The sequence below is a fragment of the Nocardioides sp. P5_E3 genome, assembly GCF_054049275.1.
The window spans coordinates 1-43,031 of sequence record NZ_JBFUMR010000042.1; the positions used below are offsets into that span (position 1 = coordinate 1).

Genomic DNA, 43,031 nt, shown 5'->3' on the forward strand with positions numbered 1-43,031 from the left:
CCACCCAGCACCTGCTCGGCGGCGATCTGGTGGCCCTCGAGGATCAGCTCGGTCGTCTCGACGCCCTTGTAGCCCATCTTGTCGATCTTGCCCGGCACGGTGATCCCCTGGGCGGTCTGGCCGAACCCGGACTCCTTCTCCACCAGGAACGTCGTCATGTTCTTGTACACCGACTCCGCACCCTCGTCGGTCTTCGTGAGCACCGCGACCAGCGTCGAGGTGGCGCCGTTGGTCAGCCACATCTTCTGACCCGTGATGGAGTACGACCCGTCCTCGGCGCGAGTGGCCTTCGTGGACACCGCCGAGACGTCACTGCCGAGGCCGGGCTCGGACATGGAGAACGCGCCCCGCACCTCGCCGGTGGCCATCCGCGGCAGGTACTTCTGCTTCTGCTCGGGCGTGCCGTGCTGCAGGAGCATGTAGGCGACGATGAAGTGGGTGTTGATCACCCCCGACACGCTCATCCACCCACGGGCGATCTCCTCGACCACCAGCGCGTACGTCAACAACGACTCGCCCAGGCCGCCGAACTCTTCGGGGATCGTCAACCCGAACACCCCGAGCTCCTTGAGCCCCTCGATGATCTCGGTCGGGTACTCGTCGGCGTGCTCGAGCTCCTGGGCCACCGGGATGATCTGCTCGTCCACGAACTGCCGGACAGCCTTCAAGATCTCGGACTGGTCCTCGGAGAGGCCATCGGTCAGGCAGAGGCGAGGCATCAGCGTGCTCCGTTCATCGCAGGGGTGGGGGAGGTGGGGCGTACGACGCCGGCGTCGGCGAGCCGGCCGATCTCGAGGTCGCTCAGTCCGAGCACGTCGGCCAGCGCCCACTCGGTGTCGGAGCCGAAGGTCGGTGCGGGACGTGGGACGGCGTACGCCCGGTCCCAGCGCAGCGGCGACGTGCCGGTGAGCATGGGGCTGCCGCCCTGCTCGACCTCCACGAGGACGGCGGACTCGTCGCCGCGCCGGTACGCGTCGACGACCTCCTTGGGCGAACGGAACTCGCCGACCATCACCCGGCTGTCCGCAGCGGCGGCGGTGACCTCGGCAGCGGTGCGGGCCGCGAACCACGGTGCGAGCACGGCCTCGATGATCGCGCGGTGCTCGAACCGCTGTCCCTCGACGGACAGGTCCGCGCCGGTGCTGGCGGCGAGCGCGTCGAAGACGGCGCCGGTCCCGGTGAGCCGCACGAGGTCGCCCCACTGCTGGCGGGTGATGGCGACCGCGATGACACGGCGGCCGTCGGCGCACGCGAAGTCCACGCCGAACGCGCCGAACATGTGGTTGCCCAGCCGGGGCCGGTCGTGGCCGCGCTCGGCCGCCTCGGCCAGCCAGCCGAGGTGGGCGACGTGCGCGGCGGCGACGTCGGCCAGGGCCAGGTCGATCCGGGACCCGACCCCGTCCTGGCGCCGGCGGTGCAGACCGGCCAGCAGCCCCGAGACGGCGAGGAGGCCGGTGGCGATGTCCCACGCGGGCAGCACGTGGTTGACCGGGCGCTCGCTGTCGACGTGCCGGGTGAGCATCGGCACGCCGTAGAGGGGGTTGACCGCGTAGTCCATGGCCGGGCGTCCGTCCGGGTGGCCCTGGATGTGCACGTGCACCAGGTCCGCTCGCCGAGCGCTCAGCGCCTCGTACGAGAGGAAGTCCCGGCCGATCGTGTTGTCGACGAACAGCCCGGCGTCCTCACCGGGCGCCGTGATCAGCGCGCTCGCCAGCTCCTGCCCCTCGGGGCTCCGGAAGTCCAGCGCGACCGACCGCACGCCCTTGTTGAGCCCGGACCAGAACAGGCTGTGGCCCTTGCGGTCGAGCGGCCAGCGACCTGCGTCGGCGGGACCGGACGCCGGGTCGAGGCGGATCACCTCGGCGCCGAGCTGGGCGAGGGTCATCCCGGCCAGGGGCCCGGCGACGAAGCTGGTCGTCTCGACCACCCGGAGGCCGGCGAGCGGCGCACTCATCAGCACCACCCCGAGAAGCGCCAGTCGAGAACGGGTCGCGGGTCGCCACCATCCGTCGCGTCTGCGGTGACGACGGAGCGGAGGTCGACGACGCGCGTGACTCCCGGCCCGGGACGTACGTCCTCGACGGTGACGGTGCTGCGCAGGGTGTCGCCCTCGTGCACCGGACCGGTGTGGTCGCAGGAGCGCCACCCGAGGATCGTGACGAGGCCCGGGAGCGCGCGGCTCGCCTGGGCGGCGGCGATGCCGATGGTGTGGCCCCCGTAGACCAGCCGCTGTCCGCCGCCGGCACGCGCGTCGTGGTGCACCTGCGCGACGTTGAGGGTCAGGCGCGCCAGCTCGGGAGCGCTGCTCACCACGTCGCCGCCGACCACCTCGATCGTGGTCCCGACCGCAGGCGGGGCGGGGCGCTCCGGGAGGGCGCTGACATCTAGCCCTTCGAGCATGGCGAGGGGGACGTCGGTCCCCGAGCCGATCGACGAGAGGTCGTCGGCGTGGTCGGTGGGCGGGGCGCCGGGGGAGAGGGGGAGCATCGCGCACCGGTGGAAGTCGAGGACGGGTACGCCGTCCTGGTCGACGGTCGTGATGCGGAGGGCGGCCAGACCGGTCAGCGGCTTCCCCTCGCGCGGGGTGTTCTGCTTGAGGCCGACGACGGTGGTGGTCGTGGACAACGTGTCGCCCAGCGCCGGCAGCCGCCGGAAGACCAGCCCGCGGTAGAAGAGGTTCGCCCGCACGAAGTGGGTGGCCTGCGTCGACTGCCCGATGCAGGTGTCCCAGACGTACGCCGGGTGGGCGAGCGGGCCTCGCCCGCCGAGGCGTCGGCCGAGCTCGTGGTCGGTCGCGAGCGGGAGCCGGTCACCGACGATCGCCTGGTGCAGGGCGGCACCGCCGGAGGTCAGCGTGGCCGCCGGGGCGGAGTCGAAGACCTGACCGCTGTGGAGCTCGTCGAACCAGGGGCCGCGCGCGTGGGCCGTGGGGGTGCTCATCGCAGGGCCTCCGCCCGCGCCAGCACCGCGCGCGCCTGGACCGCCACGGCCTCGTCGAGCATCTGCCCGTCGACGGCCACGGCCCCGGCGCCGCCGGCCACGGAGTGCTCCAGAGAGGACACGACCCGCTCCGCCCAGTCGAGCTGCTCGGCCGACGGGCTGTAGGTCCGGGTCGCCGCCTCGACCTGCGCGGGGTGGATCACCCAGGTGCCGTCGAACCCCAGCGCCCGGGCCCGCTCCCGGTCACGGGTGAACGCATCGTCGGCGGCGGTGCCGAGCCACGGTCCGTCGATCACCGCACGGCCGGCCGCCCGCGCGGCGACGACCACCTGGTGGCGTACGACGTCCCACAGCGTCGGGTCCGCGCCCGGGTCGCGGCCGAGGTCGGCCGCGAGGTCGGCGTAGCCCACGACGACCGCCCGCACCAGCGAGCTGGCCGCGACGATGGCCCCGAGGTCCCGGAGCGCGGGAGCGGACTCGACCAGCACGTCGACCTGGACGCGCGCACCGGGGGCGGCACCCCGGAGCAGTCGCTCCACGAAGCCGACGTCGGCTGCCGACTCCACCTTGGGCACCACGAGCGTGACCGACCGGCCGTCGCGGGCAAGTGCGTCGGCGACGGCGAGGACGTCGCGGTGGCACCAGGGGGTGCCGATCTGGTTGATCCGGACGGCGAGCGACGGGGCTGCGTCGCCCTCGAGGACCTCGACCACCGCCGCACGGGCGGCGTCCTTGGCCTCGGGCGCCACGGCGTCCTCGAGGTCGAGCACCACCTCGTCCGCCCCGGAGGCCAGCGCCTTCGCGACCATCCGCGGGTGCGAGGCGGGCACGACGAGCGCGCAGCGGGGGATCGAGGGATGGGACATGCGGTCGAACCTAGGCGTGACCCAGTGATACGCGGAAGTATCCATTTTCAAGTGACTAGAACCCTGCAAGTATGAGTGGATGGAACTGCGCCACCTCCGCTACTTCGTCGCCGTCGCCGAGCAGCGGCACTTCGGACGGGCCGCCGAACGCCTCCACATGGCGCAGCCGCCGCTGTCGCAGCAGATCCGCCAGCTCGAGGCCGAGCTCGGCGTCACCCTCCTGACCCGCACGACGCGGCGCGTGGACCTGACCCCGGCGGGAGCGGCCTACCTCGACCACGCCCGCGAGATCCTCGCCGCGGTCGACGAGGCCGGCGCCGTCGCCGCCCGCATCGCCGCCGGCCGCACCGGCCGGCTGATGGTCGGCTGCGTCGGCTCGGCGACGTACTCGCTGCTCCCGGCGCTGGCCAAGCGGATGCGTGCCGAGCTGCCCGACGTCGACTTCGGCTTCCGCGGGGAGATGCTCTCGCCCGACCAGGTGGCCGCCCTGCACGACGGGTCGCTCGACCTGGCGCTGCTCCGCCGGCTGCCCGACACCGCCGGGCTCACGGTGACCGACGTACGCCATGAGCGCCTGATCGTGGCGCTGCCGCAGGAGCACAGGTACGCCGACCGCAAGCGGCTGCGGGTCGCCGAGCTGGCCGACGAGGGGCTGATCATCCATGCGGGCAACGGTCGCTCGGCGATGCACACGCTGGTCCACGACCTGTTCGCCGCCGCCGACCTCGAGCTCCAGGTCGTGCACCAGGTCGCGGAGACCTCGACGCTCGTCACCTTCGTCGCAGCAGGGCTCGGCATCGCGGTCGTGCCGGAGCCGACGTCGGACCTCAACGTGCCGGGAGTGGTCTACGTCCCGCTCGTCGGCACGCCCGGCGTCGACCTCGTGGTGGCCACCCGCGAGGGCGACGCGAACCCGGTGCTCGCGCGAGCCCTGGCCCGGTTGAAGGAGCTGGCCGAGGCCTGACCCTTGGACAGATACGCTACGATGGACGTATCGATAGTATGAGGGCCCGGCAACGGCCCGGGAAGAGGTGGCACATGGGTGTCGAAGTGGTCGTGTTCATCGTTGCGGCGTCGATCGCGGGCGGGCTGTCGATGGGCGCCGTCACGTGGATCTACTTCCTCGACAAGTGGCGGGCGGACCCGGAGCAGTCGTCGACGCCGCCGGCGCCCTCTGTCTTTTCGCAGCCCGGCGACCGCCGGCTCGACGAGGCTGCGTGAGCGGGGATGCACCCAGTGCTCGTCCTGCTCGCGTTCACCCTCGCCGCCGTGGTGACGTACGTCCTCGTCCTCGGGCTGCTCACGGCGCTGTCGATCCCCAAGCCCGACCCGGCGCCGGAGATCGACGGCGAGCCCGCCTCGGACCCAGCCGCGCGAGGTGAGCATGCCCGACACTGACGGGACGGCTTCCCGACCCGGGCGACCACGTGCGGCGTCGGTGGACCAGCGCCTCCAGGCCGCCGTCCTCGCGCTCCTCCGCGAGGGCGGACCCAGCTCCGTCACCATGGACCGCGTGGCAGCCACGTCGGGCGTCGCCAAGACCACCATCTACCGCCGCCACCCCAACCGCGGCGAGCTGCTGACGGCCGTCCTGTCGGCGGCGATCGGCCTGCCGGACGTGCCCGACGAGGGCGACGTCCGCGACAAGATCCGCTACGCGCTCGAGCAGGCGTGGCACCAGATGGGCGTGGTCCTGGGACCGGGTGGTCTCGCCGCGATCGTGGGCGACAGTGACCCGGAGTTCACGGGGCTGTTCCGCGCTGCGCTGCAGCCCTACGTCGACAACCTCGTCCGGCGGATCCAGGAGGACGTCGACGCCGGCCTCCTGCGGGAAGGTCTCGACGCCGAGGGCGTGGTGAGCCTGCTGGTCGGTGCCTACCTCGGCGAGCTCGTCCGCCACGGCGAGGTGTCGCCGGAGTGGATGGACCGGGCGCTCGAGCTCCTGTGGGTGCTCATGGCACCCGCCTGAGCGCAGCGCTGACGCCTGTCGCAGGTGTGCGCGAGACTGCGGACATGGCTGATCTCGGGTACGACCCCCGGTTCCTCGACACCGACCTCGCACCGCCGCAGGCGCCCGCGCCCGGGCCGGGCGAGGACCCCGCCCTCGCGACGCCGCTCGACTACGTGCACTTCACGGTCCGCATGCACCCCGAGCGCCGGCTGGCGTGGTGGGTCGCGTGGAACATCGACGGCCTGCGCCTGTTCCCCGGCGACAGCATCAGCCGCTCGGGCCAGCGCTTCCGGCTCGACCCCCGCATCCCGGCCGACGCACAGACCGGGGAGGAGGTCTACGCCGACAACGACCTCGACCGCGGCCACATCGCGCGCCGTTCCGACCTGTTGTGGGGCACCCTCGACGAGGCGAAGCAGGCCAACTCCGACTCGTTCCACTTCACCAACATCACGCCGCAGCACCAGGACTTCAACCAGTCCGGTCGCGGTGGGGTCTGGGGCCTGCTCGAGAACGCCGTGCTGGAGCTCGAGGGCCTCGAGGACCGGCGCCTGACCCTGTTCGGCGGGCCCGTGCTCGCCCCGGACGACCCGCCCTACCGGGGCGTCCAGCTGCCGGTCGAGCACTGGAAGGTCGTCGTCTACCGGCTCGGCGGACAGCTGCGCGCGAAGGCGTTCGTGCTGACCCAGAACCTCGACGGCATCGAGGGCGCCGTGCCCGACTTCCTCGACGACTTCGACACCTGGCTCGTCCCGCTCGACCTGCTCGAGGAGCGCACCGGCCTGACGTTCCCGAGCCTGCGGGAGGCCGTCGAGCCCGACGAGCTCCGGCCCGCCGGTCCGGTCCTCGTCACGGATGCCGAGCAGGTCGCCTGGTAGGCAGCAGCGCCGGTCGATCGTCTGAGCTCACCGTGCGAGGCGCGTGATCCCCGCCGCCGCGACCGAGAGGGCCGCCACGAGCCGCTCCCGGTCGCGGCGCAGCGACGGCACCACGATGCCGAGCGAGGCCACGACGTCGCCGTCGCCGTCGCGCACCGGCACGGCGACGGAGCAGGCGCCCAGCGTCAGCTCCTCCCGGGTGGTCGCGAAGCCGTCGCGTCGGACCCGCTCGAGCTGGCGGGCCAGGGTGCCCGGCGTGACGATCGTGTACGGCGTCAGCGGCCGCAGGTCGGCCAGCACCCGCTGCTGCACCTCCGCCGGGGCGTGCGCGAGCAGCACCTTGCCGACTCCGGTCGCGTGCATCGGCAGCCGCGAGCCGACCCTGCTCACCACCGGCACCGAGGTGATGCCGGAGAGCCGGTCGAGGTAGAGGACCCGGTGGCCGTCGCGCTCTGCGAGGTGCACCGTCGCGCGGGTGGCCGCCTGGAGGTCCTGGAGAAACGGTGCGGCGACCTCGCGAAGCCCGGTCTGCACCGGCGCGAGCAGGCCGATGTCCCACAGGCGCCGGCCGATGACGTACGAGCCGTCGTCGGTGCGCTCCAGCGCCCCGGCGGCCAGCAGGCGTCGGACGATCCGCAGCGTCGTGGGCGGGGTCAGGCCGCTGCGCGCGGCCAGCCGGGTCAGCGTCAGCCGCCGGTGGCCCTCGTCGAAGGCGCCGAGCACGTCGAGGGTGCGGTCGACCAGCGACGCACCGGGAGCGGAGCCACCTGCCATGTGCGCAGCCTATTCCACTGAGTGACATCCGGGTGGTGACGCGACCACAGCCACCTCCTAGCGTCCGACCCATGACCATGACCATGACCCGCACGCAGGTCGCGATCGTCGGCGGCGGCCCCGCGGGGCTGACGCTGTCGCACCTGCTGCACCGCGCGGGCATCGAGTGCGTCGTGGTCGACAACCGCACGGTCGAGGAGATCCGCACGACCCACCGCGCCGGCATCCTCGAGCGCGACAGCGTGCGGCTGCTCGCCGAGACGGGCGTCTACGCGAGCGGCCACGAGCGGGTGATCACCCACGGCGACCGGCACGGCGGCATCTACCTGCGCTTCGGCGGCGAGAGCCACCACATCAACTTCGAGGAGCTGGTCGGCGCCTCGGTGTGGCTCTACCCGCAGACCGACGTCTTCGTCGACCTCCACGCCGCCCGCACCCGTGACGGCGGCGACCTGCGCTTCGGGATCACCGACACGGCCGTGCACGACCTCGACTCCGACCGGCCGCGGGTGACGTACGTCGATGGCGACGGGCGGGCGCACGAGGTGAGCGCCGACCTCGTCGTGGGAGCCGACGGCTCCCGCTCGATCTGTCGCGACCACGTGGAGGGGCGGAGCCGCTACGTCCGGGAGTACCCGTTCGCCTGGTTCGGGATCCTGTGCGAAGCGCCCCGCTCGGCCCCCGAGCTGATCTACACGCGCTCGGACCGGGGCTTCGCGCTGATCAGCCAGCGCACCGACACCGTGCAGCGGATGTACTTCCAGTGCGACCCGGGCGAGGACGCGAACGCCTGGTCCGACGACCGGATCTGGAGCGAGCTGCACGCGCGGCTGGCCGGGCCCGATGAATTCGAGCTCGAGGAGGGCCCGGTGATCGAGCGGACCGTGCTGCCGTTCCGCTCCTTCGTCCAGACCCCGATGCGCAGCGGCCGGCTGCTGCTCGCCGGCGACGCCGCGCACACCGTGCCGCCCACCGGCGCCAAAGGGCTGAACCTCGCCCTGGCCGACACCCGCGTGCTGGCCGAGGTCGTCGAGCGCGCCATCGGCACGGGCGACCTCGACGTGCTGGACGCCTACACCGATCGCGCCCTGCAACGGGTGTGGAGGGCGCAGCACTTCTCCTACTGGATGACCACGATGCTCCACCGGGCGCCGGGCCAGCAGGAGCACCGGGACTTCGATGAGCTCCGCCAGCTCGGCGAGCTCACCAGCCTGGTCTCGTCCGAGGCCGGTGCCACCTACCTCGCGGAGGGATACACCGGATGGCCGACAGCATGACCGGGCTGCAGCCCCAAGACGCCATCGACAAGGAGATGCAGGTCATCTCGGAGTCGTACGCCGCCGGGGACGGGGTCGAGACACAGCCGCGGCGGGACTACGCGCCGTACCGCTCCTCGACGCTGCGGCACCCGACGAAGGATCTCCAGCAGGCCGACCCCGAGGGGATCGAGCTCTGGGCGCCGGTGTTCGGCGCACGCGACGTCGGCGAGCTCGAGTCGGACCTGACGATCCAGAAGGGCGGCGAGCCGGTGGGGGAGCGGATGGTCGTCACGGGCCGCGTCCTCGACGGCGAGGGGCGGCCGGTACGCCACCAGCTCGTGGAGGTCTGGCAGGCCAACGCCGGCGGGCGCTACATCCACCAGCGCGACCAGCACCCGGCGGCACTCGATCCGCACTTCACCGGAATGGGGCGCTGCCTCACCGACGCCGACGGCACCTACCGGTTCACCACCATCAAGCCCGGCCCCTACCCGTGGAAGAACCACCACAACGCCTGGCGGCCGGCGCACATCCACTTCTCCCTCTTCGGCACCGACTTCACCCAGCGCCTGGTGACCCAGATGTACTTCCCGGGCGACCCGCTCTTCGACCTCGACCCGATCTACCAGTCCATCGTCGACCCGCGCGCCCGCATGCGCCTGGTGGCGGCCTACGACCACGACGTGACGCAGCACGAGTGGGCCACCGGCTATCGGTGGGACATTGTGCTGACGGGGTCGCACCGCACCCCGCTCGAACAGGACGCTGCCGAGGAGGACCACGCGTGACCCCCATCCCGACTCCCGGCCAGACGGTGGGACCGTTCTTCCACTACGCGCTGCCCTACGACGGCGACAGTGAGCTGGTGCCGCGGGGCGCCGCAGGCGCGGTGCGCCTGCACGGCACGGTCCGCGACGGCGCGGGCGAGCCGGTGCCCGACGCCATCCTCGAGCTCTGGCAGGCCGACGCGGCCGGTCAGGTCGTGCAGCAGTCGGGCTCGCTGCACCGCGACGGCCGGACCTTCACCGGCTTCGGCCGGAGCGCGACCGACGCGGAGGGGCGCTACTCCTTCACCACCCTGGTGCCAGGGGAGTCGGCGCCGTTCTTCGCGATCACCGTCTTCGCGCGCGGGCTGCTCCACCGGCTCTTCACGCGTGCCTACCTGCCGGGTGCGTCGGATGCGTTCCTCGACGGGCTCGACGCGGACCGTCGGTCGACCCTCGTGGCCACCGCCGACGGGTCAGGCTTCCGCTTCGACGTACGCCTCCAGGGCGAGGACGAGACCGTCTTCCTCGACTTCGGCGATGAGTGACCTGTTCTGGCCCGGCGACCGCCGGGCGGGCGACGTGTTCACCGACGAGGCGTTCGTGGCGGCAATGGTGGCGGTCGAGTCGGCCTGGGCGGGCACCTCCCTCGGGGGCCCGGACGGTCCGTTCGATGCGGAGGCCGGCGGCAACGCGGTCATCCCGCTCGTCTCCGCGCTGCGTGAGGCCAACCCCGGGGTGGACGTGCACACCGGGCTCACGTCGCAGGACGTGCTCGACACGGCGATGGTGCTGATGCTGCGGGACGCCGTGGGTGCCGTGCGCTCGCATCTGTCCTCTGCGTCATCGGCGCTCGACCGGCTCGCGGCCGCGCACGGGGAGGCGCCGATGATCGGCCGGACGCTCACGCAGTGGGCGCGGCCGATCACGTTCGGGCACAAGGTCTCGGCGTGGCGCTCCGGCCTGTCCGGCGCCTCCGACGACCTGACCGCGCTGGCCTTTCCCGCACAGTGCGGGGGACCGGTCGGCACCGTGCGGGACGACCGCCTGGCCACCCGGCTCGGCCTGGACGACGTACCGGCCTGGCACACCGACCGCCGGCCGATCACCCGCATCGCCGACGCCCTGACGGCGACGACCGGAGCGTGCGGACGGATCGCGCGCGACGTGCTCGAGCTCTCGCGACCCGAGATCGGAGAGGTCGAGGAGTCCTCCGGCGGCGGGTCGTCGTCCATGCCGCACAAGGCCAACCCGGTCCTGTCCGTGCTCGTCCGGCGGGCCGCCCTGACCGCGCCCCAGCTGCTCGCGACCCTCCACCTGTGTGCCGCCGACCAGGTCGACGAGCGCGCCGACGGTGCGTGGCACGCCGAGTGGGACACGCTGCGCCTGCTGGTCCGGCGTACCGCCGTCGCCACGAGCCAGACCGCAGACCTGATCGCCGGGCTGCAGGTGCACCCGGACCGGATGGCCGACAACCTCGCTGCTGCCGAAGCGGCCCGCTGACCCACGCTCGATCCCACCTGGAGGTGGCATGACGAAGTACGACGACGGCATGGCCGTGCGCCGCGAGGTGCTCGGCGACGAGCACGTCGACCGCGCGACCGACCGGATCACCGACCTGGACCGCGACTTCCAGACCATGATCACGGAGTACGCCTGGGGCACGGTGTGGACCCGTCCCGGCCTCGACCGGCGCACCCGCTCGCTGATCACGATCACCGCGCTCGTCGCCAGGGGTCACCACGAGGAGCTGGCGATGCACCTGCGCGCCGCACGCCGCAACGGGGTGACGGTGGAGGAGATCGGCGAGACCCTGCTGCAGAGCGCGATCTATTGCGGCGTACCGGACGCGAACACCGCGTTCCGGATCGCCCGCGAGGTGTTCGCAGGCGGGCGCGACGACGACTGAGGCCCGGCGACGACCGGCACCTCCTACGCGGCCCCGGTGGACCCGCGCAGCACGAGCTCGGTGGGCAGGACGACGGACGGGTGGTCGTCGTTCGCCCGGGCGTCGGCGGTGAGCAGCAGCTCGACGGCGACCCGCCCGAGGTCCACGTGGGCGCCGCCGAGCGTGGTGAGCCCGGGGGTGCACACGTCGGCGGCGAAGATGTTGTCGAACCCCACGACGCTGACGTCGGCGGGCACTCGTAGGCCCCGTTGCGTGAGGCGCTGGATGACGCCGATCGCGAGCAGGTCGTTGTGGGCGACGATCGCCGACGCGCCGTCGTTCAGGGCGCCGTCCGCGGCTGCCCCGCCCTGGCTGACCTTCGGGGTGAACGGTCCGATCCGGCGAGCGGTGGTTCCGGCTCCCTCAGCCGCCTCCTTCAGGGCAGCCCAGCGGGTGGCAGCCATCCAGGAGTTGCGTGGTCCGGCGAGGTAGACGAGCTCGCGGTGGCCCAGCGAGGAGAGGTGGGCGACGATCTGCCGGCACCCCTCGACGTGGTCCAGCACGACGCTGGCGAGCCCGGGCACCTCCCGGCTCATGAGGACCACTGGACGCTGGTCCGCGATCTGCCTCAGGTTCTCGTCCGGCAGCCGGCTCGCTGCGAGGAGGAATCCGTCGACGGCCGGCGCGAGTCGCTGGATCTGCTCCCACTCCATCCGCGGCGACTCCTCCGCGTTCACGAGGAGCAGCGTGTACTCCGACATGCGGGCCCGCATCTCGGCGCCCCGGATCAGCTCGAAGTAGTGCGGGTTGGTGATGTCAGAGACCACCATGGCCACGGTGTGGTGGCGGCCTGACAGCAGCGCCCGTGCATGAGGGTTGGGCCGGTAGCCGAGCTCGGCCGCGCTGGCCAGCACCCGTTCACGGGTCTCGGTCGAGACCCTCCCGGGGTTGGTGAAGGCGCGCGAGACGGTCGAGGTGGCGACGCCCGCAGCGGTCGCGACGTCGTAGATGGTGGGTCGGGCCACGAGGACAGGACAACGTACGTGGCAACTCGATGGCAACCCCTTGCCGCATGTTTGCCGCACTCCGTAACTTCGCCGCTGTGACGACCATCACCAAGGACGGCCGAGGCGACCGGCGCATGCCGGCGTGGCTGAGGCGAGTGGCACGGGTGCTCACCGCCGTGGAGCTGACGATCGGTGTCGCCGCGCTGGTGCTGATCTTCGGCCTGGTGCTGGTCCAGGCGGCGCAGCGCTACCTCCCGATCGACGGATGGCCGTGGAGCGGGGAGCTCGCCAGGTTCTGCCTGGTCTGGCTCACCTTCGTCCTCGCCGGCGTCCTGGTCACCAACGACTCCCACATCTCCATCGAGATGATCGACCTCGTCCCGGGCGACCTCGTGCGGCGGGTCGTCCGCGTCGTCTCCTGCCTCGTCGTCGCGTTGATCGGTGTCGTCCTGTGCGCGGAGGCGTGGGAGCTCGTGCAGACCCAGGACATGCTCAAGTCGCCGGCGATGCGGATGCCGATGTCCTGGCTCTACGGCATCTCGATGATCGGCTTCGTCAGCGTGGTGGTCCGCTCGCTGATCGCCGCCGTGGACTACGCCGTGCACGGCGTTCCCGAACCGACGTACGACGACCTGGCGACCCACGAGATGCCCACGGCATGAGCGTCCTCGTCCTCTGCCTCTTGATCGCCGCGCTGCTGGTGATCCGTGTCCCGGTCGCGTTCGCGTTCTTCGGCCCCTGCTTCCTCTACATGATGACGAGCGACCAGTCCGTGGGCCTGGCCCTGAGGCTGGTGTCCAACTCGACGGCGAGCTTCCCGCTCCTCGCGGTGCCGCTCTTCATCCTTCTCGGCTCGATCGCCAACAAGGCGGGCATCGCCGACCGGCTCTTCGACTTCGCACTCGCGCTGCTCGGCCGGGTGCGCGGCAGCCTCGGCTACGTCAGCGTCGGTGTCAGCCTCGGCTTCTCGTGGATGAGCGGCTCCGCGGTGGCGGACGCGGCCGCGCTCGGCAAGGTCGAGATCCCGGCCATGCTGCGCGCCGGCTACTCGCGTCCGTTCGCGCTCGGGGTCGTGGGCTCGTCCTCCCTGATCGCCCCGGTGATGCCGCCGAGCATCCCGGCAGTCATCTACGCCGGCCTGGCCGGCATCTCGACCGGGGCGCTCTTCGCAGCCTCGGTGGTGCCGGCCCTCCTGATGGCCATCGGCCTGTGCATCGTGGTGTTCCTGTGGGTGCGGCGGATGCCCGACCTGCCGAGGACCGAGTTCAGCTGGAGCCGGGTGGCGACCACCGGCCGTCGCGTGATCGCGCCGCTCGGTGCGCCGGTGATCATCCTCGGCGGGATCCTCGGAGGATTCGTCACGCCCACCGAGGCGGCGGCCGTCGGTGCCCTCTACATGCTCCTCCTCGGATTCGCCCTCCGCACCCTGCACCTGCGTGACCTGCCGAAGGTGTTCATCGAGGCCGCGCTCACCACCGGCAGCATCATGCTGATCGTCGCGTCGGCCAACCTGCTGGGCTACGTCCTCGCCCGCGAACGGGTCCCCCAGGAGATCTCCCAGTGGATGCTCGGCCTGACGAGCGACGCCACCGTCTTCCTCCTCCTGGTCTTCGCGTTGTCGATGGTGCTGGGCACGGCACTCGACGCGATCGCCGTGCTCACGCTGACCGTCCCCATCCTGCTGCCGATCGCGGCGCAGTACGACGTGGACCCGATCGCGCTCGGCGTGCTGATGATCCTGTCGCAGATGATCGGGCTGCTGACGCCGCCGGTGGGCACGGTCATCTTCGTCCTGCAGGCCATCACCAAGGCCAGGATGGCGGAGGTCTTCTGGGGCTCGCTGCCCTTCCTCGTGCCGCTGACGCTCCTCTGCTTCGCGATCATCTTCTGGCCGGACGTGATCCTCTACCTGCCCGAGAAGCTGGGCCWGTGAGCGCGCCGGACCGGCGTTCGTGGCTCGCCGGCCTCATCGGGCAGGGCGTCGGACCGTCGCTGACGCCCGAGATGCACGAGCGGGAGGCCGAGCGCCAGGGTCTGCGCTACGTCTACAAGGTCATCGAGCAGGCCGGCGGAGTCGTGGACGCCGCTCACCTCGAGCACCTCCTCGGCGCCGCGATCGAGCTGGGCTACGACGGCCTCAACATCACCCACCCGGTGAAGCAGGCGATGGTGCCGCTCGTCGACGAGACGGCCCCCGCGGTCCAGGCGATCGGCGCGCTCAACACGATCATCATCCGCGACGGACGGACGACCGGGCACAACACCGACGTCACCGGGTTCAAGCGGTCCTTCACCGACGGGCTGCCGGACGTCGACCGCGACCGCGTGGTGCTGCTCGGCGCGGGCGGGGCCGGCACTGCGGTGGCACACGCGCTCGTCGACCTGGGCGTACGCCGACTCCTCGTCGTGGACCTCGACCACGAACGTGCTGCCCGGCTCGCGGCCTCGCTGGACGACCGCCCGACCGACATCGAGATCGTGCAGCCGACCGAGGGATGGCTGCGGGCGGCCGTGGGCATGGCCACGGGTCTGGTCAACGCCAGCCCCATGGGCATGGCCGCCCACCCCGGGTCGCCGGTCCCGGACGAGGTGCTCCGGCCTTCGCTGTGGGTGGCTGACATCGTCTACCGGCCGCTCCACACACCTCTCCTGGACGCCGCCGCGGCGGCCGGGTGCACCGTCCTGACGGGCGCCGGGATGGCCGTGCACCAGGCCGCCGACGCCTTCGAGCTGATCACCGGCCGGCCCGCCGACCGCGCCGCGATGCTGCGCGACTTCGACGAGCTCGTCGCGACCGAGACGAGCCGCTCTCGGACCACCACTGAGAAAAGGAATCGATGATGGCACCTCGCACGAAGGGAAGGAGCGCGGCCCTCGCAGCCTGCGTCGTCGCGCTAACGATGTTCCTCGCCGCCTGTGGTGGCGACGACGAAGACGAAGGCGGCGGGTCCGGGGAGTCCGGCGGGGACGCCACCCTGCAGCTGGCCCACAGCTACACCGAGGACCAGCCGCAGCACCGCTGCGGGGCGCAGGTCATCGCCGACGAGGTCGAGAAGGCCGACGTCGGGATGTCGATCGAGATCTTCTCCTCGAGCCAGCTCGGAGCGGACGCCGACCGGATCGCCTCGGTGGTCTCCGGCGACATCGACATGGACATCCAGGGCGCATCCGCGCTGGGCGCCATCTACGAGCAGGTGTCCGTGCTCGACGCGGCGTACGCCTTCGACGACAGCGACCACCTCGCTCGCTACTTCGACAGCGACGCCGCCGATGAGCTGCTGCAGGGGTTCGAGGAGGAGACCGGCGTGCACACCCTGGGCGCGTGGTCTGCCGGCATGCGTGAGTTCACCGCCAACGAGCCGATCCGTGAGCCGGGTGACCTCGACGGCCTGCGGATGCGTTTCCCCAACTCCCCGCAGTTCCTCATGAACGCCAAGGCGCTGGGCGCCGACGCCACCGAGGTGGCCTACGAGGAGCTGTTCCTCGCCCTCCAGCAGGGCACGGTCGACGGGCAGGAGAACCCGATCACCAACATCGCGGCCAGCAGCCTCCAGGACGTCCAGGACTACATCTCGATGTCGGACCATCAGGCGAACTCCAACCTGGTGATCATCGGGGGCGACTCATGGTCGGGCCTCAGCTCCGAGCAGCAGGACGCCCTGACGTCCGCGGTCGAGGCGGCGGAGGAGCAGGTCCCGGAGTGCGTGGCCGAGGACGAGGAGGCCACGCTCGCCGAGTGGGAGGAGAGCGGCGACATGAAGGTCGTCGACGACGTCGACGTCGAGGCCTTCCGCAGCCAGGCCGACGCCTACCTCCGCGACAACTTCGACGAGGACCAGCTGGCGGTCTACGAAGGCGTCCGCGGCGAGGCCGAGTGACGACGGGCGTGACAGGACGGTGACCGAGCGGACGGTGGAGACCTTTCGGGGGCCGGTGTCGACCGACGACCTCGGCACGACGCTCATCCACGAGCACGTGTTCGTGGGCCACCCCGAGCTGGACGTGGACCTCCCCCACCCCGAGTGGGACGAGGACGTCGCGATCGAGACGGCGGTCCAGGGGCTGGAGCGGTTGTGGGACCTCGGGGTCCGCACCGTCGTCGACCTCACCGTCCTGGGCATCGGTCGCGACGTCGCCCGCGTCGCGAAGGTGGCCGAGCGGGTCCGCGTGCACCTGGTCGCCTCGACCGGCTACTACGCGGCCGACGTCCTGCCGGCGTACTTCTCGACGCACGGCCCGGGCCGCCTGGTCGGGGGACCGGACCCGCTGCTCGAGCTGTTCCTGCGCGACATCGAGGTGGGAGTCGCGGGCACCGGTGTGCGGGCCGGCATGCTCAAGGTCGTCACCGACCGCTCGGGCATCACCCCCGACGTACGCCGGGTGATGGAGGCGGCAGCGACCGCGCAGCGGCGCACCGGCGTCCCCATCACGACCCACACCCATGCACCGTCGCGCAACGGGCTCGAGCAGCTCGCCTTCTTCCGGGAGCACGGCGTCGCGCCCGAGCGGCTGGTCATCGGGCACTGCGGCGACAGCGAGGACCTGGACTACCTGCGCGAGCTGATGGACGCCGGGGCGAGCATCGGGATGGACCGCTTCGGGATGGAGCACGTGCTGCCCGACGACGTACGCGTGGCGACCGTGCTCACCCTGCTGCGGGAGGGGTACGCAGACCGGATGGTCCTCTCCCACGACGCGGCCTACTTCAGCCGCGTCACGCCGCCGTCGTGGCGCGCGGCGAACGTGCCGCACTGGAACCTCGAGAACATCTCCCGTCGGATCCTTCCCCTGCTGCGTGACGGAGGCGCGACCAACGAGCACGTCCACCAGCTGATGGTGCTCAACCCGGCGCGGCTGCTCACCCCCTCGAACCCCGCGGAGACGTGATGCGCACGTCGATCGCGACGGTCTGTCTCAGCGGCACCCTGACCGACAAGCTCCGTGCCGCTGCCGAGGCCGGCTTCGACGGGGTCGAGATCTTCGAGCCCGACCTGGTCGCCTCACCGGCGAGCCCGGAGGAGATCGTGGCGCTGGCGGACCGGCTGGAGCTCTCGCTCGACCTGTACCAGCCGTTCCGGGACGCAGAGGGTGTCACCGAGGACGAGTTCGAGCGCGTGCTGCGGCGGGCCCGGGCGAAGTTCGTCCTGATGCAGCGACTGGGCATCGAGACCATGCTCGTGTGCAGCAACGTCGGCACCGCGACGATCGACGACGACGCGGTGTCGGCCGGCCAGCTGCGACGCCTGGGGGAGGCGGCTGCCGAGCACGGCGTGCGGATCGCCTTCGAGGCGTTGGCCTGGGGGCGCTACGTCGACGACTACCGGCGGGCCTGGCGCATCGTCGAGCTCGCCGACCACGACGCGGTCGGGGTCTGCCTCGACAGCTTCCACATCCTGTCCCGTGGCCACGACCCGGCCGCGATCGAGGAGATCCCGGGCCGCAAGGTGTTCTTCCTGCAGCTCGCGGACGCTCCGGCGCTGAGCATGGACGTGCTGTACTGGTCGCGCCACCACCGCCTGTTCCCGGGGGAGGGAGCCTTCGACCTCGGGTCGTTCCTCACGCACGTCCTGCGGACGGGGTACGACGGACCGCTGTCCCTGGAGGTGTTCAACGACGTCTTCCGGCAGACCGAGGTCGGGAGGACCGCGCGCCAGGCGCGCCGGTCCCTCACCTGGCTGGAGGACCTGGTCGGCAGCCGGCCCCTGCCGCCGGTCGCCGAGCCGACCGGTTTCGACTTCGTCGAGGTGCGGGCGGAGGACACCGGCGAGGTCGACGTCCTCCTCGGACAGCTCGGCCTCACCTTCCGCGGCCGGCACCGGAGCAAGGACGCACGGCTGTGGGCGGACGGGCCGGCGCGGATCGTCTGCAACGAGCAGCACGCCCGGGACCGCGCGCCCTCGCTCGCCGCCGTCGGGTTCCAGGTGGCTGACCCCGCCGTGTCGGCCGCCCGCGCCCGGTCCCTCCAGGCGCCGACCGTCTACCGCAGGACGCTCGCCACCGAGCAGGAGCTCCCGGCCTTCCGTGCCCCCGACGGCACGGAGGTCTTCCTCGGCTCGGACTCCGGGAGCGAGGCCACGTGGACGCCGGAGTTCGAGGGCGGCCGGACGCCGGACACCGCTCTCCTGACCGGGATCGACCACGTCAACCTGGCCGAGCCGTGGCAGTGCTTCGACGAGGCGGTCCTCTTCTACAGCAGCGTCCTGGGGCTGCGCGTGGACGTCAGCCAGGAGGTGCCCTCACCCCACGGGCTGGTGCGCAGCCAGGTCGTGCGGTCGGCCTCCGGCGCCTGCCGGCTCGCCCTCAACGTCGCGCCGCTGACGTGGGACGCGTCCTCGGGCTTCCCGCAGCACGTGGCGTTCTCGACCGACGACGTCGCCGCCGTCGCCAGGCGGGCGGTCGAGCGCGGCCTGGTGCCGCTGGCGATCCCGCAGAACTACTACGACGACCTCGTCGCCCGGTTCGACCTCTCCGAGGCCGAGGTCCGGGAGATGGCAGAGCTCGGCCTCCTGCACGACCGGGACGGGGCGGGCACCTTCACGCACTTCTACACCGCCACGGTCGGTGAGGTGTTCTTCGAGGTGGTGCAGCGCGTGGACGGCTACGACGGCTACGGCGCTCCCAACGCCGGCGTACGCCTTGCGGCCCAGGCCCCGGATCGCTGACTGCGCGCCCGGACTCGACAAGCACCAGGCTCGCCCTTGCCTCGCGGGACCAATCGGGCGACAGTGGGCTGACCGTTCTCGGACCGTCGGAACAGCGAGCAGGAGCCGCCACGGTGAGCAGAGATTCCGGCGGTGCTGCCGGCCAGGCGGGCGCTCCGGTCGCGATCGCGCCGGAGGCGATCCGCAACGTCCTGGTCGTGGGCCCGGCGGGTGCGGGGAAGACCACCCTCGTCGAGCGGCTGCTGGTCACGGCTGGGGTGCTGAACAGGGCCGGCAGCACCGAGGACGGCACGACCGTGTGCGACTTCGAGGAGGTCGAGCACCGGCAACGACGCTCCGTCGGGCTCGCCCTCGCGCCGCTGGTGCACGACGGCGTGAAGGTCAACCTGCTGGACGCCCCCGGGTACGTCGACTTCGTGGGGGAGGTGCGAGCGGGCCTCCGCGCTGCGGACTGCGCGCTGTTCGTCGTCGCCGCGAACGAGGGGGTCGACGAGCAGACCCGGACGCTCTGGCGTGAGTGCGCCGACGTGGCGATGCCGCGGGTGGTCGTCGTCACCAAGGTCGACCACGCCCGGGCCGACGTCGACGGCGTCGTGGCGCAGGCGCGCGGAGCCTTCGGCGAGCGGGTCCTGCCCGTCTACCTCGAGGAGGGCGGGCATCTCGTCGGCCTGATCACGGGGGACCACGGCCACGACGCGCAGCGTGCAGCGCTCGTCGAAGGCATCATCGAGGAGTCCGAGGACGAGACGCTGATGGAGCGCTACGTCGGCGGCGAGGAGATCGACGCCGGGCTGCTCCTCACGGACCTGGAGGTCGCGGTCGCCCGGGGCTCGCTGCACCCCGTCGTCCCGGTCGACTCGACGAGCGGCGTGGGAGCGGGGGAGCTTCTCGACCTCATGGTGTCCGCGTTCCCCTCACCGCTCGAGCGCCGGATGCCGAAGGTCTGGACGCCGGCGGGTCGACCTGGCCCGGAGATCGCGTGCGACCCGTCCGGTCCCCTGGTGGCAGAGGTCATCAAGACGACCACCGACCCGTACCTCGGACGCGTCAGCCTGGTCCGCGTCTTCTCGGGGACCGTGCTGCCGGACGCCACGGTGCACGTGTCCGGGCACCGCTCGGTGTGGGCGGATGGGGACGACCCGGACTCCAGCCACCCGGACCACGACGAGGACGAGCGGATCGGGTCCCTCTCCGTCCCCCTGGGCAAGTCTCACCGCACCGCCCCGGCCGTGGTCGCCGGCGATCTGTGTGCCATCGGGCGGCTGAGCCGGGCCGAGACCAGCGACACCCTTGCCGACGTCGAGACGCCGCTCGTGCTCGAACCCTGGCAGGTGCCCGACCCCCAGCTGCCGGTGGCGATCGAGGTCCGGACGAAGAGCGCCGAGGACAAGCTCGGCCCGGGACTCCAGAGGCTCGCCGCCGAGGACCCCACCCTGCGCGTCGAGCACAACGAGGAGACCCACCAGGTCGTGCTGTGGACGATGGGGGAGGCTCACGCAGACGTGCTGCTGGACCGGCTCGCCGGCCGCTACGGCGTGGACGTCGACGAGGTCGAGGTCCGGGTGCCGATGCGGGAGACGTTCGTCCGCGCGGCCACCGGCCACGGTCGGCACGTCAAGCAGAGCGGTGGGCACGGGCAGTACGCCGTGTGTGACATCGAGGTCGAGCCGCTCCCGCAGGGCGGTGGGTTCGAGTTCGTCGACCGTGTGGTCGGAGGTTCGGTGCCCCGGCAGTTCATCCCCTCGGTCGAGAAGGGGGTCCGGTCGCAGATGCGGGACGGGGTGGCGAACGGCTGCCCGACGGTCGACCTCAGGGTGACCCTGACCGATGGCAAGGCCCACAGCGTCGACTCCTCCGACATGGCGTTCCAGACCGCCGGTGGGCTGGCGCTGCGCGACGCGGCGACGCACGGAGGGACGTGCCTCCTGGAGCCGGTCGACGAGGTGGAGGTGCTCGTCGCGGACGCCCTGGTCGGCACGATCATGGGGGACCTGTCCGCGCGACGGGGGAAGGTCCTCGGCAGCGAGCCGGCCCGCGAGCCGGGCATGGTCGTGATCAGGGCCCACGTGCCCCAGCTGGAGCTCCGCCGGTACGCCGCCGAGCTGCGCTCGCTCGCCCACGGCTCGGCGTCGTTCACCCGGGCGTTCGTCCGCTACGAGCGGGTCCCCGACCAGGTCTCCGCCACGCTTCGCTGATCGTGCTTGGCTGGGCGCATGAGCAAGCACGGAACCATGACCACCGACCGTCCCGAGCGCTACGCGAAGCAGCTGGCTGGGCACTGGTCGGCGAAGGCGACCGTCACCGAGGACGGGGACACGCGCACGCTCGTCATGGCCGGCGGCCAGACCGTGGTCCTCCGGCCCGTCGAGGGTGCCCTCGAGATCGAGGCGAGCGTGCCCGCCGACGGTGACCTGGACGTGGACCGCTGGGCCCAGGTGGTCGCCGACCACCTGCAGCGGTTCGGCCAGCGTGACGAGCTCGAGGTCGTCTGGGCCTGACCACCGGGCCCGCCCCACGAGCCGTCGGCGCCCTTTGTCATGCTTGCGCACCGACACAGGTGGGACGAGGTAGGGGGAGGCCGGGTGGTGAGCGAGATCGCAGGCGAGCTCGCGCGCGTGAAGAGCGCGTTCGCACAGCCCACGCTGACCCTGCTCCACCAGCGGCAGGCGCCCGTGGTGATCACGATCTTCCGCACGGCGTTCGGGCGCAACAACAACCCGATCCCGACGGCCCGGCTGCACGCGCAGGTCGAGGAGCACCTGGCCCAGATGCGGCTGGCGGGGGAGCAGGACGTCCCCACCGGCACGGGCCGGGAGGTCTGCCAGCGCTGGATGCGCGGGCAGTGGCTGGTGCGGTCGCTCGACGAGGCGGGCCACGAGGTCTATGCGCTGACCTCGCACGCGCAGCAGGCGCTGGAGCTGGTGAAGAACCTCGCCCGCGACCGGGCCACGCTCAGCGAGCACCGGGTCGCCACGATCCTCGGCACCGTCCGCCGCTTCAACTCCGAGGCCAACCCCGACCGGACGGCCCGCGTGACGATCCTCAACGAGGAGATCGCCCGGCTGCGGGTCGAGCGCGACCGCCTCGTCGACGGCGGGGAGCTGGAGGGCGCGACCGAGGACTACATGCTCGAGGGGTTCACCGAGCTGCTGTCGCTGATCTCCGCGCTGCCGAGCGACTTCGCCCGGGTCGAGGAGCGCTTCGCGACCATCCGGACCGAGATCCTCGCCGCGTTCCGGGCGGAGGACCGTCCGGCCGGCGAGGTGATCGACGACTACCTGTCCCGCGCAGACGCCCTGATGACGGCGACGCACGAGGGTCGCGCGTTCGAGGGCGCGTTCGCGCTGCTCCGCGACGACGCCCTGGTGACCCAGCTGCGCGAGGACCTGACCGACCTGCTCGAGCACCCGTTGTCGGACCGGCTCCTCAGCGACGCCGACCGGGCCGAGCTGCGCGGCACGGTGCGGCTCGTGCGCGACGGCCTCGACCGGGTGCTCGCCCAGCGGTCGCGGGTGACGGCGACCCTGAAGGAGTACATCGTCTCCCACGACGCGGCCCGCGACCGTGAGCTCGAGCAGACGCTGCGCCAGGTGGAGGCCGAGCTGATGACGTGGATGGCCACCACCGGGCCGCGCGCGGCCCACGACGTCCCGCTCCTGCCCGCGCGGACGGGCATCGACCACCTGCGCGAGCGCTTCCACGACCCCGCCGACGACGTGCTGCCCGACCGGATCAGCACGCCCGACCCCGACCTCGCGCCCCCGGTCTCGCTCGCCGAGCTCGTCGCCCAGGGCGGGCCCAAGCTGGCGACGCTGCGCGAGCGCCTCGACGCGGTGATGACCTCCCTGCTCCCGGTCGCCTCCCTCGGCGCCCTCTTCGACGGGCTCGAGCCGTCGCTGCGCCGGCCGGTGGAGATCTTCGGGCTGCTGCACCTCGCTGCCGACCGGGAGTGGCGAGCCGAGGAGTCCATGGAGGCGTTCGAGGCGGTCCGCCCCGACGGGAGCAGGCGGACCTTCGCCGTGCCCCGTACGCCGCTGCCCGACCCCGACCTGCCCGAGACCCAGCAGACCCAGCCGACGGAGACCCGCGCATGAGCGTCGAGACCCACCCCGAGACCGCCGCGGAGATCGACTCCGACCTCGGCCCCGAGCTCGACTCGGAGATGGACTCCGAGGTCCGTGACGTCGACCTCGGCGACGACGAGCTCCTCGACGAGCACTCCGTCTCGCTCTTCGAGGGCGACGAGGGCGGCCTGGAGTACGCCCAGCGCCGCGCCCTGGTGACGTTGCTCAAGCAGCGCTTCATCAGCGCCCGCACGCACCCGCGCGACTGGCGCGTGCTGGTCGAGCACGAGCGCCTGCTCCGGTCGCGGCTCAACGACCTCTTCCTCGACCTGCAGGTCGACCGCGCCCGCGAGGTCGCATGGAAGCGCCAGGCGACCTCCGAGACGGGGAGCCGGTTCCCCACGATGCTCTACGACGCCGCGTGGTCGCGCGAGGAGACGCTCGTGCTGGTCCACCTCCGCGACCGGCTGCGTGCCGGGGCCGCGAGCGGCGACGCACGCGTCTTCGTCGACCGCGAGGACGTCGTCCGCTACGTCTCGAGCTTCCGGCCCTCGCACGCGACCGACGTCGCAGGCGACGAGAAGCGGGCGCGCAACGCGATCACGGGCATCGTCAAGGCCGGCCTCCTGATCGGCACCGGCTCCGAGGAGCGCTTCGAGATCAGCGAGGCCGTGGAGCCGCTGATCCCGCTGGAGCTCCTGCAGGAGCTGCTCGCGGCGCTGGTGGCCGCCAACGACACCGAGGTCCCGTCCGGGACCGACGACACGGCCGACCTGTTCGACGACGACGCCGACGCCGCCACCGTGGTCGCCGGCGACCACGCAGAGGAGCTGTGAGCATGTCGATCGACGAGATCGAGCAGACGCCGGCCGACGGACTCTTCGAGCGGAGCGACGTGGCCACCCCGGCCGACGACACGATGCAGTGGCGGGCTGCGCTGCTCCAGATGGTCAACTGGGGCGGCTTCGACGGCCTCACCGTCGTACCCCTGCGCGGCGACGCGACGATGATCTCGGGCGCCTCGGGTGTCGGCAAGAGCACCATCCTCGACGCCTACACGGCGCTGATGATGCCGTCGGACACCAAGTTCAACGGCGCGTCCAACGACGCCGTCGCGGGCCGTGCCCGGGGCGCCGGCCAGCGCAACCTGCTGTCCTACCTGCGCGGTGCGGTCGACGTGGTCGACGACCCCCGCACCGGTCGGCCGGTCGATAAGCTGCTCCGCGGCAAGGGCGCCGACACGTGGGGCGCGATCGCGATGACGTTCGTGAACGACCAGGGCGGCCGGTTCACGGTGCTCCGCACCTACTACGTGCCGCGGCGCGCCGCCCGCTCGGCCGACGTCCAGATGCAGCTGGCCACCCAGGACGGGGCGCTGCCGCTCGACACGCTCGAGGTCGCCGTGCCGGAGCGCTTCCACGCCAACACGCTCAAGAAGCTCTACCCCGGCATCCGGGTGCACCGGACCTACGCCGAGCTCGCCGCGGTCCTGCACGCGCGGCTCGGCATCGGTGCCAACGGCGACGGTGCGAAGGCCCTGCGCCTGCTCGCCCGGATCCAGGCGGGCAACCAGGTCCGCAGCGTCGACGAGCTCTACAAGGACATGGTGCTCGAGCGGCCCACGACGTTCGCCGCCGCCGACCGCGCGATCGAGCACTTCGACGACCTCGACACCGCGCACTCCGCGATGCGCACCGAGGAGCAGAAGCTCGAGCTGCTGGCGCCGATCACCGACCTCCACGACCGCAAGGTGGCGGCCACCCGGCGGCTCGCGGAGCTCGACTCCTACGGCGTGACGCTCGACGGTGACACCCCGCTGCGGATGTGGCTGCTGCGCACCCACCTGCGCCTCATCGAGTCCGCCGTGGTCGACAACCGCGCCGACCGCGCGGCGGCCGCCGACGAGCTGGGCACGACGACCTCCGCGGAGCGCACCTACCTGGCCGACCTCGAGGCCGCGAAGGAGTCGCACCGCGCGGCCGGCGGCTCGACGCTCCAGTCCCTCGCCTTGTCGCTGGAGCAGGAGCAGGTCGTCCGCGAGGACCGGCTCGGGCGCCGGGAGGTCCTGCAGGGCCGGCTGCTGCCGCTCATCGACGCCACCGACGCCCAGGCGCCCGACGTCGAGGCCGCGCTGCTGTCCAGCGAGTCGTTCTCCGTGCTGCAGATGCACGCCCAGCAGTGGCTGGCCGGCTTCCAGCGGGAGCAGGAGCGGATCCGGCGCGAGCGCGACGCGGTGCTCCGCGACCAGTTCCCGCTCAGCCAGCGCCAGGCCGAGCTGCGCCGCGAGCGGGCGTCGCTGGAGAGTCGCGCCGGCCGGGTGCCTGCCCGGATGGACGAGCTGCGTGCGGAGGTCGCACAGGCGAGCGGCATGAGCGTCGACGAGCTGCCCTTCGTGGCCGAGCTGGTCGACGTCGCGCCCGACGAGGTGCGGTGGCGCACGGCGATCGAGACGGTGCTCGGCGCGAGCGCCCGGATGATGCTCGTGCCCCTCGACCGGCTGGAGAGCTTCGCCGCCGCGATCGACGGGCTGCGGCTCCGCGGTCGCCTGACCTTCGAGGGCGTCGAGCTCGACCTGCCCGACCTCGGCCCGGCCGACCCGGAGCGGGTCGCGGGCAAGCTGGTCTTCAAGGACTCGCCCTTCTCGGGCTGGGTGCAGGCCCACGTCGGCGAGGCGTCGCGCAACGCGCTGTGCGTGGAGTCCGCCGACGGCCTCGCGGGGGCCGGCTTCCGGGTCACCCTCGCCGGTCAGACGCGCAACGGCCGGCGCGGTGCCCACGGGCGCAACGACACCCGCAGCATCATCGGCTTCTCCAACGCCGACGCGATCGCCGAGGTCGACGCCGAGCTGGCCGACCTCGAGGAGCGGCTCGACGGAGTGGGCGGCGAGGTGGCCCAGCTCGACCGGACGTCACGGGTGCTGGAGCAGCAGCGGACGTCGTACGACGTCGTGGCCGCCGCGCGGTTCGACGACTTCGACGTCGACGGCAGCGACCGGCGCATCGCCGAGCTCGAGCGTCGTCGGACCGAGATCCTCGAGTCCGACGACGGCCTCCAGGCGTTGGACGCGCAGATCGCCGACCTCACCGCACGGCTGGAGGAGACGCGACGGGCCCGCTACGCCGCGGAGCAGCGGCAGCGCGATCTCAACGCCGCCCACGGCGACCTCGTCGACGCCGAGGACGTCGTCAAGGACCGGCTCCAGGCGATGGAGGACGCCGGCCGGGTCGTGCTCAGCCCGGAGCAGGAGGCCGCCCTCGCGGTGGACTTCGCCGCCGCCGCGTCGCCCGCGGACCCCGACGACCTCGACCGGTTCGCCGAGTCGTCCCAGCGGCTCGCCGAGCGGCTCCGCACCGCGGTCGGTGACGCCGATGCCGAGGTCCGTCGGGTCGACGACGACCTCGCCCAGGTGTTCCGGGTCTACAAGTTCCAGTGGGACTCGCCCAACCTGGGCGCGACCGCGGACTCCTACCCCGACTACGCCCGCATCCTCGACGACATCCGCGGCGAGGGCCTCGCCGCCCGGCGGGCCGAGTGGCGGCGCCGGCTCACGGAGTGGAGCGGCCAGGACCTGGTGCCCCTCGTCGGCGCGATGGCCGCGTCCGTCGAGGAGATCGAGGACCGGCTCGAGCCGATCAACGCGATCCTGCGACGCCTGGAGTTCGGGGCGTCGGGGGACCGGTTGCGGATCCGCCTGCGGCGGCTGTCGCCCGCCCACGTCCAGACGTTCATGAAGGACCTGCGCACCCTGTCGTCCGGCTCCACGACCGAGCTCGACGAGGACGCCCTCGAGAAGCGCTTTGTCGAGCTCAGCCGCTTCATGCAGCAGCTGCGCCGGCCGAGCCAGGTCGGCGACGCGGCCACGTCACTGACCGACCGCGAGCGCCTGCTAGACGTACGCCGTCACGTGGAGATCAGCGCCGAGCGCTACGACCACACCACTGGCGAGCTGCGCGCGACCTACCGGACGCTGGGGGAGAAGAGCGGCGGCGAGAGCCAGGAGCTGGTCGCCTTCATCGTCGGCTCCGCCCTCCGCTTCCGGCTCGGTGACGAGATGCGGTCACGGCCGCGGTTCGCCCCGGTCTTCCTCGACGAGGGCTTCGTGAAGGCCGACTCCGAGTTCGCCGGTCGCGCCGTCCAGGCGTGGCGCGGCCTCGGCTTCCAGCTCATCGTCGGGGTCCCGCTCGACAAGGTCACCGGCCTCGAGCCCCACATGGACGAGCTGCTCGCCATCACGAAGAACAGCACCACCCACCAGTCCTGGATCACGCCGATCACCGACGCCGACCGGGCAGGGCGGGTGGGCGCGTCCTGACGCCCGTCACCCGTCGAGGCGGCGCATCCTGACGCCTGCGACCCGGAGTCAGCCGGGCTGGATGTTCTGGTTGTGCCGGAACAGGTTGTCCGGGTCGTAGCGACGCTTGATCTCCGCCAGCCGGTCGTAGTTGCCGCGGTAGTTCGCCCGGATCCGGGACTGGTCGTCCTCCGCCATGAAATTCACGTAACCCCCCTCCTCCGAGTGCGGCGCGGTGGCGGCGTAGTAGTCCTTCACCCATGCGGTGTTCGCGTCGTTGTCCGCCGGGTCGGGCCACATCCCGGCGATCACCGTCGCGAAGGTGGCGTCGCGGTAGGCGAACGCCGTCGAGTCGGGGGCGACCCGCTGGGCGGCGCCGTTGATCGGGTAGATGTGCATGGTGGAGTTCACGACGGGGATCTTCGGGCCGTGCTCGAGGTGGGCCGCGATCGCGTCGTCGGTCAGCTCGGTGACGAAGTTCGCCTTCCAGTAGTGCTGGAGCCCGGGCGGGACGAGGGCGTCGAAGGCACTGTTGAGCGCCGGGTACGGCATCACCCCGACGCCCTCCGCAACCCTGGGAGCCAGGTCCCGGATCGGCTGGAGCGCCTTCTCTCCCGCATCGAGGTCTCCGGCCCAGCACGTCACCATGAGGATGAACGGTTCGCCCTGGCGGTCCTCCGGGATGAACGGCAGGGGAGGCGCGATCTGGTACGCCGGGAAGCAGCCGAGCTCCTCGGGTGCGTCGGCGATGAACTCGCGGTAGAACCGCAACACGTCGCCGGCCTGGTCGAGCTCGAAGAACATCGGCCCGCCGTAGATGTCCTTCACCGGGCTCATCCGGAACTCGAACGACGTGACGACGCCGAAGTTGCCGCCGCCGCCGCGGATGGCCCAGAAGAGGTCGGCGTCCTCCTTGTCGCTCGCGACGTGGAAGCTGCCGTCGGCGGTCACCACGTCCGCGGCGAGGAGGTTGTCGCAGGACAGGCCGAGGCCCCGGGCGAGGTGGCCGATGCCGCCGCCCAGCGTCAGCCCGCCGACCCCGGTGGTCGAGATGATGCCGCCCGTGGTGGCCAGGCCGAACGGATATCCCGCGGCGTTCAGGTCGCCCCAGGTGGCGCCGCCCTCGACGCGGGCCGTCTGGGTCAGCGGGTCCACCCGGACGCCGCGCATGCTGGAGAGGTCGACGACCAGCGCGTCGTCCGCCGTGCCGAATCCCGGCACGCTGTGCGACCCTCCCCGTACCGCGACCGTCAGGTCGTTCTCGGCCGCGAACCGCACGGCAGTCATCACGTCACCGGTGTTGGCCGGGCGCACGATCACCGCAGGACGGCGGTCGATCATGGCGTTGTACACGCGGCGCGCCTCGTCGTACTCGGCGTCCTCCGCGGTGGTCACGGTTCCCCGAACGTTCTCGCGCAGGGCCGTCAGCGCATTCGTGTCCATGAACAAATCCTCGCCTCGTCGTTTCACTGGTCCCAGACGAGTGGGCCCGAGGTCGCCACGTGTCGCCGCGATCCGCAGCGGTGTGTCAATGGGATCGGAAATCACGCTAGACCCGCCCGCGGCAACATGGCAGGACCTCTAGACCAGAGCCTGACCGCGCCGGCGCTCGAGGCCCTCCGCCGAACGCCATGGCGTCGAGGGGCTTGGGGCTGGGGTCGTCGTCGGACCTGGTTCGTCAGCTGGTGGAGCACGCAACAGCGAGCTGGTCGTCGGACAGTGCGTCGGACAGCGCGTCGGACGGGCTGGCGTGCACGGGTGCGGTCGACGTGAGCCGGTGCTGGTCGGCGGCGCGTTGGTGGCGTCGTACGGAGACGGCGAGCGCGGTGGCGGGGACGAGGGTGAGGGCGGACACGACGGTCCCTACCACTACCGGTCCGACAGCTCCCAGGCTCGACTCGAGGGCGAGGGCTCCGACCCAGGACGCCACCGCGGTGCCGAAGTTGAACGCGGCCACGGCCAGCGAGGACCCGAGTGTGGGGGCGTGGTCGGCGTACCGGACGGCCAGGGAGATGAGGATGGGGTTGGCGCCGAGGCCGAAGAAGCCCATCAGCACGATGAGGACGGTGGTGGGCACTGCCGCCTGGGAGACCAGGCAGAGGGCCAGCAGCACGAGCGTGGTGACGGCCGGGGCGACGATGGTGGCGGTGTGGGGGCGGGTGTCACCGAGGCGCCCACCGATGAGGGACCCCACCAGCGACCCGACACCGAACCCGGCCAGCACGAGCGGCACCAGGTTCGCGGAGATGCCGGTCCTGTCGGTGAGCAGCGGGGTGATGAAGGAGTACGCCGCCAGCACGCCACCGGTGGTGGTGGCGCACGCGGCCAGCACCAGCCAGAGTCGGCCTGAGCGCAGGGCGGTCAGCTCGGTGCGGATCGACGCCGTCGGAACGTCATCGCTGTCGTCAGTGACGTGGCGGGCGATGAGTGGCACAGCGGCGACCGCGAGCAGAGCGAGTGCCCAGAACGTTCCGCGCCAGCCGATCGCCTGTGCGGCGAGGGCGCCCAGCGGCACCCCGAGCACGGTGGCCAGGGAGCCGCCGGCCCCGACGACGCCCACGGCGCGCGACGCTGCTCCCGGTCCCGCGACACGGGTGGCGACGACCGCCGCGACCGCCCAGAAGGCCCCGGTGGCCAGGGCGGTGAAGAACCGTGCGGCGAGGAGGACACCGAACTGCGAGCTGACGGCGACGACGACGTGACCGACGGCGAACACGGCCAGGGCCAACATCAGCGTCAGGCGCTGGGACAGGCGCAGCGTCAGCATCGCCATCAGTGGGGCGCCGACGATCATCCCGATCGCGAAGACGGTGATGAGCAGGCCGGTGCGGGCGACGCTGACCTGCACGTCGGCGGCGATGTCGGGGAGGATGCCGGCGACCACGAACTCGGTGGTGAGCATCAAGAAGGTGCCGACGGCGAGGACGTAGACGGCCAGGGGCAGGCGGGGCGTGCGAGGGCCGACGGCCGCGGACGTCAGGTCCGTGGTCGGGGCTGCTGCGTCGTGCATCGGGAACCTCTCGGGGGAGTGGTGTGGGAGTCGGGTGGGCTTCGGGGGCCATGCCCAGGGGGCCGTACTCCGACACGGCGCGCTGGACAGCCGAGTGGCGTGGAGGCTCAGAAGGTGAGCAGCACCTTGGTGGCGGTGCGCTCGTCCATGGCCTGGTAGCCCTCGGCGGCCTGCTCGAGCGGGAGGGTGAGGTCGAAGACCTTGCCGGGGTCGATCTTGCGGTCCCAGATGAGCTGGACGAGCTCGGGGAGGAAGCGTCGTACGGGTGCGGGGCCACCGTGGATGTGGACGCCGGCCATGAAGAGCTCGTCACCGGCGATGGAGACGTCGTGTGAGACGCCGACGAAGCCGACGTGGCCACCGGGACGCGTCGAGTGGATGGCCTGCATCATCGCTTCCTGGGTGCCCACGGCCTCGATCACGGAGTGGGCGCCGAGGCCGTCGGTGAGCTCCTTGACCTTTGCGACGCCGTCATCGCCGCGCTCCTCGACGATGTCGGTGGCGCCGAACTCGCGCGCCAGCGCCTGGCGGTCGGCGTGGCGGCTGAAGGCGATGATGCGCTCGGCGCCGAGCTGGCTGGCGGCGAGGATGCCGAGCAGGCCGACCGCGCCGTCGCCGACGACGGCGACGGTCTTGCCGGGTCCCGCCTCGGCGGCGACGGCGGCGAACCAGCCGGTGCCGAGCACGTCGGAGGCCGCCATGAGCGAGGGGATCAGGTCGGCGTCGGGCATGCCGGGCGTGGCGACGAGGGTGCCGTCGGCGAGGGGGATGCGGGCCAGCTCGGACTGGGTGCCCAGGGTGCCCATGAGGACGCGGTGGGTGCAGTAGGCCTGGTAGCCGGCCCGGCAGATCTCGCAGGTGTTGTCGGAGGCCCAGAACGAGCCGACGACGAAGTCTCCGACCTTGATGGTGCGGACCTCGTCACCGACCTGCTCGACCACGCCGACGTACTCGTGGCCCATCACCTGGTGCTCGACCGGCTCGGCACCGCGGTAGGGCCACAGGTCGCTGCCGCAGATGCACGTCGCGGACAGGCGGATGATGGCGTCGGTGGGCTCGATGATCGTGGGGTCCTCGCGGTCCTCGACGCGTACGTCCCCGGGTGCGTGCATGACTACCTGGCGCATGGCGCTGGGCTCCTCTTCGTCGTTCGTGGTTCGTGCTGGGGTGTGGCGGCGTGCTCGTGCCGCCTCGACATCGAGTGAACCTGCTTGCGGACGGGTGTGGGAGTCCCTGTCGAGGGGTGCACCGACAGGGCACCCTTCGCGCTCCGCGCCGGCTCGACCTCGGCGCGAGCTCGACGGCCGACGACGCCTCGTCGTCAGGCAGCTCTGTCGGACCGTCCGGACCGGGCGTGCGTCACGGCTAGGCGCCGCCGCCGTCCCCGCCGTCTCCGCCGTCGGCGTGACCGCCGCCCCTGGTTGCCTTCACGGGCCCGCGCAGGGCGTTCTCGATGACCAGGCCGACGATGATGACGACGAGGGCGACGACGAGGTACGTCATCTCGCCCGCCACTTCGGCCAGCACGAGGGTGCTGGTGCGATTCCACCGCGTGGCGCCAGGCGGGCTCACCCGCGTGCCGTGCGGCCGGCGTCCCTCGGGCCCGGCTCGGGACGCTCAGGCAGCGGTCAGGGGCTCGGCGAGGTCGCTGCGGAGCCGACGGAGGATCCGGGTGAGGGTGCGCGAGACCTGGGCCTGCGTCAGGCCGATGAGGTCGGCGATCTCCTGCTGGGTGCGCTCGTCCTCGAAGCGCCAGCGGAGGATCAGGCGCTCGCGGTCGGACAGGCGGCTGACCGCGGTGTCGAGCACCAGCTTGGCCTCGAGGGTCGCGAAGCCGCGGTCGTCGTGGCCGAGCGCGTCGGCGATGGTGCCGCGGTCCTGCGCGCCGCCCGTGCTGTCGATCGAGGCCGGGCGGAAGCAGCCGTCGGCCGCCAGCGCCTCGACGACCTCGTCGGCCTCGACGCCGAGGTGCGCGGCGACCTCGGACGGGCGGGGCGAGACCCCCAGCTGCGCCTCGAGCTCGTGCTGGGCGACCTTGATCCGGGCCTGCAGCTGCTGCACCCGACGGGGGACCCGGATCATCCAGCCCGAGTCGCGGAAGTGGCGGCGCAGTTCACCGCGCACAGTCGGCACGGCGTACGACAGGAAGTCGTGCCCGGCGTCGGCGTCGAAGCGGCGGGCCGCCTTGATCAGGCCGACGAGCGCGACCTGCTCGAGGTCGTCGACGTCGATGCCGCGGTTGCGGTAGCGGGTGGCCATCGACCGCGCCACGACGACGTTGGTCTCGATCAGCTCGTCCACCAGCTCGAGGCGCCGCTCCTCGGAGGTCCCGGCGCGCATCTCGTCGACGATGGAGGCCGTGCGGGCGGCGCGGGCCTCGCGCTCGCTCGCCCTGCGGAGGTCGCCGAGGTGGGCAGGGACTGGGGGCGTCGTGAGGGTGGCCACGAGCTGCTCCTTCCGGGCCATGGGGCCGTGCTGTCGTCGCCCCGGTTGTGGGCGTGCACTGATCGTCGCCGGGGCGGGCGACGCTCGGACAGCCGAAATGCGAAACATTGGACAAACCATGGACAACAGGTTGTCCAGCCCGGCATCGGGGCGGGTCACGGCGCCGGGTCCCGGCCGCTAGGGTCGGGCCATGGCTCGCAGCGTCTACGTGGCCGGCGTCGAGGGATTCACCGGCAAGTCCGCGGTCGCGCTCGGGGTGCTCGAGCAGCTCTCGCGCCGGGTGGCACGGGTCGCGGTCTTCCGTCCGGTGGTCCGCGCCGAGGCGTCCACCGGCGACGTCCACGACTACGTGCTCGACCTGCTGGTGTCGCACGACGCGGTCTCGTTGTCGTACGACGAGTGCGCGGGCGTCAGCTACGACGACGTGCACGCCGACCCGGACGGCGCGATGGACCGCATCGTGGCGCGCTACCACCAGGTCGCCGAGCAGAGCGACGCCGTGGTCATCGTCGGCAGCGACTACACCGACGTCGGCGCCCCGGCGGAGTTCGCCTTCAACGCCCGGGTGGCGGCCAACCTCGGCGCACCCGTCCTGCTGGTGCTCAACGGCCAGGGCAGGGGAGTCGACCAGCTCTGCACGGCCGCGGCCATGGCGCAGGCCGAGCTCGCCGCCAACCACGCGACGCTGTTCGCCGTCATCGCCAACCGCGTGGACCCCCAGGCCACCGGCCGGACGGCGACGGCGCTGCGCCGCGAGGGCGTACCCGCGTTCGCCCTGCCGGAGCAGCCGCTGCTCAGTGCCCCCTCCGTCGGCGACCTGATGGCGGCGTGCGACGGCCGTCTCGTGCGGGGCGACGAGAGTCAGCTCGCGCGTGAGGTCCCCGGACTGGTGGTCGCCGCGATGACACTGCCCAACGTGCTCGACCGGCTGTTCGACGGCGCCCTCGTCGTCACGCCCGGCGACCGGCCCGAGGTGGTCCTCGGCGTCCTCACCGCCCACCAGTCGGCGAGCTTCCCGCAGATCTCCGGCATCGTGCTCAACGGCGGGCTCGCCCTGCCGGAGCAGATCGACCGGCTCCTCGACGGGCTCGAGGTGGCGCTGCCGATCATCGCCACCGACCTCGGCACGCACGCCACCTCGACGACGCTGACCAACCGCCGGGGTCGCCTCGACAAGGACTCCCCGCGCAAGATCGCGACGGCCCTGACCCTCTTCGCCGAGCACGTCGACGGCGAGGAGCTGATGAACGGCCTCGAGGTGGCCCGCACCTCGGTCGTCACGCCGCTGATGTTCGAGCACAAGGTCCTCGACGACGCGATCGCCGACCGCCGCCACATCGTGCTGCCCGAGGGGGAGGAGGAGCGGATCCTGCGCGCCGCCGACATCCTGCTGCGCCGCAACGTCGCCGACCTGACCCTGCTCGGCGACCCGATGATCGTCCGGGCGAAGGCCGCCCACCTCGGCATCGACGTCTCGGGCGCGCGCCTGCTCAGCCCGTACGACGAGGAGCTGCGCGAGCGGTTCGCGCAGGAGTACCACCAGCGGCGCGCGCACAAGGGCATCGACCTCGAGGCGGCCCGCGACATCGTGGTCGACGTGTCCTACTTCGGCACGATGATGGTCGAGCTCGGTCTCGCCGACGGGATGGTGTCGGGGGCGGTGCACACCACCGCCCACACCATCCGGCCGGCCCTCGAGGTCATCCGCACGGTGCCCGAGGTGTCGGTGGTGTCTTCGGTCTTCTTCATGTGCCTCAAGGACCAGGTGCTCGTCTACGGCGACTGCGCGGTCAACCCCGACCCCACCGCCACCCAGCTCGCCGACATCGCGGTCGCGTCGGCCCGCACCGCCGCCGCCTTCGGGGTCGAGCCGCGGGTCGCGATGCTGTCGTACTCCACCGGCAGCTCCGGCAGTGGCACCGACGTCGAGAAGGTCACCCAGGCGACGGCGATGGTCCGCGAGCGCGCGCCGGACCTGCTCGTCGAGGGCCCGATCCAGTACGACGCCGCGATCGACGTCGCGGTCGCGCGGACCAAGCTGCCCGACTCCGCCGTCGCCGGCCGGGCGACGGTCTTCATCTTCCCCGACCTCAACACGGGCAACAACACCTACAAGGCCGTGCAGCGCTCGGCCGGTGCGCTGGCGGTAGGTCCGGTCCTGCAGGGCCTCCGCAAGCCGGTCAACGACCTCTCGCGGGGCGCGCTGGTCCGCGACATCGTCAACACCGTGGCGATCACCGCCATCCAGGCGCAGGAGCGCTCGTGACGGAGCGGGTGCTGGTCCTCAATGCGGGGTCGTCGTCGCTGAAGTACCGCCTGCTCGACGGCAGCACCGGAGCCGCCGAGGCGTCCGGGACCGTGGAGCAGATCGGTGAGGACAGCGGCACGCTGACGCACACCGTGGGCGGCGAGGAGCACACGGAGGAGCGGCGCATCGCCGACTTCGAGGACGCGCTGCGCTCGGCGCTCGCAGCCTTCGACCGGCACGGTCCGGCGATCGGCACGAGCGGGCTGGCCGCGGTGGGTCACCGCGTCGTGCACGGCGGCGACCTCTTCTCCGAGCCGGCGGTGGTCGACGACCGGCTGCTCGCCACCGTCGAGGACCTCGTGCCGCTCGCCCCGCTGCACAACCCGGCCAACCTGGAGGGCCTCCGGGTCGCGCGACGGCTCTTCCCCGACGTGCCGCACGTCGCGGTCTTCGACACGGCGTTCCACCAGACGATGCCCGAGCACGCCTACACCTACGCCGTGCCGGTGGCCTGGCGCGAGGAGCACCGGATCCGCCGCTACGGCTTCCACGGCACGTCGTACGCCTTCGTCTCCCGCCGCGCCGCCGAGCTGCTCGGCCGTCCGGTCGAGGACACCAACCTCGTCGTGCTGCACCTCGGCAACGGGGCGTCCGCTGCCGCGGTCCGGGGCGGTCGGTCCGTCGACACCTCGATGGGGTTGACCCCGCTCGAGGGACTGGTGATGGGCACCCGGTCAGGCGACCTGGACCCAGCGATCCACGGCCACCTGCACCGCGAGCTCGGCTGGTCGCTGGACGAGATCGACCGAGCCCTCTACCGCGACTCCGGACTGCGGGGCCTCTCCGGGGTCAACGACTTCCGCGAGCTGACCCGTCGCAAGGCAGCCGGCGACGAGGCGGCGAGGCTCGCCTTCGACGTCTACGCGTACCGCGTCCGCAAGTACGTCGGCGCCTACTACGCGGCGCTCGGCGAGCTGCACGCCGTCGTCTTCACCGGCGGCGTCGGCCAGCACAGCGCCGAGCTGCGGGCCGCCGCGCTCGGCGGCCTGTCCCGGCTCGGCATCGTGCTCGACGCGCAGCGCAACGAGGCCGCGGGCAAGGACGCGCGGGCCGTCTCCGCCGACGGCTCCGAGGTCGCCGTCCTCGTCGTCCCCACCGACGAGGAGTGGGAGATCGCCCGCCAGGCGCTCGAGGTCGTGCACGCGTCGCGCTAGGTGGAAGTTCACTCGCACCAGGTACGAGCAAGGCGGACGTCAGCGCGCTTCGCAGGACGATGACGTCCGGGCAGCGCTGAGCGCGCGGCTCACGGCGCGATCTCCATGGTCTCGCCGGTCTGCGGGTTGCGGCCCGTGCGAGCGGACCGCTCACGGGACTCGAACGTCCCGAAGCCCGGGACGGTGACCTTGTCGCCGCCGGCGACGGCGGTGGTGATGGAGGCGATGACGGCCTCGAGGGCCTTGTCGGCCTGGGCGTTGCTCAGCTCGGCGTGCGAGGCAATGGCGTCGCGCAGTTCAGTCTTGTTCACGTAGAGCTCCTGCTCGTCGGTTACGGACAGCGGCCATTCAACATCCCCGGCCGCCCCCGGTGCGCGGTGCCCAGCCCCAAGGGGTGAGAAGTCGTGGGCGCCCGGCGGCATGTTTCGCGCGCGAGTCGGCCGGATGAGGGCGAGGTGAAGGTTTGTCGCAGGTCTTCCGGCGGGCCGGTTCCCTCCCTAGGCTCCGAGAGCGCTTACGGGAGGAGTCGTACATGAGCGACGAGCACGCGCCGACAACGACGGCGGGTGGGCAGGGGCTGCTCGTCGAGGGCCGCCGCGGCTGGTCCGGGCGAGCGGGGCCGCCGCGGGTGCCGGTCGACAGACGCGTGGCCGGGCTCGACAGGGCGTCGTTCGTGCCCGCGCTCGTCGCGATCGGCATCTGGGTCCTGTGGGCGTTCGTGGTGCCGCACCTCGACTCTGCGGTCGAGCACGACGAGCAGGTGCGCGCGGGCGACCGTCTGGCACTGACCGAGGACCTCGCCGTCACTCCGCCGACCGGTTGGAGCCTGCTCTCGGGCTTCACCACCGCCGACCAACCGGCCAGCGGCCCGTCGGGCTCGGTGGCGGTGAGCAACGGAGCCGTGACGGTGCAGGTGTCGGCAGACGACTTCTCCGGGACGGCCACCGAGCTCCTCGCCCAGGTCGAGCGCGTCGCGACCGCCACCGGCGGCAACGCGTCCGGCGTCAGCAGCGGCCGCTCCACGGTGGACATCCCGTCCGGCCTCACTGGTGTCTCCGAGGCCTTCACCCGGCCCGGTGCCGAAGGCAGGCTGGTGGCGTTCGTCGATGACGGGACCGGCATCGTCGTGCAGGTCTCGGGCGCCCCGGACCGGCTCGCCGTCGCCGCCCACGACGTCCAGCACATGATCCGCAGCATCGGAGCATGGAAGCCCACGTCGAGCGAGTCCGAGGGGGAGTCATGAGCGTCGTGACGCAGGATCCGACCGCCGACGACGACCTGGTGCGGCGACGGGCGGAGGCCATCGAGGTCTCCGGGTGGGGGGAGCGGTTCCACCTCTTCCAGCCACGCAACGCCTGCTTCTGGGTCGTCCTCGCGCTGTCCGTCACCGGCCTGGTGAAGATGGTGCAGATGTTCACGCCCCTCGCGGGCTACTTCGCGCCGGCGTTCGCCGCTGCCGGCGCCATCGCCGTCGCGTGCACCTTCGCCTGGGGGTGGTGGTTCCACCACATCGACCACTTCGAGCGCCAGCCCTTCGGTCTGGTCGCCCTGTGCTTCGTGTGGGGCGGCCTGGCGGCACCGTTCGCGATCTCGATCGCCGGCAACACCGCCCTGGGCTCGCTCTACAGCAAGCTGTTCGGGGCCGTGTGGAGCGCTGACTGGCATGCCGGCCTGAGCGCACCCTTCGTCGAGGAGAGCTCCAAGGCGGCCGGTTTCATCCTCGCCCTCGGCCTGGCGCGACGGCTCATCCGGACCCCGGCAGACGGCATCTTCCTCGGCGCGTTCATCGGTCTGGGGTTCCAGACCTTCGAGGACTTCCTGTACGCCGTCAGCGCCTCCACGCAGGGCTTCGGCTCCGACCAGGTCCACGCCGTCACGGGCGGCATCGCCACCCGCGTGTTCTCCGACGTGGTCTCGCACCCGATGTTCACCGCGCTCGTGTGCGCCGGCCTCGTCTACCTCATCGGGACGCCGGCCCAGCCACGTCGTGTCGGGAGAGGACTCGCGCTCGTCGCGGCGGGCGTGGGCATCCACCTGTTCTGGGACTCCATGCTGGTCCTCAGCGCCGAGCTGGACGTGCCGACGCTCGTCGTGCTGGTCTTCGCGATGGTCGTGAGCCTCGGCCTGCTCTGGTACGCGTTCCGGCTGACGGACCACCGGGAGCGCGAGCTGGCACGTGACATCCTCGCCCCCGAGGTGGTGCAGGGCGTCCTGTCGCAGGACGAGCTGACCGCGCTCACGGGTCACCGTCAGCGGCGCGCGTTCCTCAAGGCGGCACCCGACCGGCGGGAGCGTCGTCGCCGCAAGCACGTCCTCGCCGCCGCGGTCGACCTGTGCGCCGACCTCGCCCGCAGCGACGGTGGACCCTCCGGTGAGGACGACGTCGCGCGGTCACGGGACGAGATCGCGCGCCTGCGCGGCGGCTCGGTGCCCGCATGAGCGCCGAGGCGCAGCGCTTCGGGCGACTGGTCGAGCGGGACGACGGACGCGACTTCCCGTTCTACGACTCGAACCCGGTCGCCATCGACGGGCGACGGTGGCTGGTGGTGGTCGCGGCCTGCGCGCTCGGGTTCGCGATCCTGATCAGCATCGGGTTCGCGGACCAGCGCGCCGAGCTGCTGCCCCGGATCCTGTTCCTCGCCGTCCCGGCAGCCGCGTTCGTCTGGGCCTCACAGGGCCAGTGGCGTGCCCTGTTCAAGCCGGTTCGGGCAGCCGACGTCGGCGCCATGGTCGTCTTCTGGCTGCTGAACCTGGCGGTCAGCGCATTCGCCGCCCTGCTCGTCTCGGGCGGGAGCTTCGACCACCTCAGCGCCAACACCGCCACCGACGACCTCGCCGACGCGGGGGCCGCCCAGATCGCCGCCTTCTACGTCGGCACCGGCATCCAGCTGATGGGCGAGGAGGTCTTCACGATCCTGCCCTTCCTGGCCATCCTGTGGTTCCTGACCCGACGCGGCACGTCCCGCAGGACGGCGATCCTCGTCGCCTGGGTGGTCACGGCCGTCTGGTTCGGGGCCGCGCACCTGTCGACGTACGACTGGAACGTCGGCCAGGCGATCATCGTCATCGGCGCCGCGCGCCTCGTGCTCACCCTGGCCTACATCCGCACGAAGAACCTCTGGGTCAGCTTCGGCGCGCACGTCCTCAACGACTGGGTGACCTTCACCCTGGCCCTGCTCGCAGCGACCTGACCCGCGTGACCGACTGGGCCCACCTGAAGCGCGACCACCCGCTGTCGTACGCCCGTGATCTGATCCGGAGATGCTCAGAGTCGTCGTCGGCGCGCTGGTCCTGGACGATCGGGTGCTGCTCGGGCACCGGAGCCCGAGCAAGCGCGCGTATCCGGACGTGTGGGACCTGCCCGGTGGTGTCGTCGAGGACGGCGAGTCGGAGACGGAGGCGCTGGCCCGCGAGCTGCACGAGGAGCTCGGCGTGCGGATCGCGACCGGCTCGACGTGCCACCTGTGTCGGGTCGTCGCCGGACCTGCAGGGAAGCCGGTGCTGCTGAGCGCGTGGCTGGTGACCAGGTGGCAGGGGACGCCGGCCAACCTCGCACCCGACGAACACCTCGACATCGCATGGTTCGGCCTGACGGAGCTGCCTCCCCTCGCGCACCACCTCGTGCGCGAGAGCCTGCTCCGCGCGGCGCGGTCGGCCGCACCGCACGACTAGGAGCGCAGGCGACGCGGGATGCCGGTGTCGAGCTCGGGCGGCTCGGCGATGCGGAGCTTCACGTCGACGCAGAAGAGGCCGTGCGCGTTGACGACCACGGGCTCGAGGGTGAGGTCGGAGACGTGGGGCACGTCCGCGGCGAGGCGGCCGACGGACGCCACCAGCGCCTCGAGCGGGGCGAGGTCGACCTCCTCCAGGCCGTGGTCACCGACCAGCTGGGGCCACAGCCGTAGCGCCCGCACCGCGCGGGCGGCGTCGGCGGCCCCGACCGGCGGCAGCAGCAGCACCTCGTCGGCCCAGCTGCCGACCGGTCCCGCAGCTCCACCGGCGACCCGGACCAAGGGACCGAGCTGCGGGTCGCGGACCAGGCCGATGGACGCGAGGTGGCCGAGCACCAGCGGCTGCACCAGCACGTCGACCCGGTCGTGGCCGAGCTCCTCGGAGAAGCGTCGTACGGCGTCGGCGACGTCGCCGCCGGTGCGCAGGTCGATCCGCACCAGGCCGCGGTCGGACTTGTGCAGCACCGTCGGGTCGGCCACCTTGACGGCCACCGGGTAGCCGATGTCCGCCGCGGCCGCCTCCGCCTCGTCCGGCCCGGCAGCGACACGGCCGACGAGGTGGATGCCGTAGGGCGCCAGCAGCTCGGCCTGGGCAGAGGGCGCCAACCACTCCGGCTCCCCGCGCCGGGCGGCCAGCCGTGACCGCGCCCAGGCGCGGGCGTGCACGCCCCGGGTGCCGAGCTCGACCTCCGGCTGGTCGGCCGGCACCCGTCGCCACGCGGCGTAGCGCATGGCCCGGCCGAGCGCCCCGATCGCCGCATCGGTCGTGCGGTAGACGGTGACACCGGGGAGCCCGCGGGCGGCGTCGAAGGCAGCGCCCGGCGTGACGAGCAGCAGGGGTACGTCGGCACCCGCCGGCCGTGCCCTGGCGACGGCGTCGAACAGAGCGTCGCGGTCGGCCAGCCGGTTGGCCACCAGCATCACCAGGACGGCGTCTGCCTCGCCCGCGTCGAGCACGGCGCGCAGCGCGGCGGTGAGCTCGGCGGGCGTGACGTCGGCGCCGAGGTCCACCGGGTTGCGGACGTCGACCGCGCCCGGCACGGCCGYGCGCAGGGCGCCGCTCAGGTCGTACGACGACGGCGCGACGGCCATGCCCTGGCCGTCGGCCCGGTCGGTCGTGAGCGCGCCCACGCCGCCGGTGTTGGAGACGATGCACACCCGGAGCCCGGCCGGCAGCGGCTGCTGCACGAGGAGCAGCGCGGTCTCGGTCAGCTCGGCGCCGGTGCGGCAGGCGATCACCCCCGACTGGTCGAGCAGCGCGTCGACGCCGACGCCGACGGTCGAGGAGGCGGACGGGTCCTGCCGGGCCCGCGAGCGGCCGCCCACCACGGCCAGCAGCGGCTTCTGCTCGGCGAAGCGTCGAGCCGTACGGGCGAACTTGAGCGCGTTGCCGAACGACTCGAGGTAGAGCGCGCCCGCCGCGACCGACTCGTCGTCCATCCAGGCCGCGAGGAGGTCGTTGCTCGACACGTCGACCTTGTCGCCGAGGGAGACGAAGGCCTGCACGCCGAGCCCGACGTCGCGAGCGAGGTCGAGCAGCGCGAAGCCCATCCCTCCCGACTGGGACGCGACGGCCAGGCCGCCCACCTCGGGCACGTCGTGGAGGAGGGTCGCGTTGAGGCCGGCGCCGTTGGCCAGCACGCCCTGCGAGTTGGGGCCGACCAGCCGGAGGCTGTGCGCGCGGGCCAGGGTGAGCAGCTCGTGGCGACGCTCGTCGCTCCCGTTGCCCGAGAAGCCCGACGAGATGACGACCGCCGCCCCGGCTCCGTTGGCGGCGGCGTCGCGCAGCACGTCCGCGACCCCGTCGGCCGGCACCGCGACGACGACCAGGTCGACCGGACCGTCGATGTCGGCCAGGCTGCGGACGGTCGGCAGCCCGTCGATGACGTCGGCCTCCGGGTGCACCACGTGCACGGCGCCGGCGTAGGCCGAGCTGCGGATCGCGTCGAGCACGCCGTGCCCGAACCCGCCCGCCGATCGGCGTACGCCGACCACGGCGACGCTCGCCGGGTGCAGCAACGGCCGGAGCGACCGGGCGGCGGCGCGCCACTCCCGCTGGTCGGCCGCCTCGACCGCCTCGCGGGAGGCGTCGGTGCGCAGCTCCACCTCGACCTCGCCCTGGATCGTCCGGCGGGTCGCACCGAACCCGGCCGCGCGGAAGACGCGGAGCATCCCGTAGTTGTCGCCCAGGACCTCCGCCTCGAAGCGGCTGACCCCGTGCCGCCGGCCGAGCGCGGCGAGGTGCTCGAGGAGCAGGCTGCCCAGGCCCCGGCCGCGGTCCTCGTCGGCGACCAGGAACGCGACCTCGGCGGTGCCGGGGGAGAGCAGCTCGGCGGTCGCCAGGCCGGCGACCCGGCCACGCACGAGCGCCACCAGGGCCGCCGACGCGGTGTTGTCGGGAGCGAAGAGGTGGTCGACGTAGAGCCGACCGGCCTCCCGGCTGGGGGAGAAGAAGCGCAGGCGCAGCGTGTCCACGGACACCGACTCGTGCAGCCCGAGCACCGCGTCGCGGTCGTCCTCGCGCAACGACCGGATCACCGCGACCGTCCCGTCGGCGAGCAGCACGTCCGCGGGGTCCGCGCTCCAGTCCCGGGGGGCGAGGGTCGGAGCCGCCTGGTCGGTCACGTCCCCAACGTGCCAGAGCGAGCCGCCCCGTGCCACCGCCCCGGGGAGGCGTCCGGCCAGGCGCTGGAGCCGCGCTGATCGCGTGCACGGGCCCTTCTGCGACGCGCACAGCGCTCTTCTGTCAAAACATTGAGAAAAGTGCCCCACCTTGTGTGTTGACGCCGTCGAATCCTGCTACCTACTGTGACGAACATCACGGTGGCCCCCGGCCACCTGCTCGTGGGAGAAGGCCGACGCCCTGGCGCGCGACGCTCCGTCGACGGGTCGCTCCATCCCCGCTTGGTCTCGAGAAGGCAGGACAGCATGAGCAGGTTCCGTTCACCCTCGGCACGCGTCAGGACAGCCGTTGCGGGGGTGGCGGCCGCGGCCGTCGCCGTCGGCGGCATGGCCACGGTCCCCGCCGCGGCAGCCGCT

Annotated in this window: 40 protein-coding genes; 27 read left to right on the plus strand and 13 right to left on the minus strand. The window is 72.3% G+C overall.

Annotated features, from left to right (window positions below; genetic code table 11):
- The 4 genes from ACXJKB_RS20735 to ACXJKB_RS20750 form a co-directional block, all read right to left on the minus strand.
- A partial coding sequence (locus tag ACXJKB_RS20735) for an acyl-CoA dehydrogenase family protein (protein ID WP_457191770.1) occupies positions 1-719 on the minus strand: 719 nt, incomplete at its 3' end.
- On the minus strand, positions 719-1,954 hold the full coding sequence (locus ACXJKB_RS20740; protein WP_457191772.1) for a CoA transferase: 1,236 nt from the start codon (positions 1,952-1,954) through the stop codon (positions 719-721). The genes ACXJKB_RS20740 and ACXJKB_RS20735, both read right to left, overlap by 1 nt.
- The gene (locus ACXJKB_RS20745) at positions 1,954-2,940 is read right to left on the minus strand and encodes a MaoC family dehydratase (RefSeq protein WP_457191774.1); all 987 of its coding nucleotides are present in this window, start codon (positions 2,938-2,940) and stop codon (positions 1,954-1,956) included. The genes ACXJKB_RS20740 and ACXJKB_RS20745 overlap by 1 nt, the downstream gene beginning before the upstream one ends.
- Positions 2,937-3,806 carry an HpcH/HpaI aldolase/citrate lyase family protein gene (locus tag ACXJKB_RS20750; RefSeq protein WP_457191776.1) on the minus strand — a complete coding sequence of 290 codons (870 nt, stop codon included), beginning with the start codon at positions 3,804-3,806 and terminating at the stop codon, positions 2,937-2,939. Before ACXJKB_RS20750 ends, ACXJKB_RS20745 begins: the two co-directional genes overlap by 4 nt.
- Positions 3,807-3,885: 79 nt before the next feature.
- Between ACXJKB_RS20750 and ACXJKB_RS20755 the strand changes: the two genes are divergently transcribed.
- The 5 genes from ACXJKB_RS20755 to ACXJKB_RS20775 all read left to right on the plus strand — a co-directional run bounded on the left by ACXJKB_RS20755 (position 3,886) and on the right by ACXJKB_RS20775 (position 6,635).
- Positions 3,886-4,770, plus strand: coding sequence for a LysR substrate-binding domain-containing protein (locus tag ACXJKB_RS20755; protein ID WP_457191778.1), 885 nt, complete (start codon positions 3,886-3,888; stop codon positions 4,768-4,770).
- Positions 4,771-4,844: 74 nt separating this feature from the next.
- Entirely contained in the window at positions 4,845-5,027 is a 183-nt protein-coding gene (locus tag ACXJKB_RS20760; RefSeq protein WP_457191780.1) for a hypothetical protein, read from the plus strand.
- 15 nt (positions 5,028-5,042) lie between these two features.
- A complete protein-coding gene (locus ACXJKB_RS20765) occupies positions 5,043-5,204 on the plus strand; it encodes a hypothetical protein (protein ID WP_457191782.1) in 162 nt (53 codons plus the stop codon).
- A 40-nt stretch (positions 5,205-5,244) separates the two neighbouring features.
- Positions 5,245-5,775 (plus strand): TetR/AcrR family transcriptional regulator, encoded by a 531-nt coding sequence (locus tag ACXJKB_RS20770; protein WP_457191784.1) that lies wholly within the window; start codon positions 5,245-5,247, stop codon positions 5,773-5,775.
- A 44-nt stretch (positions 5,776-5,819) separates the two neighbouring features.
- Entirely contained in the window at positions 5,820-6,635 is an 816-nt protein-coding gene (locus ACXJKB_RS20775) for a DNA/RNA non-specific endonuclease (protein WP_457191786.1), read from the plus strand.
- Positions 6,636-6,662: 27 nt separating this feature from the next.
- Here ACXJKB_RS20775 and ACXJKB_RS20780 read toward each other — a convergent pair whose 3' ends face one another.
- A complete protein-coding gene (locus tag ACXJKB_RS20780) occupies positions 6,663-7,409 on the minus strand; it encodes an IclR family transcriptional regulator (RefSeq protein ID WP_457191788.1) in 747 nt (248 codons plus the stop codon).
- Positions 7,410-7,480: 71 nt separating this feature from the next.
- Here ACXJKB_RS20780 and ACXJKB_RS20785 point away from each other — a divergent pair, with 71 nt between their 5' ends.
- The 5 genes from ACXJKB_RS20785 to pcaC are packed head-to-tail and all read left to right on the plus strand — an operon-like array spanning position 7,481 to position 11,341.
- Complete coding sequence (locus ACXJKB_RS20785) at positions 7,481-8,686, plus strand: 4-hydroxybenzoate 3-monooxygenase (protein WP_457191790.1); 1,206 nt, start codon at positions 7,481-7,483, stop codon at positions 8,684-8,686.
- Complete coding sequence (pcaH, locus tag ACXJKB_RS20790) at positions 8,671-9,456, plus strand: protocatechuate 3,4-dioxygenase subunit beta (RefSeq protein WP_457191792.1); 786 nt, start codon at positions 8,671-8,673, stop codon at positions 9,454-9,456. The genes ACXJKB_RS20785 and pcaH overlap by 16 nt, the downstream gene beginning before the upstream one ends.
- Positions 9,453-9,980, plus strand: a complete 528-nt coding sequence (gene pcaG, locus ACXJKB_RS20795; protein WP_457191794.1) for a protocatechuate 3,4-dioxygenase subunit alpha — start codon at positions 9,453-9,455, stop codon at positions 9,978-9,980. The genes pcaH and pcaG overlap by 4 nt, the downstream gene beginning before the upstream one ends.
- Positions 9,973-10,935: a lyase family protein gene (locus ACXJKB_RS20800; protein WP_457191796.1), complete on the plus strand. Its 963-nt coding sequence runs from the start codon at positions 9,973-9,975 to the stop codon at positions 10,933-10,935. The genes pcaG and ACXJKB_RS20800 overlap by 8 nt, the downstream gene beginning before the upstream one ends.
- Before the next feature lie 28 nt (positions 10,936-10,963).
- Positions 10,964-11,341, plus strand: a complete 378-nt coding sequence (pcaC, locus tag ACXJKB_RS20805; protein WP_457191798.1) for a 4-carboxymuconolactone decarboxylase — start codon at positions 10,964-10,966, stop codon at positions 11,339-11,341.
- 23 nt (positions 11,342-11,364) lie between these two features.
- On the opposite strand, the gene ACXJKB_RS20810 is transcribed toward pcaC, so the two are convergent.
- The gene (locus ACXJKB_RS20810) at positions 11,365-12,345 is read right to left on the minus strand and encodes a LacI family DNA-binding transcriptional regulator (protein WP_457191800.1); all 981 of its coding nucleotides are present in this window, start codon (positions 12,343-12,345) and stop codon (positions 11,365-11,367) included.
- A gap of 77 nt (positions 12,346-12,422) precedes the next feature.
- Here ACXJKB_RS20810 and ACXJKB_RS20815 point away from each other — a divergent pair, with 77 nt between their 5' ends.
- The 11 genes from ACXJKB_RS20815 (at position 12,423) to ACXJKB_RS20865 (ending at position 27,365) form a co-directional block, all read left to right on the plus strand.
- Positions 12,423-12,989, plus strand: coding sequence for a TRAP transporter small permease (locus ACXJKB_RS20815; RefSeq protein ID WP_457191802.1), 567 nt, complete (start codon positions 12,423-12,425; stop codon positions 12,987-12,989).
- Positions 12,986-14,260 carry a TRAP transporter large permease gene (locus ACXJKB_RS20820; protein ID WP_457191804.1) on the plus strand — a complete coding sequence of 425 codons (1,275 nt, stop codon included), beginning with the start codon at positions 12,986-12,988 and terminating at the stop codon, positions 14,258-14,260. Before ACXJKB_RS20815 ends, ACXJKB_RS20820 begins: the two co-directional genes overlap by 4 nt.
- The gene (locus ACXJKB_RS20825; protein ID WP_457191806.1) at positions 14,257-15,168 is read left to right on the plus strand and encodes a shikimate dehydrogenase; all 912 of its coding nucleotides are present in this window, start codon (positions 14,257-14,259) and stop codon (positions 15,166-15,168) included. The genes ACXJKB_RS20820 and ACXJKB_RS20825 overlap by 4 nt, the downstream gene beginning before the upstream one ends.
- Complete coding sequence (locus ACXJKB_RS20830) at positions 15,168-16,205, plus strand: DctP family TRAP transporter solute-binding subunit (protein WP_457191808.1); 1,038 nt, start codon at positions 15,168-15,170, stop codon at positions 16,203-16,205. Before ACXJKB_RS20825 ends, ACXJKB_RS20830 begins: the two co-directional genes overlap by 1 nt.
- Before the next feature lie 34 nt (positions 16,206-16,239).
- Positions 16,240-17,214: a phosphotriesterase family protein gene (locus ACXJKB_RS20835; RefSeq protein WP_457191810.1), complete on the plus strand. Its 975-nt coding sequence runs from the start codon at positions 16,240-16,242 to the stop codon at positions 17,212-17,214.
- Complete coding sequence (locus tag ACXJKB_RS20840; protein ID WP_457191812.1) at positions 17,214-18,989, plus strand: bifunctional sugar phosphate isomerase/epimerase/4-hydroxyphenylpyruvate dioxygenase family protein; 1,776 nt, start codon at positions 17,214-17,216, stop codon at positions 18,987-18,989. The genes ACXJKB_RS20835 and ACXJKB_RS20840 overlap by 1 nt, the downstream gene beginning before the upstream one ends.
- Before the next feature lie 113 nt (positions 18,990-19,102).
- On the plus strand, positions 19,103-21,184 hold the full coding sequence (locus ACXJKB_RS20845) for an elongation factor G-like protein EF-G2 (protein ID WP_457191814.1): 2,082 nt from the start codon (positions 19,103-19,105) through the stop codon (positions 21,182-21,184).
- An 18-nt stretch (positions 21,185-21,202) separates the two neighbouring features.
- Positions 21,203-21,487, plus strand: coding sequence for a DUF2218 domain-containing protein (locus ACXJKB_RS20850; RefSeq protein ID WP_457191816.1), 285 nt, complete (start codon positions 21,203-21,205; stop codon positions 21,485-21,487).
- 87 nt (positions 21,488-21,574) lie between these two features.
- Positions 21,575-23,083, plus strand: coding sequence for a DUF3375 domain-containing protein (locus tag ACXJKB_RS20855; RefSeq protein WP_457191818.1), 1,509 nt, complete (start codon positions 21,575-21,577; stop codon positions 23,081-23,083).
- On the plus strand, positions 23,080-23,889 hold the full coding sequence (locus ACXJKB_RS20860; protein WP_457191820.1) for a DUF4194 domain-containing protein: 810 nt from the start codon (positions 23,080-23,082) through the stop codon (positions 23,887-23,889). Before ACXJKB_RS20855 ends, ACXJKB_RS20860 begins: the two co-directional genes overlap by 4 nt.
- A 2-nt stretch (positions 23,890-23,891) precedes the next feature.
- Positions 23,892-27,365, plus strand: a complete 3,474-nt coding sequence (locus tag ACXJKB_RS20865; RefSeq protein ID WP_457191822.1) for an ATP-binding protein — start codon at positions 23,892-23,894, stop codon at positions 27,363-27,365.
- Positions 27,366-27,413: 48 nt separating this feature from the next.
- Here ACXJKB_RS20865 and ACXJKB_RS20870 read toward each other — a convergent pair whose 3' ends face one another.
- The 5 genes from ACXJKB_RS20870 to ACXJKB_RS20890 form a co-directional block, all read right to left on the minus strand.
- Positions 27,414-28,787 carry an FAD-binding oxidoreductase gene (locus ACXJKB_RS20870; protein ID WP_457191824.1) on the minus strand — a complete coding sequence of 458 codons (1,374 nt, stop codon included), beginning with the start codon at positions 28,785-28,787 and terminating at the stop codon, positions 27,414-27,416.
- A gap of 235 nt (positions 28,788-29,022) precedes the next feature.
- Complete coding sequence (locus ACXJKB_RS20875) at positions 29,023-30,354, minus strand: MFS transporter (protein ID WP_457191826.1); 1,332 nt, start codon at positions 30,352-30,354, stop codon at positions 29,023-29,025.
- 107 nt (positions 30,355-30,461) lie between these two features.
- Positions 30,462-31,481, minus strand: a complete 1,020-nt coding sequence (locus ACXJKB_RS20880; protein ID WP_457191828.1) for a zinc-dependent alcohol dehydrogenase family protein — start codon at positions 31,479-31,481, stop codon at positions 30,462-30,464.
- 238 nt (positions 31,482-31,719) lie between these two features.
- Positions 31,720-31,926 (minus strand): hypothetical protein, encoded by a 207-nt coding sequence (locus ACXJKB_RS20885; RefSeq protein ID WP_457191830.1) that lies wholly within the window; start codon positions 31,924-31,926, stop codon positions 31,720-31,722.
- A 45-nt stretch (positions 31,927-31,971) separates the two neighbouring features.
- Positions 31,972-32,799 carry a sigma-70 family RNA polymerase sigma factor gene (locus ACXJKB_RS20890; protein WP_457191832.1) on the minus strand — a complete coding sequence of 276 codons (828 nt, stop codon included), beginning with the start codon at positions 32,797-32,799 and terminating at the stop codon, positions 31,972-31,974.
- A gap of 190 nt (positions 32,800-32,989) precedes the next feature.
- Between ACXJKB_RS20890 and pta the strand changes: the two genes are divergently transcribed.
- Both pta and ACXJKB_RS20900 read left to right on the plus strand, forming a co-directional pair.
- Positions 32,990-35,065: a phosphate acetyltransferase gene (gene pta / locus ACXJKB_RS20895; RefSeq protein ID WP_457191834.1), complete on the plus strand. Its 2,076-nt coding sequence runs from the start codon at positions 32,990-32,992 to the stop codon at positions 35,063-35,065.
- Positions 35,062-36,261 (plus strand): acetate/propionate family kinase, encoded by a 1,200-nt coding sequence (locus ACXJKB_RS20900; protein WP_457191836.1) that lies wholly within the window; start codon positions 35,062-35,064, stop codon positions 36,259-36,261. The genes pta and ACXJKB_RS20900 overlap by 4 nt, the downstream gene beginning before the upstream one ends.
- An 89-nt stretch (positions 36,262-36,350) precedes the next feature.
- Here ACXJKB_RS20900 and ACXJKB_RS20905 read toward each other — a convergent pair whose 3' ends face one another.
- The gene (locus ACXJKB_RS20905; RefSeq protein WP_457191838.1) at positions 36,351-36,572 is read right to left on the minus strand and encodes an HU family DNA-binding protein; all 222 of its coding nucleotides are present in this window, start codon (positions 36,570-36,572) and stop codon (positions 36,351-36,353) included.
- A gap of 221 nt (positions 36,573-36,793) precedes the next feature.
- On the opposite strand from ACXJKB_RS20905, the gene ACXJKB_RS20910 reads away from it, so the two are divergent.
- The 4 genes from ACXJKB_RS20910 (at position 36,794) to ACXJKB_RS20925 (ending at position 39,933) form a co-directional block, all read left to right on the plus strand.
- On the plus strand, positions 36,794-37,504 hold the full coding sequence (locus ACXJKB_RS20910; protein ID WP_457191840.1) for a hypothetical protein: 711 nt from the start codon (positions 36,794-36,796) through the stop codon (positions 37,502-37,504).
- Positions 37,501-38,700 carry a PrsW family intramembrane metalloprotease gene (locus ACXJKB_RS20915; RefSeq protein WP_457191841.1) on the plus strand — a complete coding sequence of 400 codons (1,200 nt, stop codon included), beginning with the start codon at positions 37,501-37,503 and terminating at the stop codon, positions 38,698-38,700. Before ACXJKB_RS20910 ends, ACXJKB_RS20915 begins: the two co-directional genes overlap by 4 nt.
- Complete coding sequence (locus tag ACXJKB_RS20920) at positions 38,697-39,452, plus strand: CPBP family intramembrane glutamic endopeptidase (protein WP_457191843.1); 756 nt, start codon at positions 38,697-38,699, stop codon at positions 39,450-39,452. The genes ACXJKB_RS20915 and ACXJKB_RS20920 overlap by 4 nt, the downstream gene beginning before the upstream one ends.
- Positions 39,453-39,522: 70 nt before the next feature.
- Positions 39,523-39,933 carry an NUDIX domain-containing protein gene (locus ACXJKB_RS20925; RefSeq protein ID WP_457191845.1) on the plus strand — a complete coding sequence of 137 codons (411 nt, stop codon included), beginning with the start codon at positions 39,523-39,525 and terminating at the stop codon, positions 39,931-39,933.
- Here ACXJKB_RS20925 and ACXJKB_RS20930 read toward each other — a convergent pair.
- Positions 39,930-42,617: a bifunctional acetate--CoA ligase family protein/GNAT family N-acetyltransferase gene (locus tag ACXJKB_RS20930; RefSeq protein ID WP_457191847.1), complete on the minus strand. Its 2,688-nt coding sequence runs from the start codon at positions 42,615-42,617 to the stop codon at positions 39,930-39,932. The two genes, ACXJKB_RS20925 and ACXJKB_RS20930, sit on opposite strands and share 4 nt — an antisense overlap.
- Positions 42,618-43,031 lie beyond the last annotated feature (414 nt).

Bases quoted from the DNA above. Each gene is read 5' to 3' on its own strand.
- ACXJKB_RS20740 (WP_457191772.1), bottom strand. From the start codon at position 1,954: ATGAGTGCGCCGCTCGCCGGCCTCCGGGTGGTCGAGACGACCAGCTTC.
- ACXJKB_RS20745 (WP_457191774.1), bottom strand. From the start codon at position 2,940: ATGAGCACCCCCACGGCCCACGCGCGCGGCCCCTGGTTCGACGAGCTC.
- ACXJKB_RS20750 (WP_457191776.1), bottom strand. From the start codon at position 3,806: ATGTCCCATCCCTCGATCCCCCGCTGCGCGCTCGTCGTGCCCGCCTCG.
- ACXJKB_RS20755 (WP_457191778.1), top strand. From the start codon at position 3,886: ATGGAACTGCGCCACCTCCGCTACTTCGTCGCCGTCGCCGAGCAGCGG.
- ACXJKB_RS20760 (WP_457191780.1), top strand. From the start codon at position 4,845: ATGGGTGTCGAAGTGGTCGTGTTCATCGTTGCGGCGTCGATCGCGGGC.
- ACXJKB_RS20775 (WP_457191786.1), top strand. From the start codon at position 5,820: ATGGCTGATCTCGGGTACGACCCCCGGTTCCTCGACACCGACCTCGCA.
- ACXJKB_RS20780 (WP_457191788.1), bottom strand. From the start codon at position 7,409: ATGGCAGGTGGCTCCGCTCCCGGTGCGTCGCTGGTCGACCGCACCCTC.
- ACXJKB_RS20785 (WP_457191790.1), top strand. From the start codon at position 7,481: ATGACCATGACCATGACCCGCACGCAGGTCGCGATCGTCGGCGGCGGC.
- pcaH (WP_457191792.1), top strand. From the start codon at position 8,671: ATGGCCGACAGCATGACCGGGCTGCAGCCCCAAGACGCCATCGACAAG.
- ACXJKB_RS20800 (WP_457191796.1), top strand. From the start codon at position 9,973: ATGAGTGACCTGTTCTGGCCCGGCGACCGCCGGGCGGGCGACGTGTTC.
- pcaC (WP_457191798.1), top strand. From the start codon at position 10,964: ATGACGAAGTACGACGACGGCATGGCCGTGCGCCGCGAGGTGCTCGGC.
- ACXJKB_RS20830 (WP_457191808.1), top strand. From the start codon at position 15,168: ATGGCACCTCGCACGAAGGGAAGGAGCGCGGCCCTCGCAGCCTGCGTC.
- ACXJKB_RS20840 (WP_457191812.1), top strand. From the start codon at position 17,214: ATGCGCACGTCGATCGCGACGGTCTGTCTCAGCGGCACCCTGACCGAC.
- ACXJKB_RS20850 (WP_457191816.1), top strand. From the start codon at position 21,203: ATGAGCAAGCACGGAACCATGACCACCGACCGTCCCGAGCGCTACGCG.
- ACXJKB_RS20860 (WP_457191820.1), top strand. From the start codon at position 23,080: ATGAGCGTCGAGACCCACCCCGAGACCGCCGCGGAGATCGACTCCGAC.
- ACXJKB_RS20865 (WP_457191822.1), top strand. From the start codon at position 23,892: ATGTCGATCGACGAGATCGAGCAGACGCCGGCCGACGGACTCTTCGAG.
- ACXJKB_RS20870 (WP_457191824.1), bottom strand. From the start codon at position 28,787: ATGGACACGAATGCGCTGACGGCCCTGCGCGAGAACGTTCGGGGAACC.
- ACXJKB_RS20875 (WP_457191826.1), bottom strand. From the start codon at position 30,354: ATGCACGACGCAGCAGCCCCGACCACGGACCTGACGTCCGCGGCCGTC.
- ACXJKB_RS20880 (WP_457191828.1), bottom strand. From the start codon at position 31,481: ATGCGCCAGGTAGTCATGCACGCACCCGGGGACGTACGCGTCGAGGAC.
- pta (WP_457191834.1), top strand. From the start codon at position 32,990: ATGGCTCGCAGCGTCTACGTGGCCGGCGTCGAGGGATTCACCGGCAAG.
- ACXJKB_RS20910 (WP_457191840.1), top strand. From the start codon at position 36,794: ATGAGCGACGAGCACGCGCCGACAACGACGGCGGGTGGGCAGGGGCTG.
- ACXJKB_RS20915 (WP_457191841.1), top strand. From the start codon at position 37,501: ATGAGCGTCGTGACGCAGGATCCGACCGCCGACGACGACCTGGTGCGG.
- ACXJKB_RS20920 (WP_457191843.1), top strand. From the start codon at position 38,697: ATGAGCGCCGAGGCGCAGCGCTTCGGGCGACTGGTCGAGCGGGACGAC.
- ACXJKB_RS20925 (WP_457191845.1), top strand. From the start codon at position 39,523: ATGCTCAGAGTCGTCGTCGGCGCGCTGGTCCTGGACGATCGGGTGCTG.